Source organism: Desulfovibrio sp., from assembly GCF_019422935.1.
In the GTDB taxonomy this organism is placed as follows: domain Bacteria; phylum Desulfobacterota; class Desulfovibrionia; order Desulfovibrionales; family Desulfovibrionaceae; genus Desulfovibrio.
In genome coordinates this window covers 1-57671 of record NZ_JAHZCJ010000005.1, presented here as the reverse complement: position 1 = coordinate 57671, position 57671 = coordinate 1, and the positions used below count along the sequence as shown (strand labels likewise).

Annotated in this window: 50 protein-coding genes and 2 tRNA genes (1 of these 52 running past the window's edge); 32 read left to right on the top strand and 20 right to left on the bottom strand. The window is 57.0% G+C overall.

Going from position 1 to position 57671, the window contains the following annotated elements; translation table 11 throughout:
• From QZ383_RS07995 to QZ383_RS07985, 3 genes are all read right to left on the bottom strand, one after another.
• A protein-coding gene (locus tag QZ383_RS07995) for an inositol monophosphatase family protein (protein WP_291444499.1) crosses the window boundary here: on the bottom strand, positions 1 to 137 show its 5' end (the start). The gene continues 652 nt to the left of window position 1, outside the view; only the first 137 of its 789 coding nucleotides appear in the window; the start codon lies at positions 135 to 137; its stop codon lies off the left edge, out of view.
• A gap of 119 nt (positions 138 to 256) precedes the next feature.
• Positions 257 to 1282 (bottom strand): rod shape-determining protein, encoded by a 1026-nt coding sequence (locus tag QZ383_RS07990; RefSeq protein WP_022659408.1) that lies wholly within the window; start codon positions 1280 to 1282, stop codon positions 257 to 259.
• A gap of 2 nt (positions 1283 to 1284) precedes the next feature.
• Positions 1285 to 2532: a GAF domain-containing protein gene (locus QZ383_RS07985; protein ID WP_291444497.1), complete on the bottom strand. Its 1248-nt coding sequence runs from the start codon at positions 2530 to 2532 to the stop codon at positions 1285 to 1287.
• Between the two features lie 63 nt (positions 2533 to 2595).
• Here QZ383_RS07985 and QZ383_RS07980 point away from each other — a divergent pair, with 63 nt between their 5' ends.
• The 4 genes from QZ383_RS07980 to QZ383_RS07965 are packed head-to-tail and all read left to right on the top strand — an operon-like array spanning position 2596 to position 7116.
• The gene (locus tag QZ383_RS07980; protein WP_233482958.1) at positions 2596 to 4314 is read left to right on the top strand and encodes a hypothetical protein; all 1719 of its coding nucleotides are present in this window, start codon (positions 2596 to 2598) and stop codon (positions 4312 to 4314) included.
• Complete coding sequence (locus QZ383_RS07975) at positions 4311 to 5069, top strand: 16S rRNA (uracil(1498)-N(3))-methyltransferase (RefSeq protein WP_291444493.1); 759 nt, start codon at positions 4311 to 4313, stop codon at positions 5067 to 5069. The genes QZ383_RS07980 and QZ383_RS07975 overlap by 4 nt, the downstream gene beginning before the upstream one ends.
• Positions 5066 to 6289, top strand: coding sequence for a replication-associated recombination protein A (locus QZ383_RS07970; RefSeq protein ID WP_291444491.1), 1224 nt, complete (start codon positions 5066 to 5068; stop codon positions 6287 to 6289). The genes QZ383_RS07975 and QZ383_RS07970 overlap by 4 nt, the downstream gene beginning before the upstream one ends.
• Before the next feature lie 2 nt (positions 6290 to 6291).
• The gene (locus tag QZ383_RS07965) at positions 6292 to 7116 is read left to right on the top strand and encodes a lysophospholipid acyltransferase family protein (protein WP_291444489.1); all 825 of its coding nucleotides are present in this window, start codon (positions 6292 to 6294) and stop codon (positions 7114 to 7116) included.
• A gap of 146 nt (positions 7117 to 7262) precedes the next feature.
• Here QZ383_RS07965 and QZ383_RS07960 read toward each other — a convergent pair whose 3' ends face one another.
• Entirely contained in the window at positions 7263 to 10598 is a 3336-nt protein-coding gene (locus tag QZ383_RS07960) for an EAL domain-containing protein (RefSeq protein WP_291444487.1), read from the bottom strand.
• Here QZ383_RS07960 and QZ383_RS07955 point away from each other — a divergent pair, their 5' ends adjacent.
• Positions 10599 to 10796 (top strand): hypothetical protein, encoded by a 198-nt coding sequence (locus QZ383_RS07955; protein WP_291444486.1) that lies wholly within the window; start codon positions 10599 to 10601, stop codon positions 10794 to 10796.
• A gap of 48 nt (positions 10797 to 10844) precedes the next feature.
• Here QZ383_RS07955 and QZ383_RS07950 read toward each other — a convergent pair whose 3' ends face one another.
• Both QZ383_RS07950 and QZ383_RS07945 read right to left on the bottom strand, forming a co-directional pair.
• On the bottom strand, positions 10845 to 12287 hold the full coding sequence (locus QZ383_RS07950) for a diguanylate cyclase (protein WP_291444484.1): 1443 nt from the start codon (positions 12285 to 12287) through the stop codon (positions 10845 to 10847).
• A gap of 331 nt (positions 12288 to 12618) precedes the next feature.
• Positions 12619 to 14310, bottom strand: a complete 1692-nt coding sequence (locus QZ383_RS07945) for a bacteriohemerythrin (protein WP_291444482.1) — start codon at positions 14308 to 14310, stop codon at positions 12619 to 12621.
• An 863-nt stretch (positions 14311 to 15173) separates the two neighbouring features.
• On the opposite strand from QZ383_RS07945, the gene QZ383_RS07940 reads away from it, so the two are divergent.
• The 5 genes from QZ383_RS07940 to QZ383_RS07920 all read left to right on the top strand — a co-directional run bounded on the left by QZ383_RS07940 (position 15174) and on the right by QZ383_RS07920 (position 19679).
• Positions 15174 to 16085, top strand: coding sequence for a glutamate/aspartate ABC transporter substrate-binding protein (locus QZ383_RS07940; RefSeq protein ID WP_291444480.1), 912 nt, complete (start codon positions 15174 to 15176; stop codon positions 16083 to 16085).
• A gap of 105 nt (positions 16086 to 16190) precedes the next feature.
• Positions 16191 to 16940, top strand: coding sequence for an amino acid ABC transporter permease (locus QZ383_RS07935; protein ID WP_291444478.1), 750 nt, complete (start codon positions 16191 to 16193; stop codon positions 16938 to 16940).
• A complete protein-coding gene (locus QZ383_RS07930) occupies positions 16933 to 17610 on the top strand; it encodes an ABC transporter permease subunit (RefSeq protein WP_291444476.1) in 678 nt (225 codons plus the stop codon). Before QZ383_RS07935 ends, QZ383_RS07930 begins: the two co-directional genes overlap by 8 nt.
• Positions 17611 to 17630: 20 nt before the next feature.
• Positions 17631 to 18359 (top strand): amino acid ABC transporter ATP-binding protein, encoded by a 729-nt coding sequence (locus QZ383_RS07925; RefSeq protein ID WP_365861531.1) that lies wholly within the window; start codon positions 17631 to 17633, stop codon positions 18357 to 18359.
• Positions 18360 to 18770: 411 nt separating this feature from the next.
• Positions 18771 to 19679: a flagellin gene (locus QZ383_RS07920; protein ID WP_291444472.1), complete on the top strand. Its 909-nt coding sequence runs from the start codon at positions 18771 to 18773 to the stop codon at positions 19677 to 19679.
• 116 nt (positions 19680 to 19795) lie between these two features.
• Here the strand turns inward: QZ383_RS07920 and rnc are convergent, their stop codons facing one another.
• Positions 19796 to 20539, bottom strand: coding sequence for a ribonuclease III (gene rnc / locus QZ383_RS07915; protein WP_291444471.1), 744 nt, complete (start codon positions 20537 to 20539; stop codon positions 19796 to 19798).
• A 101-nt stretch (positions 20540 to 20640) separates the two neighbouring features.
• Between rnc and QZ383_RS07910 the strand changes: the two genes are divergently transcribed.
• The 4 genes from QZ383_RS07910 to QZ383_RS07895 all read left to right on the top strand — a co-directional run bounded on the left by QZ383_RS07910 (position 20641) and on the right by QZ383_RS07895 (position 24686).
• A complete protein-coding gene (locus QZ383_RS07910; RefSeq protein ID WP_192111886.1) occupies positions 20641 to 20982 on the top strand; it encodes a hypothetical protein in 342 nt (113 codons plus the stop codon).
• Positions 20983 to 21145: 163 nt separating this feature from the next.
• Positions 21146 to 23821, top strand: a complete 2676-nt coding sequence (locus tag QZ383_RS07905) for a TIGR03960 family B12-binding radical SAM protein (protein ID WP_291444468.1) — start codon at positions 21146 to 21148, stop codon at positions 23819 to 23821.
• 4 nt (positions 23822 to 23825) lie between these two features.
• Complete coding sequence (locus QZ383_RS07900; RefSeq protein WP_291444467.1) at positions 23826 to 24446, top strand: GDSL-type esterase/lipase family protein; 621 nt, start codon at positions 23826 to 23828, stop codon at positions 24444 to 24446.
• Between the two features lie 9 nt (positions 24447 to 24455).
• Positions 24456 to 24686 carry a hypothetical protein gene (locus QZ383_RS07895; RefSeq protein ID WP_291444466.1) on the top strand — a complete coding sequence of 77 codons (231 nt, stop codon included), beginning with the start codon at positions 24456 to 24458 and terminating at the stop codon, positions 24684 to 24686.
• A 452-nt stretch (positions 24687 to 25138) separates the two neighbouring features.
• Here QZ383_RS07895 and QZ383_RS07890 read toward each other — a convergent pair whose 3' ends face one another.
• Together QZ383_RS07890 and QZ383_RS07885 are read right to left on the bottom strand one after the other, a co-directional pair.
• Positions 25139 to 25615, bottom strand: a complete 477-nt coding sequence (locus QZ383_RS07890; RefSeq protein ID WP_192111892.1) for a chemotaxis protein CheW — start codon at positions 25613 to 25615, stop codon at positions 25139 to 25141.
• 169 nt (positions 25616 to 25784) lie between these two features.
• Entirely contained in the window at positions 25785 to 27707 is a 1923-nt protein-coding gene (locus QZ383_RS07885) for a cytochrome c biogenesis protein CcdA (protein ID WP_291444464.1), read from the bottom strand.
• Between the two features lie 83 nt (positions 27708 to 27790).
• Between QZ383_RS07885 and QZ383_RS07880 the strand changes: the two genes are divergently transcribed.
• Positions 27791 to 27866 (top strand) — tRNA-Lys (locus QZ383_RS07880).
• Positions 27867 to 28422: 556 nt separating this feature from the next.
• Here QZ383_RS07880 and QZ383_RS07875 read toward each other — a convergent pair.
• The 6 genes from QZ383_RS07875 to QZ383_RS07850 all read right to left on the bottom strand — a co-directional run bounded on the left by QZ383_RS07875 (position 28423) and on the right by QZ383_RS07850 (position 34851).
• Positions 28423 to 29790 (bottom strand): amino acid permease, encoded by a 1368-nt coding sequence (locus tag QZ383_RS07875; protein WP_291444463.1) that lies wholly within the window; start codon positions 29788 to 29790, stop codon positions 28423 to 28425.
• Positions 29791 to 30127: 337 nt separating this feature from the next.
• Positions 30128 to 30850 (bottom strand): zinc-ribbon and DUF3426 domain-containing protein, encoded by a 723-nt coding sequence (locus tag QZ383_RS07870; protein WP_291444462.1) that lies wholly within the window; start codon positions 30848 to 30850, stop codon positions 30128 to 30130.
• A gap of 43 nt (positions 30851 to 30893) precedes the next feature.
• Positions 30894 to 31442: a hypoxanthine phosphoribosyltransferase gene (gene hpt / locus QZ383_RS07865; RefSeq protein ID WP_192111895.1), complete on the bottom strand. Its 549-nt coding sequence runs from the start codon at positions 31440 to 31442 to the stop codon at positions 30894 to 30896.
• Positions 31429 to 31938, bottom strand: a complete 510-nt coding sequence (locus QZ383_RS07860) for an N-acetyltransferase (protein ID WP_291444460.1) — start codon at positions 31936 to 31938, stop codon at positions 31429 to 31431. The genes hpt and QZ383_RS07860 overlap by 14 nt, the downstream gene beginning before the upstream one ends.
• On the bottom strand, positions 31938 to 32405 hold the full coding sequence (locus QZ383_RS07855; RefSeq protein WP_022659376.1) for a TlpA disulfide reductase family protein: 468 nt from the start codon (positions 32403 to 32405) through the stop codon (positions 31938 to 31940). The genes QZ383_RS07860 and QZ383_RS07855 overlap by 1 nt, the downstream gene beginning before the upstream one ends.
• Positions 32406 to 32454: 49 nt before the next feature.
• Positions 32455 to 34851, bottom strand: coding sequence for a homocysteine S-methyltransferase family protein (locus QZ383_RS07850; RefSeq protein WP_291444457.1), 2397 nt, complete (start codon positions 34849 to 34851; stop codon positions 32455 to 32457).
• A gap of 297 nt (positions 34852 to 35148) precedes the next feature.
• On the opposite strand from QZ383_RS07850, the gene QZ383_RS07845 reads away from it, so the two are divergent.
• The 17 genes from QZ383_RS07845 to QZ383_RS07765 all read left to right on the top strand — a co-directional run bounded on the left by QZ383_RS07845 (position 35149) and on the right by QZ383_RS07765 (position 50530).
• Positions 35149 to 36411 carry an RNA polymerase factor sigma-32 gene (locus QZ383_RS07845; RefSeq protein WP_291444455.1) on the top strand — a complete coding sequence of 421 codons (1263 nt, stop codon included), beginning with the start codon at positions 35149 to 35151 and terminating at the stop codon, positions 36409 to 36411.
• Between the two features lies 1 nt (position 36412).
• Positions 36413 to 38197 (top strand): tetratricopeptide repeat protein, encoded by a 1785-nt coding sequence (locus QZ383_RS07840; protein ID WP_291444453.1) that lies wholly within the window; start codon positions 36413 to 36415, stop codon positions 38195 to 38197.
• Positions 38194 to 38979 carry a lipoprotein insertase outer membrane protein LolB gene (locus QZ383_RS07835; protein WP_192111900.1) on the top strand — a complete coding sequence of 262 codons (786 nt, stop codon included), beginning with the start codon at positions 38194 to 38196 and terminating at the stop codon, positions 38977 to 38979. The genes QZ383_RS07840 and QZ383_RS07835 overlap by 4 nt, the downstream gene beginning before the upstream one ends.
• A gap of 142 nt (positions 38980 to 39121) precedes the next feature.
• Positions 39122 to 39565 carry a ribose 5-phosphate isomerase B gene (gene rpiB / locus QZ383_RS07830; protein ID WP_291444451.1) on the top strand — a complete coding sequence of 148 codons (444 nt, stop codon included), beginning with the start codon at positions 39122 to 39124 and terminating at the stop codon, positions 39563 to 39565.
• A 9-nt stretch (positions 39566 to 39574) separates the two neighbouring features.
• Complete coding sequence (gene cysS / locus QZ383_RS07825) at positions 39575 to 41026, top strand: cysteine--tRNA ligase (RefSeq protein ID WP_291444449.1); 1452 nt, start codon at positions 39575 to 39577, stop codon at positions 41024 to 41026.
• Between the two features lie 59 nt (positions 41027 to 41085).
• Positions 41086 to 42495: a M48 family metallopeptidase gene (locus QZ383_RS07820; protein WP_291444447.1), complete on the top strand. Its 1410-nt coding sequence runs from the start codon at positions 41086 to 41088 to the stop codon at positions 42493 to 42495.
• A gap of 2 nt (positions 42496 to 42497) precedes the next feature.
• On the top strand, positions 42498 to 43031 hold the full coding sequence (gene hslV, locus QZ383_RS07815; protein ID WP_291444743.1) for an ATP-dependent protease subunit HslV: 534 nt from the start codon (positions 42498 to 42500) through the stop codon (positions 43029 to 43031).
• Positions 43032 to 43061: 30 nt separating this feature from the next.
• On the top strand, positions 43062 to 43940 hold the full coding sequence (gene ispE, locus QZ383_RS07810) for a 4-(cytidine 5'-diphospho)-2-C-methyl-D-erythritol kinase (RefSeq protein ID WP_291444445.1): 879 nt from the start codon (positions 43062 to 43064) through the stop codon (positions 43938 to 43940).
• A 5-nt stretch (positions 43941 to 43945) separates the two neighbouring features.
• Positions 43946 to 44020: transfer RNA gene (locus tag QZ383_RS07805), tRNA-Gln, on the top strand.
• A gap of 147 nt (positions 44021 to 44167) precedes the next feature.
• Entirely contained in the window at positions 44168 to 45115 is a 948-nt protein-coding gene (locus QZ383_RS07800; protein WP_240824451.1) for a ribose-phosphate pyrophosphokinase, read from the top strand.
• Positions 45116 to 45224: 109 nt separating this feature from the next.
• Positions 45225 to 45815, top strand: coding sequence for a 50S ribosomal protein L25/general stress protein Ctc (locus QZ383_RS07795; protein ID WP_291444442.1), 591 nt, complete (start codon positions 45225 to 45227; stop codon positions 45813 to 45815).
• Positions 45816 to 45910: 95 nt separating this feature from the next.
• A complete protein-coding gene (locus QZ383_RS07790; protein WP_291444441.1) occupies positions 45911 to 46801 on the top strand; it encodes an alpha/beta fold hydrolase in 891 nt (296 codons plus the stop codon).
• Positions 46801 to 47397, top strand: coding sequence for an aminoacyl-tRNA hydrolase (gene pth, locus QZ383_RS07785; protein WP_291444440.1), 597 nt, complete (start codon positions 46801 to 46803; stop codon positions 47395 to 47397). Before QZ383_RS07790 ends, pth begins: the two co-directional genes overlap by 1 nt.
• 307 nt (positions 47398 to 47704) lie before the next feature.
• On the top strand, positions 47705 to 48220 hold the full coding sequence (locus QZ383_RS07780; protein ID WP_291444439.1) for a CarD family transcriptional regulator: 516 nt from the start codon (positions 47705 to 47707) through the stop codon (positions 48218 to 48220).
• A gap of 183 nt (positions 48221 to 48403) precedes the next feature.
• Complete coding sequence (gene rho / locus QZ383_RS07775; protein ID WP_240824456.1) at positions 48404 to 49699, top strand: transcription termination factor Rho; 1296 nt, start codon at positions 48404 to 48406, stop codon at positions 49697 to 49699.
• Positions 49700 to 49859: 160 nt separating this feature from the next.
• Entirely contained in the window at positions 49860 to 50069 is a 210-nt protein-coding gene (locus QZ383_RS07770; protein WP_022659359.1) for a twin-arginine translocase TatA/TatE family subunit, read from the top strand.
• Between the two features lie 29 nt (positions 50070 to 50098).
• On the top strand, positions 50099 to 50530 hold the full coding sequence (locus tag QZ383_RS07765; protein WP_192111910.1) for an ACT domain-containing protein: 432 nt from the start codon (positions 50099 to 50101) through the stop codon (positions 50528 to 50530).
• 197 nt (positions 50531 to 50727) lie between these two features.
• Here QZ383_RS07765 and QZ383_RS07760 read toward each other — a convergent pair whose 3' ends face one another.
• From QZ383_RS07760 to QZ383_RS07740, 5 genes are all read right to left on the bottom strand, one after another.
• Positions 50728 to 52101, bottom strand: a complete 1374-nt coding sequence (locus tag QZ383_RS07760; RefSeq protein ID WP_291444436.1) for a tetratricopeptide repeat protein — start codon at positions 52099 to 52101, stop codon at positions 50728 to 50730.
• A 12-nt stretch (positions 52102 to 52113) separates the two neighbouring features.
• On the bottom strand, positions 52114 to 53166 hold the full coding sequence (locus tag QZ383_RS07755) for a FecR family protein (protein WP_291444434.1): 1053 nt from the start codon (positions 53164 to 53166) through the stop codon (positions 52114 to 52116).
• Positions 53167 to 53193: 27 nt separating this feature from the next.
• On the bottom strand, positions 53194 to 55392 hold the full coding sequence (locus QZ383_RS07750) for an adenylate/guanylate cyclase domain-containing protein (RefSeq protein WP_291444432.1): 2199 nt from the start codon (positions 55390 to 55392) through the stop codon (positions 53194 to 53196).
• A complete protein-coding gene (locus QZ383_RS07745; protein WP_291444431.1) occupies positions 55389 to 57443 on the bottom strand; it encodes an HD domain-containing phosphohydrolase in 2055 nt (684 codons plus the stop codon). Before QZ383_RS07745 ends, QZ383_RS07750 begins: the two co-directional genes overlap by 4 nt.
• Positions 57444 to 57460: 17 nt before the next feature.
• A partial coding sequence (locus QZ383_RS07740; RefSeq protein WP_291444430.1) for a hypothetical protein occupies positions 57461 to 57671 on the bottom strand: 211 nt, incomplete at its 5' end.

Below are 57671 nucleotides of genomic sequence, written 5' to 3'. Positions count from 1 at the left end.
AGGTCGGTCTGCGTAACCAGATCAATACGGCCCTTATGCCGCACGTTGCTGGGCTTTGCCCAGTGCTCGCGCACAATATCGCTACTCTGGCGTACAATTTCCAGACATCCCTGCAAAATATCCTGTGATGCAAACATGGGGCTTCCTTTACGCGTGCGGGTTCTGCAACGCAAAATGCCGCAGGGTGGTCACCCCGCAGCAGACAGTTTTCAGAAAATGGATTGTCGCGCCCTCTCGGCAAACGGCGCGGACGCAGCTAGTTAATAAAGACCGAATGGTACAACTGGCGGTCAAGCATGGCACGGGCGGTGCCGCGCAGCACCGTGGTCAGGGGGTCTTTGTCCACAAAAACCTTGAGGCGCGTTTCTCTGGCGATAAACTGATCCAGCCCCTTGAGCAGAGAACCGCCGCCCGCCATGAGCATGCCGTTGCGGTAAATATCCGCAGCCAGTTCAGGCGGCGTTTTTTCCAGCGCGCGCATCACTGCGCCAAGTATCGCGAGCACAGGCTCGCGCAGGGCCTCGCGCACATGGCCTTCCGTAACCTTGACCACGCGGGGCGCGCCGCGCACCAGATCCTTGCCCGAAACTTCGAGCACCGGCGCATTGGGCATGGGCATGGCGGAGCCAAGAATTTTTTTCACGTTTTCCGCTGTATTGTCGCCCACTTCCATGCGGAAAACATCGCGCATGTAGCGTTGCACGGCCATATTCATGGCATCGCCTGCCACACGCACAGACTGCGCATTGGCAATGCCCGCCATGGTGATAACAGCTACCTCGCTTGTGCCGCCGCCAATGTCGAGCACCAGATTGCCCAGAGGTTCGTGAATGGGCAGATCAGCGCCGATAGCAGCCGCCATTGGTTCCTCGACCATGGCCACATCGGCAGCGCCCGCCAGAATGGCCGAGTCGATGACCGCGCGTTTTTCCACCTGGGTGATGCCCGTTGGAATGCAGATGACCATGGAAGGCTTGACCAGCCGCAACCCGGTAATGGCCTTGCGCACAAAGTAGGAGATCATTTCACGGGTGATGTCGAAGTCGGCGATGACGCCGTCTTTCATGGGGCGCACGGCCTTGATGCGCTGGGGCGTGCGCCCCAGATATTCCTTGGCTGAAGCGCCCACGGCGAGAACAGAATTCTTGTGTGTGTCTATGGCCACCACCGATGGTTCATTGATCACAATGCCATCCGCCCTGGTGTAGAGCAGGGTGTTGGCAGTGCCAAGATCCATGGCAATGTCTTTGGACAAGAATCTGAAGAAACGCCGTAGAATCATGTTTAGTATTCTTTTGTTGGCGGAATGGGCGCGGTGTCGGGATCATAGGCCTGGGGGCCGTCGTTGTGCACCCGCGCCCGGGGCAACATGGTTCTGAGCCGCATTTTGAGATACAGATTTTCCAGGAACAGGGCCAGGTGATCCACAGACTGACGCACAAAACTGCGCAGGGATTCGTCTATCTGGCGAGGAGTGGTATGCGCAAGGCAAAGCACGCCGCGTGTGCTCTTGTTGACCATAACCGGCATGCATATGGCAGCCTGAAAATCGGGCATATCCGGCAGCTTGCCAAACAGCACAGTGGCGGGCGCGCCCTCGATGCCTTCGGCTATCACCGGCTGATCGTTGCGGAAAACCCAGCCGGTTATGCCGCTGCCCATGGGCAGGATAAGCGGTTCCTCGCCGGTCAGCAGCAGACGGGCCGATTCGCTCTCAACACAATATGTTTCGCCCGGTTCGTCCACCGAGGCAAAGGCGCAGTAGTCAAAGCCCGTGGCTTCAACCATGATGCGCAGATAATTTTGTAAAAACTGAGGCCAGCGCTTGTAGCGAAAGCGTAGATCCTGAATAACGGACAATTCCGCAAAATAACGCGGAATGTCCCCGGCAAGCTCCTGCCGCCCGGTGGAACCCTGCTGGCGCGAGATAAGCTCTGCGAACATTTGCAGGATCTTGTGGTCTTTGTCTGAAAAGGAGTACTGTCGCTTGCTGTCAACGCAGAGCGCGCCGCCGGTGGGCACGGGGCACCCCATAAAGGCCTTGATGTTGGCCTCTTCGCCGCCGGTGTAGTAGCCAAGGTTGCTCTGGCGCTGGTCAAAATTCGGCACAAGCAGAGGTTGCCGGTTACGAACAATCCAGCCTACAAGGCCCTTGCCGGGCAGCACCGATGCGTTGGACGCAATCCTTTCACCCAGGCTGAAGGCAGCCGCGAGGTGATGCGCTTCGCCTTCTTCGTCAGGCAGAAAAAGGACTACGGAATAAGCGTCAAAAACGCTGCAAACGATGCTCAGAATATGCTTTTCAACAGAGTTGGCGGTCATGGGCACATGGGGTTGAGGTGATGCCGCCCACAGGCGTGACGGCTCTCGGGTAACGCATTTCTTGTAGCAAAGGGCCTGCGCCGCCGCAACTTCTTTTGCGTTGTTCCTGCCCCTTGTTCCGCTGCCGGGGCCTTGGCTGGCAGCGTCAACGCCCTTTACATCAGGCTTGGCAGGCCCGGTTGATGCCGTTTTTCGGGGAACCTGCATCATTCCCACTGGAAAATATTCTGAAAAGCAGGTAGTAAATAACAAATTTCTATAAGGGATGTGCGGATGATTAAATGGCAAGAGGTATTCAGCAAGGACGGTCTGCCCTGGCAGGACGCTACCCAGTTGTCCTCTTCGATTGCCGTAAGCGATTTGCCGCAGCTCAAGAAAATGCTTGATGCCGTGCATATCCGCCTGTGTCTTGTCAAACCCTATCAGGAAAACAAGAACTACCCCCTTGTGGAAGCGCGCGAGCTTTTGCCCTCCTTTGACAACGACATGTTTGAATACAAAGAGCTGCCCGGCTTTGCCATGGTGGCTTTTGCCCGCCAGCTCGACTATTTTTCAGAAATTTTTCAGTTCGACCGCCTGCACCCCGTGATTACCGAAGGTGACGGCGCCTGCTGCCCGCTGGAAAATCAGGTCATGGTGCAGAACCTGCAAACCCTGGCCTCGCGGCTGCCGCGCGTGCACCAGGATATTTTTCGCCAGCAGTTCCGCTCGTCAGATACGGTTGTGCTTGAAACATACCCAGCCCTCATGCCCTATCTGCTCAGCATGGACAGGGCGCACGTGCTGGCCTGGGGCGCGGACAAGCAGTTTCATCTGGCCGGGATATTCGCCTCCTTTCCGTCAGATATCGACAGCGAACTGAAGCGTTTTGGCATCCGCATCGGCAAGTTCGTATACGGCGACAGCGATATTTACGAACGCAACCGTATGTTTGTGTACCAGTACCTCATGGAGCTTTACGGCTTCCCCATTGTTTCAGAGCGCCGCACCTCGAGCGCGCTTTTTGCCCGCAAACTGCACAAGATGGGCGAGCGCTTTTTGCTGCGCGTGCTTGGGCAGACGGACAGAACCATTACCACGTACATGGCCAATGGCGAAAACACGCGCTACCCCCTGCTGGAAAAAGTGGCCCTTGTGGCTGTGGACGCCGATCAGGACGAAGCGCTGAGCGCCATTGACCGCGATGGATTTTTTCTGGACAAGCCGCGCCGGGTGGTCATTTTGCGCATCAAGTACCGTCAGCACACCTTTGACGCCAGCAACGTGCGGCAGGACCGCGCGCTCTCCGTGGTGGCGCAGGAGGTGCTGCACCCCATCACGGGCGAAGCGCTCACCGGGCTTAATATCATCAAGGACACCTCCAACATGTTCCTGCGCCTTAACGACATTGTGCGCGGCGAATATACGGGGCGCATCATCTACAAGCGCACCGAGGTGGTGGAAAACACGGGCACGCACGAAAAGCGGCTCAAATTCCTCTATAGCTGGCTGACCAAGCATCAGCGCCGCATGATCAGCTATAGTGACGAGTTTTTCTCCAATGTAAGCAAGGTGTTGACCAACTATCTCTTTTCGCCGGACAATGACGAGGCCTTTGAAAACCTGCGCGAACTGTATCAGGAGGTCTGCACCCGGTTCAGCTACATTCAGCAGGCCCGGCGTGTGCGCATACTGGAAGACCTGTGCCAGCGCACCTTCAAGGGCGCGCGCATCACCTACCAACAGATGTTCCGCGAGGCCCTGAACCTGCTCAACGAGCTGAAGTTTGAAATCGTCAGTTTCTTCCCCGGTCTGGTTGACGCCGTCATCGACTGTGTGGAAAGAATCCTGCGCGACAGTTATCTGCAACGCAAATACGTTGAACCGCCGGAAGACACCCTCACCCCGGCTGGTCAGGAAATTCGTAAAAATTACAGACGTCTTGTTTCATTGCAGGACGGGTTCAAGGCTGTGCGCAAGGCGCGCAGCGGCAAGGAAAACGTGGTGGCATGAGCGTATCGTTTTTTTATCTGGCCCCTGAACACTGGGGCGACACACCTCTTCTTGAAGGGCAGGAAGCCCGGCATCTGGGGCAGGTTCTGCGCGCAGAACCCGGCACCGAAGTGGGGCTTCTGGATGGCCGGGGCCGTTCGGGCATATTTGTGGTCTGCAAGGTGGGCAAAAAGAACGTGCAGCTCCAGCGCGTTTCTGAAACTGTCACCCCGGCTCCTCATTCGCGGGCCATTGTGGCGCTGGCCTACAGCAAGGCCGTGCGGCGCGGATTTTTTATGGAAAAGGCCGTGGAGCTTGGCGCGCATGGCGTGTGGCTGTGGCAGGGCGATCACAGCCAGGGCAAACTTTCTGCCGCCGCAGAAGAAGCTTGCCTTGGGCAGATGATCGCCGGGGCAAAGCAGAGCGGCAACCCCTGGCTGCCTGAAGTACGCGCCCTCTCTGGCGGCGTGGATCAGCTCATCCATCTTTCGCACACAGCTGACCACCGCATTCTGCCCTGGGAACTCCAGGACGGCGTGCATATGCTCACCCCGGAAATGGCGGGCCAGCCCGGCCTTACCGTCTATGTGATCGGCCCCGAAGGCGGCTTTTCGCAAAGGGAGCTGGCAGCCCTGAAAACCGCCCACTTTACCGCCGTGAGCCTTGGCGCGCGCGTATTGCGCTGTGAAACAGCTGCAACACTCTGCCTTGGCCTGCACTGGTGGGGTTCACAGCTTGGCGGCAAGCCCGATGCCACCCAAGGGAGCGGAAAGTGACCGTAAGCAAGCCGCTGCCGGAGCGCATGCGGCCCGATGATCTGGCGCTTTTTCTGGGTCAGACCCATCTTGGCGACCGCCTGCGCTCACTTATGAAGTCCGGGCGTTTGCCCAGTCTGCTGTTTTTCGGCCCGCCCGGCTGCGGCAAATCAACCCTCGCCCTGCTGCTGGCCAAATCATCCGGCAAGCCCTATCTGCGTTTGAGCGCGCCCGAGGCCGGATTGCAGCATCTGAGGCGCTCGCTGACAGGCGTGGAAATTCTCGTGCTGGACGAACTGCACCGGTTTTCCAAGGCGCAGCAGGACTTTTTTTTGCCGCTGGTGGAATCTGGCGAACTGACCCTGCTTGCCACAACCACGGAAAATCCCTCGTTCAGCGTCACTCGTCAGTTGCTTTCGCGCCTGCATGTGCTGCGGCTGCGCCCCCTGGGCCGCCCGGAGCTTATGGAACTTGCCCGGCGCGGCGCAAAAGACCTGCAACTTGAAATGACCGATGATGTGGCCGACCTGCTGGCCGGGGTTTCGCACGGCGATGCCCGCACCCTGCTGAACCTTGTGGAATATGTGGGCGCCCTGCCGGAAGATAGGCGCGATCTGGAGCATATAAAGGCGGCGCTGCCCGAGGTGCTCATCCGGCACGACAAGGACGGCGATAACCACTATGAACTGGCCTCGGCGCTCATCAAGTCCATTCGCGGCAGTGATGTGGATGCGGCCCTGTACTATCTGGCCTGCCTGCTTGAAGGCGGCGAAGACCCGCGCTTTGTCTGCCGCCGCCTGATACTCTCCGCATCGGAAGATGTGGGGCTGGCCGACCCGGACGCTCTGGGGCTGGCTGTGGCCTGTCAGCAGGCCGTGGAATTTGTGGGCATGCCGGAAGGGTTCATTCCGCTGGCGGAAACTGTCACCTATCTGGCCCTTGCCAAAAAGAGCAATACTTCCTACGCGGCCTATCTCAACGCCGCCCGCGAGGTCAAGCTCAACGGAACGCGCCCGGTGCCGCTGCATCTGCGCAATCCTTCAACGCAGTTGCACAAGGAATGGGGCTACGGCAAGGAATACAAGTACCCCCACAACTACCCGGAATCGTGGATCGAGCAGTCATACCTGCCCACAGAACTGGAAGGCCGCAGGTTCTACCAGCCGCGCGACAATGGGGAAGAACCCCGCCTCAGCCAGTGGTGGCGCAAACTGCATAAAATCAAAAAAACGGATGAATAGGCATGAACCCCTTTGTTGACGGCGCATTTGAAGCCAAGTTTCTCACGGGCGACACATACAGCAGTCAGCCTGCCAGTGCGGGCTTTTTCAGCCGTATGATGCCTTCGCTCAGCTTTTACAGCCGCCTGTTTCTCGGCCCGGTGCGCTGGCTGTGCTCCAGAGCTTCCAAGGGGCAGTGCGACGATGCTGCATGGGTATATGCCAGCGCGTGGGTGGCAGACCTTGTGGAGCGCATGGGCTGCCCCATCCAGATTGAGGGCATGGACGCCATTGAAGCTGTGGACGGCCCCTGCCTGTTTGTGGCCAACCATATGAGCACGCTGGAAACATTCATGCTCCCGGCCATGATCCGGCCCCGCCGCCAGGTGACCTTTGTGGTCAAAAAAAGCCTCACCACCATGCCGTTTTTTGGCCCGGTGATGTGCTCGCGCGACCCCATTGTAGTTGGGCGCAGCAACCCGCGCGAAGACCTCACAGCTGTGCTGAACGGCGGGCTGGAGCGTCTGAAAAAGGGCATTTCCATCATTGTGTTTCCGCAGCACACCCGCTCGCGCGAGTTTAATCCGCAGCAGTTCAATTCCATCGGCGTCAAGCTGGCTAAAAAGGCCGGAGTGCCCATTGTGCCGCTGGCGCTCAAGACCGATGCCTGGGGACAGGGCAAAAAAATCAAGGAACTTGGCCCGGTCAAACCCGGCCTGACCATACGCTACAACTTTGCAAGCCCCCTCACCATTGCCGGGCAAGGCAAGGAAGAACAGGCGGCAATATGCCAGCATATTGAAAGCCACCTTGGCAAATGGCAGCAACTGGATGGCATCAACGAGTAGCCGAATTCTTGTGGATATTTTGCGGATATGACGTTCAAGGGCGGGGTTTACCCCGCCCTTGTTATTGAACCACAAAGTTCTTTTCAGGCATGGCGCAGCACGCAACAGGCCTGAATTTTGCCCTGTCCAAAGCCTCCACACCCTGCTCAGGCCGCTCCCCTGCCCTCGTCCGCCGCTCTCTGTTCAGTGTTTTCGGTCTGTTCAGCGCTCTCGGGCTGCTCGGCCTGATTACCATGCCCCTCTGCGGCTGCCGCTGCATTTCTGCGCGCAAGATACCGCTCAAAGTCCTTTACTGCCAGCGGCACGCTGAACAGATACCCCTGAAACAACGTGCACCCCATGTTCAGCAGGGCCCTTTTCTGCTCGCGTGTTTCCACGCCCTCTGCCACGGTGGTTAAACCAAGGCTTTGCGAAAGCGCGATAATGATGCTGGCGATGGCGGCATCGTTGGGGTCAGTGAGGAGGTCGCGGATGAACGAACGGTCAATCTTGAGCTGATCCAGCGGGAGCAGCTTTAGATACGTCATGGATGAATAGCCGGTGCCAAAGTCATCTAGCGAAAACCGGATACCCAGATTGCTCAATTTGACCATGGACGCTATGATTTCCTGCATGTTCACAGCCAGCTGACTTTCGGTCAGTTCCAGCTTCAGCAGGCCTGGGTCAATGCCCGCTTGCCGCACAGATGCCGTAACATCCCGTACAAAATCACTTTCACGGAACTGACGGGCGCTTACGTTGATGGCTATTGTCAGATTTGAAAACTCGGGTATCTCGGCCCAGCGCCCAAGCTGGCTGCACGCCTCCCGCACCACCCATGCCCCTATGCGGGCAATCATGCCGTTTTCTTCTGCAAGGGGAATAAACTCGACAGGCGGCACAATACCACGTTTGGGGTGTTGCCAGCGAATCAGCGCTTCTGCGCCAAACACAGTGTCATCCACGCTGATCAACGGCTGATAATACAGCACAAACTGCTCAAGGCGTATGGCTTCCTCAAGATCCCGCTCAAGCTCTATGCGCTCCATGACGGTTTGCTGCATGGCCGGATCAAAAAACCGCACGGTATTTCTTCCGGCATCTTTAGCCTGATACATGGCAAGGTCCGCCTGCTTGAGCAGTTCATCTGGAGTGATACTCTGCTTGCCGAACAGGGCAACGCCGATACTTGCTGTGCAGTTGCAGGTAATGCCCTCCACAATAATTGGCTCGCGTATGGCTGTGAGAATCTTGCGGCAGATGAGCGCCACGGCCTCCGCAGCTTCCTCGCTATTGCCCGACAGCCCGTGCAATAGCAAAACAAATTCGTCGCCGCCAAAGCGCGCCACCGTGTCATCTGCCGGAACAATGGCAAGCAGTCGCTGCCCAACCTGCTTGAGCAGGTTGTCGCCGTGCGCGTGACCGAGCGTGTCGTTGATCGTCTTGAACCGGTCAAGGTCAATAAACAGCAACGCGCTGAACTTGTCCGTGCGCATGCCCACCGCAACCGCCTGCCGGATGCGGTCCGTAAGCAGGGGACGGTTGGCAAGGCCAGTCAGCTGATCGTAGTAGGCCAGCTCATTGATGCGGGCTTCGTTGCGGCGGCGCTCTTCTTCCCATGTAAAATTATCCAGCGCAAAGCTGACGTTCAGGGCCATTTCCCCCAAGAGCTCGCGCACCTCTGCATCAAAGGCTCCGGCATCGTCGGCGTAGAGTGTCAAATTTCCAACAACTTCTCCCCGTTGGCGCAAGGGGAGCGCCCCAACAGAAAGAAAACCCGTTTTGCGCACAAGCTGCCACCAGGGTGCAAGCCTGGGGTCAGTTGTGGTGTCGTCTGACCAGACAGATTCGTTGTTTCGGATTGCACAGCCAGTTGGGCCGGACCCTTTGGGGTCAGACGCCCAAACAGATATGTCGAGCTTTTGCAGATCGGTATTGCTCAGGCCAAATGATGCAACGGGCTGCACGTTGCCTGTCTGCTTTTCAACAAGGCCGATCCAGGCTCCCTTCATGCCGCCAGCTTCAACAGCAGCCCGACAAACCTCAGCAAAAAGATCGTTTCTGCCAGAACAGCGCACAATGGCCTGATTGCATCTGCTGAGCGCCGCGTACATTTGTGAAATACGGTTTGCCCGCCCCTGCGCAAATTTTCTTTCACTTATGTCTGTGCACAGAAAAGCAATAATTCCAACTTCTGAGCGATAAGCAACGATATCCGCCCACAGGTTGTTGCCAGCAAGGTAAAATTCAAAATGAGACGGCTCGCCGGTCTCCGCAGTGACTATGAGCGGATTCACCCAGTGGGCTGTTTCGCTGGTTTTGGGGCTGATCCTTTCCAGCAGTGTCTTGCCGATAACGTCTGCCCGCTCGGCCTTGAATACATCGCAGTAGGCCTGGTTGATCTCAACCAGCCTGAAATCACAAATTTTCCCATCTGGCGCAAAGACCGGTTCGCACAGGGCCATGCCTGCCTGCATATTGTCAAAAAGGCCTTTGTAGCGCTTTTCGCCCAATTCAAGAGCCCTGAGCTGTCGGGTGTAGTTGATGCCGCTCCAAAATGAAATAAACACGCAGACTATCCACAATAAACCCAGTGAAATAATGTCCTGTCGCCATTTGGCGAGTACGGCCTGCTCATACAGGCCAATAGAAAGATACAGGGGCCATTGGCGAAGCTTGCGATAAAACGCGATCCTTTTTTTATCGCCAAAATCCGTACGCCTATGTTGATAGATACTAGCGGCGGCATCGTGCTCAATGAGCTTTCGCAACGGGGGCGACGGTTTGGCGTCAAGCCAGAAACGCCCGCGTGGATACTGCGTGACAAGGCCCAGCTTTTTGTCCCACAGGGTGGCCACGGCGCTTGGGCCCACAATGACGGCTGAAGCCATGATGTCCGAAAACATATCTATGGAAACGGCGCAGGCCACAACGCCGCCAAACGAACCATCGGGCAACAAATAGCGCATGGAAAGCACAATGATGGGGCGCGTCCACAACTGGCTGTAAAAAGGATGGGAAATAACAAGCCCAGGGGAGGGGTTATTGCGTAGCTGAACAAAGTGGTCGGCGTTGGTGATGGACATCTCGCCAGAAAGCGCGCGGGGAGAAGCGTACACTACCCGCCCCTGCGTATTTGTCAGCAAAAATCCAAGGGTGTCCGGCAGGCGTTCATCAAGGTTTTTGCCATAGGCTTCAAAACGTTCCCATGAAACATCGCCGCGCAGTGCCTGCTGTTGCGCTTCATCAACCGCGCCCAGCAGGGCAAGATTGATTTTCTCAACACGCCAGAAAAGCACATCATCAATGGATCGGGAAACACTTTCAAGAGTGTTGGCGGCTGTGGCGAGTTCCTGCTGCCTGATACCTACCAGAGCAAAAATAATAATGCCCAGAACAAGCAGGTTGATTATGGCAATGACCCATAGCTGCTTGTGGGAATGCAGCCGGGATGATTTGCTTTTTCCAGATTCTGAACGAAAATTAGGCTGGGAATCAGTCATATGAACCCCACAACAACAGAATGCGTCAACTCCCAAAAAACAGAACAGCTGGCAGCAGGTGGAGGCAAAGGAGGCCATGCGATGTTCAAAAAAAGTGAAATACTAAGGCCTGTTACGGATAAAAGAAAATCAAAAAACTATAGCAACATACCTACTCCAAATCTTAGTTCCAAGCAAGTTCATGACCCGATATTATAAACTGATATGGCATAATTACGCAGTTTAACACGTTATATGCACAAGAATTCAGCCCACTGAAACTCTGTTTTTTCCCATTCTTTTTGCATGGTAAAGTGCCGTATCCGCCCTGTGAATCAGGCTATCCTGAGTATCATGAGGGCGCATTTCTGCAAGGCCGATGCTCACAGTGCAGCGCAGCCCGTCTGCAAAACTGAACTCTTCAATCCGACGGCGGAGCTTCTCTGCAATTTCCCCGGCTTTACCGGCATCGGTTTCAGGCAAGAGCATAAGAAACTCCTCCCCACCCCAACGCCCGGCAATATCCTGCGGGCGCAGCACATCGACAGCCAGGGCGCTCAAGGCCTGCAACACGCCGTCACCCGCAAGATGCCCAAAGGTATCGTTGACATTTTTAAAGTTGTCCACATCCAGCAACAGCACGGAAAGAGGAAGTTCCCTCTGATGCGAGCGCAGCATGGCCTCAGCCATATCGCCAGAAAGTTTTTGCCGGTTTGCAAGGCCTGTGAGCTTGTCGGTATTTGAAATATGCAGCAGCACGGCATTCAGCCGCCGCAGCCGGTACGTCCAGTAGCCCCAGAGCAAAGCAATGACAGCGCCAATCCCGCCGCCAAAAAGAAACCACATGGGGTTGATGGCTGACTGCACATTGATGGAAATGTGCTGGTTGACCACCCTTCCCCGCTCCTGCGGAGTTATGGACATCACGCCCTTGTCCAGAATATTGCGCAGGGTGACGTCATTTTTGCTCACGCCAATGCGCAGGTGATTCATGTACATGGGCAATTGCCCGGCAATTTTCAGATTGAACAGGCCGTTTTTGCGTATGATATAGGCAGCCACCATCAGGGAACGCATGGTCATGGAGCTGCGGCGGTTTGAGACCATCTTCATGGCCTCATCCTCTGACCGCACAATCTTGATCTCAAGGTTGGGATACCGCTCCCTGATCAAACCTTCCATTGCCGTGCCTTCAGGAAAGACGATGGATTCGTGTTCAAGTGCTGCCGGGTCAGAAATATAATGATGTTCTTCGCGGGTTATGAACACGTTGGGATCACTGAACAGGGGCGAGGTGAAGATAAGCCATTCACTGCGCTCAGTGGTCTGGTTGAGAAAACTCAACATCTTGCATTGCCCGCTTTTAGAAAAAGCTAGGCTTTCATTCCAGTCGGCGGTGCGCACCAGTTCAAACTCAAGGCCTGTCCTCTCCGCGACCAGCGCCAGAAGATCAGCTGCAATGCCCACGTGTTTGCCCGATGCGTCTATCTGCTCATAAGGAACCCAATCAGGGTCAACGCACAGGGTGACTTTTTTATGCTCACGCAGGTAGGCTATCTCTGTGGGGGTGAGGGCCACATCACCAAGATGCGACACCGCGGTATCAAAAGCGCAGGCCATGCCGGACAAGGCCTGCAAAAAAAGCCAGGCAAGCCCACTGCACAATAGTTTGATGACGCGGTTGGGTGCGGCAGCGCGTTGGATGGGCATCCATTCCCCCAGACTTGACTATTGTCGCTTTGTGCAAGGGCAAGGCCGCTTGCATACACAGCCATAAAAACGTGAGAATCAAAGCAGTACTTGCGGCCAGTCCGCCCATGGCAAAACGATCATTCCACCATCTGCATATGAATGATTTTTGTCAGTCCTGCAATGGTGGAAGAAGGATCCACGCCATTCTCCAATATCCGAACGTCACAGGCATGAGCGGAGAGAGCCTGCGCCTGCCGCATAATAAAAGCCCGTTCCGGTTCAGGAAGCTGCAGGTAGTGCACTTTCCTGAACCGGAACGGGCCGTTAACAAACTGCCGAAACAGTGGAATCAGGCAACCCGCCCCTTGCGGGTCGTGCCAAGCTTGGCAGCCTTTTTGACATAGGGCGCGTACTGCGCATCCATACCCATAATGTGCTCCACAAGCCAGTCTTTAAGGAACGAAAGCAGATCCATGCTCAGGGTTATTGTTCCCTGCTTGATGCCCTGCTCCACTTCATTGACCTTGGCCTCAAAATCGCGGTGGATCTGAAGATGTTCTTTGATGGAGGGGTAATCGGAGTGGACAAAGTGTTTTTCTTCATCCCTGAAGTGCGTACTGGTGTAGTCGCGAAGCTTGCGCAAAATGCCAAGCATCTCTTGCGCGCTACTGTTATTGGTCATGGCGCTGTGCAGATCGTTAATATAGTCAACAAGCAGGCGATGCTGGCTGTCTATATCATTTATGCCAAGATCCATATTGCGCGTCCACTGCACAAACTTACTTGAAGATGCGCGATCATAGTCGCCGCTTGCAAGGGCGCTTACAATCATGTCCAGTTCTTCCATGCCGCCCTGAAATGTCAGAAGCGCGGCAGTAAACACCTTCATGTTGCCAGAGGTCTGCTCCGCCACTACGCGGATTTCGTCCAGGGCTTTATTGGCGTCTTCAATATTTTCCGACTGCACTCCGGCAGTGGCGGCCACAGCCTGCAAATGCTGGGCTGTGCCGGACATGGTCTCCAGAATTTCGCGCATGCGCTCGCCAGCCACAGAGGCGGAACTGGCTCCCTCAAGGCTGAGGCGCGCGGCGGCATCCACCGTTTCGGCATTGCGCTGGGCCTCATGCTGAATGGCCTTTACGGCGTCCTCAACTTCCCGCGTGGCGCCCATGGTTTTTTCTGCCAGTTTGCGCACTTCGTCAGCCACAACGGCAAAACCGCGCCCGGCTTCACCAGCGCGGGCCGCCTCAATGGCTGCGTTGAGGGCCAGCAGGTTGGTCTGGTCGGCAACTTCATTGATGACAGCCATCACCTTGCCGATATTGCTGGCTTTTTCTCCAAGCCCCGCCATCGCTTCCTTGAGTTGCACAATGGTATTTTTGAGTTGCTCAATGGAAGTGACAGCGCCGTCAACCTGCTCCTTGCTGGCAGATGCGCTGCCGCTGGCCGTTTGCGCGTTCTCAGAAATCTCGCGCACACGCATGGACGACTCGTGCGCTCCCTGAGATACCGTGTCCATAGCGCCGCCGGTTTCGTTCAGGCGGTCGCGCTGCACGGCAACCCCCTGGTTCACTTCCGTAACCAGGGTTGCAAGGTTCTGGGCCTCGGCAGAGAGTTTGGCGCAAACCGTATGCGCCTTGTGCAACACGGCATCGCCCTTTTCAAATTTTTCACTCAGGGCTGTATTTTCGGTCTGCGCCGCTTGCAGCTTTGCCTGAAGCGCCGCAGTGTTGTCTTCAAGCTCCGCAGAGCGTTGCCGCTCGGCAGCCAGATTATCTTCAGCCGACCGCAGCCGCCCAAGGCAATAGGCAAGGCGTTCCTGATTATTTGCGCCGCCGGCGTCGCCAGCGCGGCTGGCGACTTCATCCATCTGTTCGCGCATTTGCCTGGCCTCGGCCAGAGCGCGCAACCATATAATTGCATCAACCGTCAGGCAGGCAGCCACGCCGCCCAAGGCAAGCCACAACAATCCGTCAATTTTTCCAACAACCGCCAAGACAACCAGCATGGCCAAAGCAAACGCATGGGAAATAAAAACCATAAACCCACCCTTGTCGGAAAACGGATAATGGTGCCCGAAGCTGAAAAACAGCCTCACAGCAAACCAAGCGAAACGATCATATTATCGTTTATCGGACAATACAAGCAGCACCAATAGCGCAAAATTTAAAAAAAACGTTACATTTACGCGTCTGCCCTAAATAGGGACGGCAGCACGGGCAAGGTCAACGCAAGCGGATGTCATATTGACACCAGAGCCAATATTTATAATGATGCCGAGGTATTTTAATGAAAATTTTGATGCAGGTGTTCTGCCGCAAACATAACTGCTTGTGGTTCCTGCACTCTCGGGAGCGATTTCACCTTGTAATCGCTCTTAAGGCTGTGCGAGCAAACGCCCGCTTGTGAGGCGCAAGCGCTTTTTACCCGCAGGGGTAACCGCCTGAACATATGACGTAAAGTTTTGCGAATACATTTTCGCATCATTTGATTGCTCAAGAACGCAGCGACGCCTCCCCCCCAAGGCACCAGTCAGCGATGGATCATGCACCGCGAAACGCCGCATGATTTGATGTATTTTTCTTTGTCGGTTGCCGCGTATCGTTCACAGAAGCGTGAAGCGGCGTGCGCTGACTTGATAGCGCACCCGGCCTTCTTGCCTGCCAGCATCGGCGCGCCCGATGAGCGCAGACACTGCTCTCTGGCAGGAACTCAGGGAAACTGTTTGCCGTGGACGTGCTCTTGCACAACGGCACCCCATCAAAACCAGAGCACCGTGGATACTGAAACGGGGCTTGGCTTTATGGGTCTGGCAAACACCATTTTCCGGGTAGTTTTCTTGGGCGGCGCTACTATTTGGCAACGGGGCGCCGTCTTCCGTAAATGCCATTCCAGGAGGAAACCATGGCGCTGAAGAAATCCATTTTGTCCGCTCTTGCGGCTCTGCTTCTGCTGACCTCTGTCCAGGGCGGTCAGGCGCAGGCAGAGGAACTCACCGGGACCTTGAAAAAAATCAAGGATACCGGCGTGATTGTTGTGGGTCACCGTGAATCTTCCGTGCCTTTTTCCTACTACGATCTTCAGCAGAACGTTATCGGCTATGCACAGGACTATTCCAACAAGGTTGTGGAAGTCGTTAAAAAACAGCTGAACATGCCCAACCTCCAGGTGCGTTTTGTGCCCATCACCTCGCAGAACCGCATTCCCCTGCTGCAGAACGGTACCTTTGATTTCGAGTGTGGCTCGACCACCAACAATCTGGAACGTCAGCAGCAGGTTGACTTCTCCAACACCTTTTTTATCATCGGCACCCGCCTGCTGGTCAACAAAGACTCCGGCATCAAGGACTTTGACGGCCTGAAGGGCAAGAACGTTGCCGTGACCTCCGGCACCACGTCTGAAAAGCTGCTGAACAAGATGAATGACGAGAAGGGCCTCGCCATCAACATCATCAGCGTGAAAGACCACGGCGATGCGTTCCGCACCGTGGAATCCGGCCGCGCTGTGGCCTTCTTTATGGATGACGCCCTGCTTGCCGGCGAACGCGCCAAGGCCAAAAAGCCCGCTGACTGGATCATCGTGGGTACCCCGCAGAGCTTTGAAGCCTATGGCTGCATGGTGCGCAAGGGCGATGCCCAGTTCAAGAAGCTGGTTGACGATGTGATTGCTGCGGAACAGAGCAACGGCAATGCCGAAAAGTCCTTTAACCGCTGGTTCATGCAGCCCATTCCGCCCAAGAACATGAACATGAATTTTGAAATGTCTGATGAAATGAAGGCTCTCTTCAAGGCCCCCAACGACAAGGCCCTGAACTGATTTTTGGCATGCCCGGGAGCTTCAGGCGCAAGCGGGCGCTCCCGGGCGTGCGTTTAAGCCCGCTGCACATGAGATACGTTTTTTACACAGGGATGGAACCAACGAATGCAGGCTAACTGGAACTGGGGCATTTTTTTTGAGCAGGCGCCGTTCGGAAACGTCACCTACTTTAGCTGGCTGGTGGACGGCTTTTTGACGACAGTGGCCCTGTCTGTCTGTGCCTGGATTCTGGCTTTTCTTCTGGGCTCTTTTTTCGGTATTCTCCGCACTCTGCCCAACAAGATTCTGAGCAACATTGGCGCAGCCTATGTGACCATTTTTCGCAACATACCTCTTATCGTTCAGTTTTTCATATGGTACCTCGCAGCACCCGACCTGCTGCCCTACAAAGCAAGCATATGGTTTAAGGCGGAACTGAACCCCAACATCCAATTTTTTATCATTTCCACCTGCGCGCTGGGTTTCTTTACCGGAGCGCGCGTCTGTGAGCAGGTCAGGTCTGGCATTCAGGCCCTCTCGCGCGGGCAACGCTACGCAGCCCTGGCCCTTGGCCTCACGCTGCCGCAAACCTATCGTCACGTTCTGTTGCCCAATGCCTACCGCATTATCATTCCGCCGTTGACCTCCGAAATGCTCAATATGGTCAAAAACTCCGCAGTTGCCTCAACTGTGGGGCTTATCGAACTGACCGCGCAGGCCAACCGCCTTCTGGAATTTTCCGGCTACGCGTACGAATCGTTCATTGCGGTTACGCTTGCCTACGCCTTCCTGAATTTTGTGGTCATGCGTTCCATGAAACTGCTGGAGAACAAAATGCGTTTGCCCTCCATGAGCACAGGAGGCAAAAATGTTTAGCATAGACTGGAGCATCATCCAGCAGAGCCTGCCCCTGCTTGCGCAGGGGGCAACGGTAACGCTCAAGATCACCATTACGGCCATTGCCTTTGGCATGGTCATAGGCACATTGCTGGCAGTGGCGCGCATTTCTGTTTACGCGCCCATGCGCTGGCTCTCTGCCGCCTACGTGAACTGCTTCCGCTCCATCCCCCTTGTGATGGTGCTGCTGTGGTTCTACCTCATTGTGCCGCAGTTTTTGACTTCGTTCTTCAATCTTTCGCCGCAAACAGACATCCGGCTTGTTTCCGCCATAGTGGCCTTTACCGCATTTGAGGCGGCCTACTATGCAGAAATTATCCGCGCGGGCATGCGCAGTGTTTCCAGCGGCCAATATGCGGCATCCCTTGCGCTTGGCATGACCAAGTCGCAAACCATCACCTATGTCATCCTGCCGCAGGCATTCCGCGTTATGACGCCCCTGCTGCTGACCCAGGGCATGATTCTTTTTCAGGATACCGCCCTGGTGTACATTATCGGCCTTGCCGACTTTTTCCGCACCGCTTCCAACATTGGCAAAACAACAGGCTATGAAATTGATATGGTACTGATTGCAGGATCCGGCTACTTTGTGGTCTGCCTCTGTGTTTCAGCCACCGTAACCATGGTAAAAAAGAGACTCAATCAATGATTAATCCCACCGATGAAGCCATGATCATTCTGGAAAACGTATCCAAGTGGTACGGTGACTTCAATGTGCTGAGCCACTGTAGCACGCGCATACACAAGGGCGAGGTTGTTGTGGTATGCGGGCCTTCCGGTTCGGGAAAATCCACGCTGATCAAAACCGTGAACGGCCTTGAACCCGTGCAGTCTGGCAAAATTTTTGTGAACAACACAGAAGTGACCAGCAAAAAGACCAACCTGGCCCAGCTCCGCAGCCACGTTGGCATGGTTTTTCAGCATTTTGAGCTTTTTCCGCACCTGAACATCATCCATAACCTTGTTCTGGCTCAGGAAAAGGTGCTCAAGCGCAACCGCGAAGAATCCATGGAAAAGGCCCACATGCTGCTCAAGCGAGTCGGCCTTGAACAGCAGACGGAAAAGTATCCTTCACAGCTCTCCGGCGGCCAGCAGCAACGCGTTGCCATTGCCCGCGCCCTGTGCATGGACCCTGTGGCCATGCTTTTTGACGAGCCAACCTCCGCACTTGACCCGGAAATGATTAACGAAGTGCTGGATGTCATGGTTGAACTGGCCTACGATGGCATGACCATGATGGTCGTTACCCACGAAATGGGCTTTGCCCGCAAGGTCGCCAACCGGGTTCTCTTTATGGAAAGCGGCCAGATTCTTGAAGACTCCCCCAAGGACAAGTTCTTCGACAATCCGGCAACCCAGCGCGCCAAGGACTTTTTGGCCAACATCATTCCGCACTGATACGCCGCCATAAGGCGCTGATAACAGCATAACCCCGGCCTGCTCCCTGATACATGGGGAACAGGCCGGGGTTTTTCATGCTGTGTAAACCCGCAGGCCCCACAATCATAAATACTGCACAGCGCAATGGCATCTCAGGTCGCCTGCGCGTGACACCCGCTGCGCTGCCAACGCGTGAGGTGCCGGGCCGCAGCAGGGGGCATCAGTCAGTATTCGCGCCAACGACTCCGGAACAGGCAAAGTGATTTGTGCGAATGCCTTGATATACTGTCAAAAATTCCTCATCCGGGAGGGAAAATTTTTCCCTCTAAAATTTTAATCTTATAACCATTTAAATTATATCAATTTTTTTTATTGGCACATGGATTGCATCTTGGCGAGTACAGCTTAGTAACCACCAGGAGGTGTCCCATGTCTTTGGTCATTAACCATAATATGATGGCCGACAATACGGCCAGAAATTTAAATGCGCATTACTCGGCACTGGGAAAATCCATGCAGCGCTTGTCGTCTGGTCTTCGCGTCAACAGCGCCGCTGATGATGCCGCAGGTCTGGCAATTCGAGAACTGCAACGCGCCGACATAACCACCCTGCATCAGGGCGCGCGCAACGCGAACGACGCTATCTCCATGATCCAGACCGCCGACGGCGCGCTTGGCATCATCGATGAAAAGCTCACGCGCATGAAGGAACTGGCGGAACAGGCTGCCACCGGCACCTATGACTCCACGCAGCGCCTGATGATCGAGTCCGAGTACCAGGCAATGGCTTCGGAAATTACCCGTATCGCCAATGCCACCGACTTCAACGGTATCCACCTGTTGAACGGCACACTGTCCTCTGACTCGCACGATGGCAGCGGCATGACGTCTTCCGGCAAGCTCAAGGTTCACTTTGGCACCGGCAACGATTCCGCCGAAGACTATTACTATATCACCATCGGCTGCACCACCGCGTCTGCTCTTGGCGTCGGCAACCAGGCCTACGACACGACCAGCAATACGCTGCGTGCAGGCGGCACGGTCTCCACCCAGGAAGCCGCGCAGAAGTCGCTTGAAGCCATCACCCAGGCCATTGTGTCCAAGGATAAAATCCGTGCACACCTTGGCGCGGTGCAAAACCGCCTGGAAAATACGATTACCAACCTGAATACTCAGGCTGAAAATCTCCAGGCGGCTGAATCCCGAATTTCCGACGTGGACGTTGCGACAGAAATGACGTCCTTTGTCCGCAACCAGATTCTCACCCAGTCTGCGGTGGCCATGTTGTCGCAGGCCAACTCCTTGCCGCAGATGGCCATGAAGCTTATCGGCGGTTAGGCCATCATAAACTAGGCTGTGGTGGACCAAAGATGGGAGGCCCGGGGGCTGTGCCCCCGGGCCGGGACAATCCCAAATATGCACGCATGCTTTGCAGCGGCATATTGGGGGATTTGTCAGTTCTTTTTTGGTATTGCAGTAGATTCAAGAACGGCAAGCGCCTGCTGGGCGGCATTTTGTTCCGCCTTTTTGCAGCTGCTGCCAGTGGCGGCAAATTCGGTTCCATCCGGCAGCCGCAAGGCTATCTCAAAAATTTTGGCATGCTCCGGCCCCTGGCTGCCCATGCGGGTATAGAGCGGCGCTTCGCCAAAGCGCTGTTGCGAAGCTTCCTGAAGCCGGGTCTTATAGTCCTTGGGCATGGTCTTGCTTGCGGCTGTGGGCCAGCGATCAGCAAAAAGCCGCGCTACCACGCCCTGGGCGGCAGCAAAACCGCCGTCCTCATACACGGCGGCAAGCACTGCCTCCAGCGCATCGCTCAACACGCCGTCGCGATTACGGCCCCCCTGGCTCTCTTCTCCCCGTCCCAATTTCAGCAGGGCGACAAGCCCAATCTTCCGCGCCCGCTCCGCAAGGCTTACGGTGCTCACCAGATGCGCCCGCATCTTGGTCAGCTCGCCTTCGCGCGCGTCAGGAAACCGCCTGAACAACTGGGCAGAGACGCACAGTTCAAGCACGGCATCGCCTAAAAATTCAAGGCGTTCGTTATGGTTTTGCCCTGTGCCGCATTCATTGGCCCACGAGCTGTGCGTCAGGGCAAGATCCAGCAACGCGGGCTTTGTAAAGACATACCCGAGCACTGGCTCCAGCACTTTGGCCGCTGCTGCGGGGTCTGTATTGATGGGTGCGTCAAAATTCTGCATGCCCGTACTGTAGTCATTTCAAAACTGTTGGCAACATAAAATACCTTGACATGCGTTGCGCCAATGCCTAGGTAAAACCAACGACTACCGAGGAGTTGAGCATGGCTTATGATATCCGTTTGATGAAGCTGGTGACGGGCGAACTGATCATCGGCAAGTATGACGCCGACAAGGACTGCCTTAACGAGGTGGCCACCCTTCAGACTGTCCCCACCCAGCAGGGTGTGCAGATGATGCTGTTGCCCTACGGCTATCCCTTTGAACCTGATTTTACGGGCAGCATTGAGGGAAAAAATTTCCTCTACCGCTATGCCAACACCCCCAAGGAACTGCAGGACAAGTACATTGAAGCCTGCACCAATCTGACCGTGGCCGGCGGCCTCGGCAAGATGCAGTTCAGCTCCGAACCCTTTGGCGGTTCCGGCAGCGGCCTGATCAAGTAATTACAAGAAAAACTCTTGCAGCAAACCCCTTTGCGCCCGGCGGCTTTGCCGACTTTGAAGGCGCAAAACCCGAGAAACGGGGTTTGCCATCACTCTTGGGGCGGCGCAAAACGCCGCCCTTTTTGCACCCTTCGCCTTTTCCCCAACCCACACAAGGATAGACATGCGCCCATTGCTGCCCCTATTGCCCAAACCCAGCCGCTATGCGGGCATTGAGGACAACGCCTGCCGTAGGAACCCCGAAGACGTACGCCTGCGCGTGGCTCTGGCCTTTCCCGATACCTACGATGTGGGCATGTCCTACCTTGGGCAAAAAATTCTTTACAATATCGTCAACAGCGAACCGCGCTGGTGGGCAGAACGCGTCATGGCTCCTGAAAAGGAAGCCGCAGAAATTCTGCGCGCCCACAACACGCCGCTGGCCACGCTGGAATCAGACACGCCCCTGGGCAGCATGCACTGTCTGAGCTTTTCCATCACGCACGAGCTCTGCTACACCAATGTGCTCTATATGCTTGATCTGGCGGGCATTCCGCTGCGCACGGCAGACAGGCCGCAGAGCCTCACCCAGTGCCCCCTGGTTATTGCTGGCGGCGGCGCGCTGCTGAGTGCGGAACCGCTGACCCCCTTTGTGGACATCATGGTGCTCGGCGATGGCGAAGAAAGCCTGCCGGACGTGCTGCGCATGCTTGAAAAAGCTCTGGATCAGGGCTGGACGCGCGATGAAATGCTGCTGCAATCGCGCACCATTCCCGGCGTATATGTACCGTCCCTTTTCCAGCAGGAATTTGACGCCGCAGGCGCACCCGTATTCCCTCTCAAGCCGCTGCGCGATGACTACCAGCGCCCCACCCGGCGCATTGTGGCCGACCTCAACAATGCGGCCTATCCCACGCGGCAGGTTGTGCCTGTGGGCGCGGTGCACAATCGACTCTCGCTCGAAATTGCGCGCGGCTGCACTCGGGGCTGTCGTTTTTGCCATGCGGGCATGGTTTACCGCCCCGTGCGTGAGCGTTCGCTTGACAATATCAATGAACTCCTGACCAAATGCCTGAACGAAACGGGCTTTGACGAAATTTCCTTCCTTTCTCTGAGCACGGGCGACTTTTCCGCCTTGAAGACCCTGAGCTTTGGTGTGCTTGACCGCTGCGCCCGCGAACAGATCAGCCTTTCCCTGCCCTCGTTGCGCGTTGGCTCCATTGACGACGAGATCATTGAACGCATGGCCGATCTGCGCCGCACTGGCGTGACTCTCGCCCCCGAGGCTGGCAGCCAGCGCCTGCGTGATGTCATCAACAAGGGCGTTACCGAAGAAGACCTGCTGCTGCACGCGCAGAAACTGGTCGAACACGGCTGGAGGCTTGTAAAGCTCTATTTCATGATCGGCCTGCCCACAGAAACGGATGAAGACCTGTCGGCCATTGCGGATATCTGTCGCAAGGTGCGCGATGCCGCTGGCCGCGGCAATCCTCGTTTGCAGGTAACAGCCGCACTTTCACCCTTTGTTCCCAAGCCCTTCACGCCCTTCCAGTGGGTACCGCAGATCGGGCAGGATGAAATCCAGCGCCGCGTCAATCTGGTGCGGACGCAGTTCAAGGGGCAGAAGTTCCTCAAGCTGCGCTGGCATGAACCAGCCATGAGCCACCTTGAAGGGGTCTTGTCGCGCGCAGACCGCCGTATGGCCGACGTGGTGGAAAAAGCCTACCGCAAAGGTGCGGTCTTCACGAGCTGGATGGAACATTTTTCTCTGCCGCCCTGGCTTGAAGCCCTTGAAGAATGCGGCATCAGCGCGCAGGAATGCACCGGCCCGCGCGAACCCGGCGCGGCCCTGCCCTGGAGCCACCTTGAAGCTGGCATCTCCGAGGAATTTCTGCTGCGTGAACGCGAGCGCGCCCTGTCGGAAAAAATTACCGATGATTGCCGTTACGGCGCGTGCCGCCAGTGCGGTGCCTGCGACACCAAGGCTGGCCCTTCGCGCATGCAGCACGCATCCGCCCCGGCGGATTCGGACGCCCCCGGCCAGCCCCTGCACCGCAACAGGCTTATTTTGCCGCAGCGCGACCAGATGGCCCACGCGCCCACCCTGGATGAGGAAGGACGCATTGTATGCCGCCCGCAAACCAGCCGCCCGCCCAAGATCACGGCAGAGCTGACCGTCAAGGCGGGCCAGTACCGCCTGTGGCACAGCAAGGCTGGGGGCAGCGCATATTTGAGCCAGCTTGAATTGCAGGCCGTGCTTGACCGCGCTCTGCGCAGGGCTGCCATGCCCCTGGCATTTTCGCAGGGCTTCCACCCCATGCCGCTGCTCTCCTTTGGCCGCGCGCTGCCTGTAGGCGTGGAAAGCCAGGCGGAATGGTTTGCCCTTACCCTGCACAAAAATTTGCCGCCGGAAGAAGTCGCCGCGCGCCTGGCCCCCCTGCTGCCCCCCGGCATGAACGTACTGCGGGTGGAGCCTGTGGAAAAAAGCCGCCGTACAGAGCAGGCCGTTGCCGAGGCCTTTACCCTGCGCATGCCCACTCTGGAAGAAACCGCAGCGGCAGCCCGCTGCTTTGCAGAATTTGCAAAGCTGCCCGAGTGCATGTTCACGCGGGATACCAAGAAGGGCCCGCGCACAGCAGATATCCGACTGATGTTGCGCGACTGGTCTACAGAGGCCAATGCAGCGGGCCAGGTGGAGGCCGTGACATTTGTGGCAGACTGGAGTAACGGTTATTTGTCTCCTCTGGTTTTCTGCATGGCAGTGCTTGAAACCCTGGGAACAGCCGAAATTCTGCGCCAGCGCATAGGCTTGCTTAAAACAGCGCAGATATTTGCGGACGGTAAATCCTATCCAGAGTAGCCATATGCCGCATACGACACCTGCCTGGTTCTTTTTTGGCGATTCGCTGACGCAAGGCGTTAACGATTGTCTCATGCCGGGCGGGTGGGTAAGCAGGCTGGCAGTACTTGCGCACAAAACAGGCCTTTGCCCCATACCACGCGCCAGCTTTTACAATCTGGGCGCGCGGCGGCACGGCACGGCCGACATTGCCGCCCGCTGGCGGCAGGAGCTGGAAAACAGGCGTATACCCGGCATGAAGCCGCACCTTGTTTTTTGCGTGGGCGTGGTGGATATGGCTGCCCCAGGCGGCGGCCAGCCCGCAAACCCGGCAGAGACGGCAGCGCGGCTGCAGCCCGTGCTGGAAGAAGCGGCAGCAACTGCCCCCACGCTGGTGATCAGCCCGCCGCCCGTTGCGGCAGCAGATGCGAACGCCCGTATCGCGCAACTGTGCAAGCTGCAACAAATGCTCTGCGACCAGCGTGGCATTCCTTTTGCGCAGGTGCATGAGCTTTTGATAACCAATTCCGTCTATATGGACGATCTGAGCGATGGGCTGCACCCAGGATCACAGGGTTGCGCCCAGATGGCGCAAACGCTGCTGGCGCAGCAATGCGTAAGTGAATTCATGCGCGCCGCGCAGTAGGAGAACACAATGGGTTCATGTATTCCCTTTATTGACGAACAGCCTTTTGCAGAACGTGTCAAAACAATGGCGGATGACGAACTGCTCGAAATCTGGGAAGAAACCCAGCAGCTTGAAAGCATGTTGTGCAGCGCCCTGCACGCAGATCTTGCCCTGGCCCCTGACTATGAAAAGGTCATTGTGGAGGAGCTGTTCCTGCGCTCGAGCCGCCGGGTCCGGCAGCAGCCGCTGGGCAAATAATTCTCTTTTTTCTGTTGATACGGCTCCTGCACACTATTGCCGGGGCCGTTTTTTCATTGCGGCGTATGCCTTGTCGCGCAGGTTTTCTGAGCGCGGCAAAATGCGCCAACCTGTCAGTCCCACCACAAGACAAAAGGCCTGCGCACATTCTGCAGCTGGCAGCAGCAGGCGCTGGCTTGCACCCCGTCTCCCCTCTTTTCCCGGCTCACCACGAGATCAAATGCAGTGTTTGACTGCGCCACCAGTTAAAACAGGCCGAACTTGCGCCCGGCCTGTTTTAAATACCCTTTCGGCATGTTGCCATAATCTGCCAACACGGCAACCAAGTAACCAAGGTATACATGGCTACGCTACGGATGCCGGACACTGCGGGCGCAGTCAGAGAAATCGGTGCAGGCACGCCTCCACACGCTACTCTGCGGGCAATGCAGCGCCAGATGCCGGGCTACGGGCTAGACGGACGTCAACATCTCCAGATCGTCGCTAGAAAGCAGCTTATCAAGGTCAAGCATGATAAGCAGGCGATCCTGCAACTTGCCCACGCCGCTGATGTAGTCCGAGTCCACCCCGGCGACAACAGGCGGCGGCGGTTCCACCGTGCTTGCGGGTATGCGCAATACCTCGGAGACGGCATCGACAACAAAGCCCACGATGATGTTGTTGATTTCAATGACGATAATCCGCGTGTTTTTGTCATGCCCCTTGGGTGCAAGACCAAAACGCCGACGCAGGTCAATGATGGGGATCACCTTGCCGCGCAGATTGATGACGCCTTCCACAAATTCCGGAGCACGGGGCACCTTGGTGATTTCCATGGTGCGGATGATCTCCTGAACTTTCAGGATGTTCACCCCGAACTCTTCTTCACCGATGCTGAACGTCACCAGTTGCAGAAGTTCGTCTTCCTGTTTTTTTTGACTCAGATCCATGTCTGCTCCCTTGTCGCAAGTAGGCCGCAGTCGTGTGCAGAAAAATTACATGAGGGACAACCATTGGGCCGTGAACCTCTTTTCCATTTCAAGCACTGCTGTATGGTCACACATTAGACAATATCGGCAGGGCAGTAAAGAACCATAGGGCAATCCACAAAAAAGGCCATTATTTTTCATAAGTTTCGTTCAGGGCCTGCTCAAGTGTCCGGGCGCTGTACACATCGCGCAGCACAAGCGGCTGCCCGGCTTCATCCCCTGCAGGGAAAATAGCTGTAAGCGGAATACTTTTGCTGCCCAGGGCCTCAAGCAGGCGCACCGCATAGGCATTGGCGTTGGTCAAATCCACGCGCACGAGTTCCATGCCGTAGCGGGCCTGAAGCTTGCGCATGCGCTCGTCCGTCAGCACTGTGGCTTCCATAAATTTGCAGTTGGGGCACCAGTTGGCGGTAAATTCGAGCAGCATGGGCTTTTTGCCAAGATTGGCCTCAAAAGCCTCCGGCGTGAATTGTCGCCACTGGGGCAGGGGCGCAACAGGGCGCAACACCCAGAAAACGGACGCCACCAGCAGGCCCACGCCAAGCACGCCCATGATCTTGCGCCTCAGGGGCGGCGCTGTTATGCCGCAATACTGCCCCCACAGCCAGGCGCAGAGCGAAAGTACCAGCAACACGGTGAGCACCTGCATGTGCCGCTCAACAGGCAGCACAGAAAGCAGGTAAAGCGCCGTGCCCATGAGCATAAAGCCCACTATGCGCTCAAATACGTGCATCCATGCGCCGGGTTTTGGCAAAATACGCGCGAGATCGGGCCAGATGCAAAACAGGATATACGGCAGGGCCATGCCCAGACCCACAGCCCAAAAGACCACAACAACTATGATGAGCGGCTGGGTAAAAGCCCAGCCCAGCACACCGCCCAGCAGCGGGCCGCTGCACGGCGTTGCCAGAAAGGTCGAAACAAGACCCGTAAAATATGCCTGCAAGCAGGGATTTTTGCTGTTGGCCCCGGTCTTGAGATCAATAACCGGCAGGCTGAACACGCCGAGGGTGGACAGCCCCATCAAAAAGACCACCAGCAGCATGACCATGAGCACAGCCTGATTTTGGTAAAGCTGGCCCCACATGAGGTCTGCAAGCCCCAGCACAAGGGCCAGCGCGCTGAACAGCGTCATGACCCCTGCAGCAAAGCAGAGGTTGTGCTGACGAAAACGCTTGAGCCCTGCGGCATCACGCCCACCAACCATGAGGAGCCCGCTCACCTTGAAGGTGAGCACTGGCAGCACGCAGGGCATGGCGTTGAGCAGCAGGCCCGCGAGTATGCCAAACAACAGAGCCTTGCCCAGGCCGGAAATTTCCATGGAATCATCAAGAAAGCGCGGCGAAAGGCGCACGTCAAAACCATCCGGCGGCGGCAGCTTTTCCATACCTTCCTCTGCCCATCCACCGGTGGCGGCCTGTGCGGACTCCCTGGCCCACGCATCGCCCGCTGCATCATCGTTGCCGTCCTCCTCCGCCTGGGTTGACGGCGGCGCCGAAGGCGCGCGACGCTGCAATTCCTGCCACTGCATGCGCCAGGGCATGCCGCTGAGGGGCGCTGATTCACGCGCGACCATGCCCGTCACTTGTTCATTGACGGGCATGCACTTACGGCTGGAGCACAAAAGCATGCTTAAATCAGCCACAAAGGGCTTTCCTGCGGCATCGGACGGCAAGGGGATGTAAAAGGTCACGTTGCCTTCGTACACGTTCACAGTGGCCGCTGGATCGTAATAATCGCGTTGCACTGCTCCATCGGGGTAATACACGGGCAAGGCCCGGCCTCCTGCTACAGAAAAAGCCACAGTGGTGGGTCTGCCCGCCTCGCCCGGTTCGTGCCCATAGGCGTGAAATTCCGCAGGGATAACAATATGCAGCGCAGCAATCAGGTTTTGCCCGTCGCGGGCAGTTTCAAGCCTTGGTTGCAGATCCTCGGCCCGCGCCCCAAAACTCATGAAAACAGCGGCGCACAGCACTACGAGGCCTGCGCACAGCGCTCGCCAGACCGAGGCAAGCGGCATGGCGGAAGCTACGGCCAGTTTGTCATATTTCAATGCATTATCTCTTTTTAGCTGATTTTTTTCAAATTGCTTGACAGGCAGGGCCGCATAAGCGTAAACACCTTTTCACGCAATGCGGGTCATTAGCTCAATTGGTAGAGCAGCTGACTCTTAATCAGTTGGTTCGGGGTTCGAGTCCCTGATGGCCCACCAGAAAATTCAGGTTCGCGGTTCAACCGCGAACCTTTTTTTGTTGTTGCTTTATGTTTTTCCATGGCGTTCACCTGTTGCAAGACAATAGCCGCTCCTTGAAGGCAAGTCTAGACAAGCGCTTTCCAGCCACGTCACTTGTGAAAACCGCAGCTTACAGCTTTTCTTGTTCGCATTTGCCTGCTCCAGCCCTTTGCCAGCCCATCACAGGCTGATTCTGCCCATTCTACTATCGAATTTTCATAATAGTCTTGCAGAGATAAATATTCCTGGGCACACACCGGGCCTGAAGCCAGGCAGGCAGTCACAGCCGCAATACCGCGATTACGAACTTTTCCCAGCACGCCACAGACCACGCTTTCATGTTTCTGCTTGTGCCAAAAAAAATTTTCAGCACCCAGCCGTACGCGGCCCTGCGTGCATGGCTGACAACGGCGTGAATCCCTTCCTCCCAACCGAAGTATCACACCACAAAAAACAAGGCCCGCTTGGTCATGCCATCCCCATGGGGACGCGCACGCCAAGCGGGCCTTTACAGCCTGAAAACGCGGCTAGAACGTTATTTGCTCATGCTGGGAGGCAGATGCTTGCTCTGCTTTTTGAGCTTGTAGCCCAGCCACACAAAGGCAATCCATACGGGGGCAAGCATTACCGCAAGGCTTTCGCCAATGATCACCAGCACGACGAGAACCATGGCCATGACCAGCAGGCACAGGTAGTTGGTGAAAGGATGCCAAAGGGACTTGAAATGAATGACTTCGCCAGCCCGGACCATGGCAGCACGGAACTTGAGGTGCGTCAGGCTGATCATGGCCCAGTTGATGACCAGAGCGGCCACAACAAGCGACATGAGCAGACCAAGGGCCTTGCCAGGCATGGCGTAGTTGATGATTACGCAGATCAGCGTGGCAAGGGACGAAATCAGCAGGGCGTACACGGGCACACCGCGAGCGCTGACAGTACCGAAGGCCTTGGGGGCGTTGCCCTGTAGGGCCAGACCAAACAGCATGCGGCTATTGCAGTAAACGCAGCCATTGTAGACGGAAAGGGCCGCTGTGAGTACCACAAAGTTCAGCACATGCGCGGCAAAAGGAATACCGATGAGGTCAAAAATCTGCACAAAGGGGCTGGCCACCATGGCCTGGGCCCAATGGCTCTTGTCCACGGGTGCGCCAAGCTGACTCCAGGGGTGCAGGGTCAGCAGCACAAGCAGCGCGCCGATGTAAAAAATAAGAATGCGGTAGATGATCTGGTTCACAGCCTTGGGGATGGTCACGCGCGGATTGTCGGTTTCCGCAGCGGCAATGCCCACGAGCTCAAGCCCACCGAAGGAAAAGGCCACAACCGCCAGTGCGGTAAACACGCCTTCCCAGCCATGCGGCAAAAAACCGCCGTGCATCCACAGGTTGCTCACCGCCGCGTCAGGGCCAGCGTGGCCGCTGAACAACAAAAAAGACCCCAGCAGAATCATGGACACGATAGCCACAATCTTAATGGAGGCAAACCAGAATTCCATTTCGCCAAAAAGGCTCACATGGCAAAGGTTTACGCCAGTGATCAGCAGGAAGAAAAAGGCCGTGGTCTGCCAGGGCTGGATGTTGGGAAACCAGTATTGCACGTATACGGCAACAGCCGACAGCTCGGACATGCCCACAAGAACGTACAGAATCCAGTAGTTCCAGCCAGAGAGCAAACCGGGAAAATCACCCCAGTACTTGTGGGCAAGGTTGCTGAAAGATCCGGCAACGGGTTCTTGCGCCATCATTTCGCCAAGCTGGCGCATGATCATAAATGCAATGAAGCCGCCAAGCGAGTAGCTGATCAGAACAGCGGGGCCAGCCATCTGGATGGTGCCGGCCGAACCAAGGAACAAGCCGGTGCCAATGGCTCCGCCCATGGCAATGAGCTGTACATGCCTGTTTTTCAAGGCTCTTTTCAATTCTTGTTTTTCGTTTTTCATTTGCAGAAATTTGGCTATGCGGCCACTCCCCGCCAGAGTCGCCCTGTTGCACAAAATCCGGTATGCGGCCGGCCAATCCTCGTGTCGCCAAAAACGAAAGGCGGCTTCCACAACAAAACCGGTCTTTCGCGCATATTCGCCTTTTGTCCGGCCAGCAGCTGACGGCTGACCCAACGTTGCGCAGGACGCAATACAGCCCGCCGCAGCTATTGACACTGCAGTGGGCAAACCGCTTATGCGGCCCTGCGCTTGGCACAATAACAAAACGCCGCTCGAAAACAAGCGGCGTTTTGCGTCAGAACAGTTATTTGGGTTGCTCTGCGGGGGTGCCCGTACCGGAGCCGCCCTGCTCAGACACATCCCTGGCGTCAATGATCCTCACGCCAAACTCTGCCACACCTTCGGGCGGCGCGTAAAACAGCACCATAAACGGCACTTCGCCCCCGCGCGGCACATTGGTGTTATTGGTGAGAATCTCAACCTTGTTGTTGAGAAAGGATTCCATTTCCTTCTCGCTCAGCACCTGGAGCTGAAAAAGTGAAAGCTGCACGCCGCCAAGCTGTTTTTTGACAGCCAGGGCTTTCTTGTCCTTGTCGTAGATGGCGGCTTCAATGGTAATGAGTTCCTTTGGCTGCGGGAACTCGTTAACCACCCTGCCCTCTATCACAAAAACTTTGCCCACCTTTTCATTATCAACATAATACTGCCGCACGTTGCGCATGGTCAGCAGCTCAACCTGCTTGGCAATTTCCTGCTCATTGGGCTGCTTGGCAGCGTTCTTGAGCAAGTAGTAATACCAGCCGCCGCCTGCGCAGGCCAGCACCAGCACAAAAATCAGCGCCAGTTTGACCAGTGGCAGCTTCTTTTTGATGGGCATTTCCGGCAGCGGCCCCTGTTCGGCCAGGGGAACTTCCGGCTCATAGGTGAAAACCGTCTTGCAGACCGAGCAACGCAGCTTGACGCCCGGCTTGGCAAGCTGATCCGGCAAATTGAAGCGGCTACCGCAATTGGGACACTTTATTTCCATGCCATTACTCCAAAACCTACCGGCTGCCGGAGCCGGGAAAAGCCTATTCGGGAATCACTTCAAACACGCCGGGCAACATACGGTAATGCTCGGCGTAATCCAGGCCATAGCCCACAATGAACCCCTGGTTCAGCTTGAAGCCCGCAAAATCGACCTTGACGTCAACTTCCCGGCGTTCATCCTTGTCCACCAGTGCAGCCAGGCGCAGACTGCGCGCCTTGCGCGCCGCAAACTGCCCGAGCAGAAAACGCATGCTGTGCCCGCTGTCCACGATATCTTCAACAATCAGCACATGCTTGCCGCAAATGTCAATCTCAACATCCTTGCTGAAGATCACATGTTTGGAGCTGGAAGACCCTTTGCCATAACTGGACAAACGGACAAAATCCAGTTCCAGATTTTTGTTGTGCAAAAAGCGAACCAAATCGCTGAAAAACATGAAGCCACCCTTGAGCACACACACTGCCACCATAGGCTCATCACCGTACTCGGCGTTGATCTCTGCGGCCAGTTCCTGGATCCGGGCTGCAATCTGTTCCGGCGTGAATACCGGTTTCAGTTCTTTTACCTTGATGTCGTTAGCCTTGGACATGCACCTCTCCTACGTCCTTTGCAGCGGAATCCAGTTCAAAATAGACGGCTGTTTCATCGCAGTTAGGGTACTTGGCACAGTGCACGCAGTCGGCCCAGATTTTTTGCGGCAAAACATCCTTGTCCACAACCCTGAAACCCAGGCGGGCGAAAAACGCCTCCTGGTATGTAAGCGCAAACACTTTCTGAATATGCAAGTCGCGGCATTCACTGAGGCAGGCGTTGACAAGCTCCCTGCCTGTTCCCAGGCGGCGAACGTCTTCACGCACCACAAGCGAGCATATTTCGGCCAGATCTTCCCACACCGGGGCAAGGGCGCAGCAGCCCACTATCTCGCCAGCTGTATTCTCCGCAACCATGAAGTTGCGCACATGCCCATAAAGATGGATCAGCGCGCGGGGCAGCAAAAGCCCTTTCTGGGCGCATTGCAGCAAAAGCCCATGCATGGACTTTACATCGTCCATGTGGGCTTTGCGCACCACAAGGGAATTTTCCATTATTTCTGTTCCAGCAACTTTTTAAAGACCATCTCTACCATTTCGGCGTCCGCCATGCCGGGTTCAGACAGAATGAGCTGGCCATCCTTGCTGTAGAAGGCATTGTGAGGAATCTGCGAAATCTTGAATGCCCGCGCCACTTCGCGGTCGGCGACAAAGACGGGGTATGTCATCTTCATCTTTTCCACAAAGGGGGGCACAACCTTGGAGTCTTCATCAAGGGAGATGCTCACGATAAGCACGTCTTTTTCCGCGTACTTTTTGCGAACGTTCACAAGCTCGGGGATTTCAACGCGGCACGGAGGGCACCATGTGGCGAAGAAATTGAGCATGATGACCTTGCCCTTGTTTTTGGCAAGCATATCCGTCAGCCCGGCCAAATTCAGGGTAGGAACCGATGACGAGGCCGCCAGCGCCGAGCACGGCAAAGCCAGACACAGCAATAAGGCCAGGATGAGTTTCTTCATAGTTTACCCGAAGTTTTGAATGAGGAGCAAAGGCCGCGCCGGGGCGCGGCTAAACAAACTGCTTGGCGGCCTTTACCGCACCTACGGCGTCAGCGCAATACGCATCTGCCCCGATGGCATCGGCAAAAGCCTGCGTAACGGCAGCCCCGCCCACCAGAACCTTGATGGGCAAAGCGCGCTCCCTGACGATTTTGATGGTGTCTTCCATGCGAACCATGGTGGTGGTCATCAATGCCGACAAGCCGATGATACGCGCGTTGTGCTTGAGTGCGCAAGCAACAATGGCCTCTGCCGGAACGTCCTTGCCCGCGTCCACCACGTCAAAACCGTGGTTGCCGAGCAGCAGCGAAACAATGTTTTTGCCAATATCGTGAATATCGCCTTCTACCGTGGCCATCACCACAACTGGGCGCGTTTCCGGGCCTCGCCCGGCCTCCAGCAAAGGCTTGAGATGCGCAAAGGCGGTCTGCATGGTTTCTGCCGCGCGGATGAGCTGGGGCAAAAAGTATTCCCGCCGTTCATAGCGCGCGCCCACTTCCGTAATAGCCGGAATGAGCGTTTCCTGCACAAGGGTAAAGGGATCCGCCCCCGCGTCAAGCTCTGCCGTAAGCAGAGTCAGCACATTTTCCTTGTCGCCGTTGAGCACGGCTTCGGCAAGGGTTTTGGCCGCAGCCCCGCCGCCCTGACGCACCTGTATGGTGCCTTCGCCGGGCTTCCAGCCGGAATAGGAGGCTATAAACGAGGATGCGTGGGCATCGTGGTTGCACAGCACCTTGAGCGCGTCTGCCGCCTCGCGCAGGCGCTGGGCAGAGGGGTTGGCGATGCACGAGGTAAGCCCCGCGCCCGCCGCCAAGGAGAGAAAAGTGGAATTGAGCAGTTCGCGCGCTGGCAGACCAAAAGAAAGATTTGAAAGGCCAAGCGTTGTGGGCAGGCCGTTGGCAGCGCACCAGCGCGTCATTTCCAGGCACTGGAGGGCGCTGTCCGCGCTGGAGGATACAGCCAGCGCCAGGATGTCCACCATCATCAGCCGCCGCGAAATACCCATGCCCTCGGCCCTTTCAATCAGGTTCTCCACCGTGCTGATGCGCTCTGCGGCTTTTTCCGGCAGATGCGCCCCCTGTAAGGGCAGCAGAATAAAGGGCGCGCCAAAGTCGCGGCACAAGGGGCCGAGCGCTTCCATGCGCCCAGCCTCGCCGCTGATGGAATTCACCAGAAACGAACCGGGGCAGTATGGCAAGGCGTTGGCAATGGCATCCGCATTGGAAGAATCTATGGAGAGCGGCAGGGGTAGCCGTCCCACAAGGCGCTGCACCAGTTCGGGCAAAAGCTGGGTTTCGTCCACCAGGGGCGCGCCCACGTTCACATCAAGTACGGTGGCTCCGGCATCTATCTGAGCGTCGGCCAGTTGCATGGCGACGTCAAAGGCTCCGGCCTGAAGCTCCTGCGTAAGAGCCTTTTTGCCCGTGGGGTTGATGCGTTCGCCAATGATGGTCAAGGGCTGGCCCACAGCGATGCGCACCATCTGGGAGCGGTTGGTCAGGCAGATGCCTTTGCGTGATACGGGGGGCGGCGTGACGCTGTCCATACCGCGCAAGGCCTGCGCAAGCGCCGCCAGATGCGCGGGCGTGGTGCCGCAGCAGCCGCCAAGTATACGCGCGCCAAGGTGGGCGAAGGGGGCGGTTTTCTGCGCAAAATCTTCCGGCCCCAGAGGGAACACGGTTTCATTGCCGCGCAGTTCGGGCAAACCGGCATTGGGTTCGGCCATGACCGGGCATTCGCATACGCCAAGCAGTTCCTGCACCACTGGCAGCATCTGGTCCGGCCCGAGGCTACAGTTGGTGCCGACCACATCCACGCCCATATTCTGCATGGTTTCGGCAAAAATCGCGGGGGTGGATCCGGTAAGGCTCACACCCTGTTCAAAAGTCATGGAAACCATGACTGGCAGGTCGCATTCCTGCCGGGCAGCCGCCACGGCGGCTCTGGCTTCGGCAAGGTCGAACTGCGTTTCAATAAATATGAGGTCGGCCCCGCCCTCCACAAGCCCGCGAATCTGATTGGCAAAGGCCGCGATAAGGTCACGCGGTTCAACCGGGCCGAGGGGCTTGGCAAAATGCCCCGTAGGGCCCACATTGCCCGCCACAAAGACAGGGCGGCCAGCCTGTGCGGCGGCTTCTTTGGCTATTTCGACCATACGCCGGTTGAACGAAAAAACATCCAGACTTTTTGGCAGCTTGTAAATATTGCCGCCAAAGGTGCACGACGTCAGCAGATCAACGCCCGCGTCCAGATAGGCCTTGTGAATGCCGCGCAGGGTGTCGGAGTTTGCCATGCAAAATTCTTCGGGAGTCGCGCCAGCGGGCATGCCCGAGGCCTGAAGCATGGTACCCATGGCACCGTCGAGCAAAAGAGGCCTGCCAAGGCCGAGGGCTTGTCGAAATGTCATCGTCGTCTCGCTCTGTTCCCAGCACAGTCGCCGCAAGCCAAAGTGCACCTTTGCCTTCCGCCTGCAATACCTGTATGCTGGGGCTTCCGTTGTTTGAGGCCGCTGATTCCGTAAGGATTTTGCGAACCGGAACATGCGGGCCGAACCGGGGCGGAACGCCGCCGGGGCCGCAAAACCGCGCCGCGCATTAAACCCGGCAGGCCTTTTACTACTGAAAAACACTGAAAAGAACAAACCAAAACTATAGCATTAAACATTGCGGCCCGTTACAGGCAGCGATGCTCAGACATAAATATCATGAAAAAAGATAGTCCGATAGCTCCCAAAAACCCGCGCAGCTCGCGAAAAGCGGAAGAAACCGAAATTTCCTCGCCCGAGGTGGAAATTCTGGATGCTCCCCCTTCGCGCAAACGGGCAGCCCCTGCCGAGGACGGCACACGTGGCGCTGCCGCAAAGGCGCGCACCCGCTCGGCAGAAGGCAAGGCCGCCAAGCAGAGCATTCTTGATGTGGACGGCTCCGCCGTGCGCGAGGTTCCGGCAGATTCAGTGTCTGACGATCAGGACGATGACGACGCGCTTGCTGATTCCCCAGAAGATGTGGACGTTGAGCTGGATGCCGCCGATCACGACCTCGACCCCATAGCTCTTGATGACGACCATGAAGGTCTGCCTGCGCCGTCCACAACGCGCCTGCCCGCAGTTGGCCCGCGCGACAGCCTGCACCTTTACCTGCGCGAAGTAAGCCGCTTCCCCCTGCTCAAGCCGGATGAAGAACACGAGCTTGCCCTGCGTGTGCGCGACCACAACGATGCGGATGCGGCTTTTCGGCTTGTTTCATCGCATCTGCGGCTTGTGGTGCGCATTGCCATGGACTTTCAGCGCAGATGGATGCAGAACGTGCTCGACCTTGTGCAGGAGGGCAACGTGGGCCTCATGCGCGCCGTCAACAAATTTGACCCCGACAAAGGCATCAAGTTTTCGTACTATGCTTCGTTCTGGATCAAGGCCTACATACTCAAGTTCATCATGGACAACTGGCGCATGGTCAAGATCGGCACCACCCAGGTGCAACGCAAGCTGTTCTACAATCTGAACCGCGAGCGGCAAAAGCTGATCATGCAGGGCTTTGACCCGGATGCGGCCATGCTTTCCGAGCGCCTTGGCGTTACGGAAGACCAGATTAACGAGATGGATCAGCGTCTTGCGTCCACCGATATGTCGCTGAACGTGCCCGTGGGCGAGGATGCTGGCGGCGCAACGCGCATGGACTTTTTGCCCGCGCTCGGCCCCGGCATTGAAGACAGCCTCGCTCGCGACGAAATCGCCGGCTTGGTGCGCAGCAAGCTCAAAACCATACTGCCCAAACTGAACGAAAAAGAGCTGTATATTCTGCAAAACCGCCTGCTCACGGATGAACCTGTAACCTTGCGCGAGATAGGCGAACGGTATAACGTCACACGGGAACGAGTCCGCCAGCTTGAAGCACGGTTGCTGGAAAAGATCCGGCAGCATCTGGCTGTGGATATCAAAGACTTTTCAGACACATGGATACAATCCTGATATGAAACGTAACCACGTTGCGCTGCTATGCGCCCTGGCCCTGACTGCCGCCACTTCCTTTTCCTTGCTGGGATGCGGCGGCTGTTCCGGCGCCAAGCACCAGACTGCTGAAAAATCGGACACGTCCGCAGCGCAATCTGCCGCGCCTTCTGCCACAGCAAAGGCCCAGCAGCACGACGTCAAGGGCGTATCGTTGCGCCCGGTTGAGACAGAGCTTTCGCCCAATGCCCTCAACACATACGCCTTTCTTGTTTTTGCGCAGGCCATGAACAATGAGGACGACAACGCCCTTGCCGCCGCTTCGCCTCTACTGGCCAAGGCGCACATGCCCGTCAACATCTGGCTTGAAGGCGGCGTGTGGCTGCTCAGCCGCAAATCTCCCCATACCGCTATGGTCATGGAGCAGGCCCTGAGCGTCTGGCCCGATGATATTTCGCTCAATCTGCTCTATGCCGAAGCCCTTATGGAAAAAGGTTCGCCCGAGCTTGGCGTCAAGCTCATGCGCGAATACCTTAAAAAGCATCCCGATTCCGTAGATGCCCGCATGGAGCTGGCCCTGCTGCTGGTCAAAACCAAGCAGTATCCCGAAGCCGAAAAGCTGCTTAACAGCGTTACGGGCAAGCAGCGCACCCCGCTGGTGGATTATTACCACGCCCGGGCGCTTATTGGCATGGACAGGCCCAACGAGGCCGTGGCCTACCTGCAGCGCGCCATCAAGGATACGCCCGATTTTGTGGAGGCTCTGGCGGAACTGGCATTCATCTATGAGCAGAAGCCCGACCTCAAGGCCGCGCGCGGCGTTTATGAAAAGCTGCTCAAACTTAATTTTTCGTCACAGGACGTCCTGCTGCGCCTTATCAACATTTCGTTGCGCATGGGTCAGCCCGAACGGGCGCTCAAGTACATGCAGCAGGGGCCGGACAGTACACCTTTCAAGCTGACAGTCGCCAGCATGTTTATGGATTCGCGCCACTTTTTGCAGGCGGAAAGCCTGCTCAAGCAGATAGTGGCCCAGGGCGATGCGCCCCACGATGTGTATCTGCTGCTGGCCGAGCTGGCATACGACCAGCGCCGCGACCTGGACATGGCCTTCTCATGGCTGGATAAAATCCCGGTTTCCAGCAAGGCTGCCGTGCGTGGCGTGCTGCTGCGCATCCAGTTGCTGGCAGAGGCTGGCCGTGATGCCGAGGCCCTTGACGCCGTGCGCAAGGCCACAAGCGCCAATCCCGACTCCTCCGAGCTTGTGGAGGTCGAGGTGCGCCTGCTGGCGCGGCAAAAGCAGATGAAGCAGGCCCTGGACGTTGCCCAGAATGCCATAAAGCGCTGGCCCAACAATGCGGAAATGTTCTTTCTGCTCGGCTCTCTTCAGGATGAAACCGGCGACAAAAAAGCGGCTTTCAAAACCATGGAGAAGCTCTTGGCCCTGCATCCGGACAATTATCAGGCCCTCAACTACGTGGGCTACACCCTGGCCGAGGAAGACCGCGACCTCGACCGCGCCCTGACGCTTCTTATGCGGGCCAACGATCTGGCCCCCAATCAGTCTTATATTGTAGATTCTCTGGCCTGGGCCTATTTCAAGGCTGGAAAACTCGATGACGCCCTGAAGGAAATCCGCCGCGCCGTTACGCTGGACGAGCATACGGATGCCTCCATATGGGAGCACTACGGCGATATCGCCGCGCGGGCTGGCCTTAAGGACGAAGCCCGCACCGCCTATCAAAAAGCCATGGAACTCAAACCCGACAATGCGGAAGCATTGCGGCAGCGGCTTTCACATCTATGAAAAAATTAGTTATTTTTTGTTGTCTGGCGCTGCTGTGCGCCTGCGCCCGTCAGCCCGTACTGGAAACCTCGCCCGAAAACCGCGCAGTGCTTGAACAGCGCTGGCAAAAATTTGCTGCTGTCAGCTCTGCCGACAAGTCTGAACCCTATCGCCTGCAACTGAGCCTGCGCTTTGGCACAGAGGGCGATACACGGCGCGTCACGGCCCTGTTCTGGGGCAACAGCCAGCGCCAGTTGCGACTGGACGTCATGGCAGGCGTGGGCACCACTGTTGCCAAGATACTTGAAGACGGTCAGCATTTTCTTGTGTACAGCCCCAGCGAAAACAAGGCCTACTTCTATCAGGGCGCTACCAAGCCCCTGCTTCAGGTGGGCGTGCCGGTTCCCTTCAACCTTGTGCATCTGGCCGACCTTCTCAATGGCCGATACACGGCGGTATTTGGCAACCAGTTTGACAAAACCGCCTTTTCCGCTGACGGCAAAGCCCTGTACGACCTTCAGGGCCAACCTGGAGGCCGCCTGATCATCAACGAGCAGGGGCTGCCCGTGGAATGGCAGGAACAGGCCAACGGCAAGGGCTGGAGCATGGAAATCCTGTATTCGGATGATCCCAAGCCGCTGCCCCGCCGTCTGAACCTTGCCCACAGCAACGGCAAACGCGCCATTGTGCTTATCAAGGAAAGAGAAAAGGTTTCCCAGCCCTTTACAAAAGAGCAGATGGCCTTACCCCTTCCTGATGACGCACCGCTACTGCCGCTCGCCAAGTTCAAGCAGCAGCAATAGTTTTGGCCTGACGGGCCGCGCCTGACGGCTGAGGCCCGGTATCGGGGCAACCCGCCTTAAACGACATTGCAGAAGTGTTAAATGCTCTAGCGGTGCGTCCGGCCAGTCCGGGCGCACCGTGCGTACCTTTGCAGGAGTATACATGCAGACCATTCACATTGCCTCAGACCACGCTGGCTATGCGCTGAAAGAACACCTTGTTCAATTTCTTGCCCAGAAGGGCATCAACGTGGTGGACGACGGCACCCACTCCACCGAAAGCTGCGACTACCCCGTGCTGGCGCACAAGCTTTGCGCCGCTGTGGAAAAAGAGCAGGGAACAGGCATTCTCATTTGCGGTACAGGCATAGGCATTTCCATTGCCGCCAACCGCCACTCCGGCATCCGCGCGGCCCTGTGCGCCACAGAGCTTCAGGCGCGCCTGTCGCGCCAGCACAACAACGCCAATGTGCTTTGCCTCGGCGCGCGCATCATCGGCGTGGAGCTGGCTCAGGCCATTGTGGAGGCATTTCTGGGCGCTACCTTTGAAGGCGGCAGGCACCAGCGCCGCATCGACATGATCAATCTTCCCGGTCTGGCCGGGTAAGGGATATACATGCTGCTCTACAATACCCTGGGCCGTAAGAAGGAAGAGTTTGTTCCCGTTCATCCGGGCAAGGCAAACATGTATGTTTGCGGCATAACGGCCTATGATCTTTGCCATATCGGACATGCGCGTTCCGCTCTTGTTTTTGACGTGCTCGTGCGGCAGTTGCGCCATACAGGGCTTGAAGTCCGCTTTGTGCGCAATTTTACGGACGTGGACGACAAGATCATCAACCGCGCCAACAAGGAAGGCCGGGACTGGCGCGAGGTTGCCCAGACCTACATAACTGCCTTCCATGAAGATATGGATCGGCTGGGCGTGCTGCGGGCTGATGAAGAACCCCGCGCCACCGACTTTATCCCGCAGATTCAGGCCATCTGCTCCACGCTTATTGATTCGGGCAAGGCCTACTCCACTCCCTCCGGGGACGTGTATTTTCGTGTGCGCGCTTACGAGCCCTACGGCAAGCTCTCTGGCCGCAGCCTGGACGATCTGCTCTCCGGCGCGCGCGTGGCACCCGGCGAAGAAAAGGAAGACCCCCTGGATTTCGCCTTGTGGAAGGCCGCCAAGCCCGGCGAACCTTTCTGGGAAAGCCCCTGGGGCAAGGGCCGCCCCGGCTGGCATATTGAGTGCTCTGCCATGAGCCAGCCCTACCTGCCGCTGGACATTCACGGCGGCGGACAGGATCTTATTTTCCCGCACCACGAGAACGAGATCGCCCAGTCCGAAGCCGCCTGCGCCTGCTCGCTGGCCCGCTACTGGGTGCATAACGGCTTTGTGCAGGTAAATGCGGAAAAGATGTCCAAATCCCTGGGCAACTTCAAGACCATCCGCGATATTCTTGAAAACTACCTGCCTGAAACCCTACGGTTTTTCCTGCTGGGCAAGCACTACCGCAGCCCCATCGACTTTACAGCCGACAGCATGGACGAAGCGGAAAAGGCCCAGCACCGCGTGTACACAGCCCTGCACGAAGCAGGCAAGGCCCTTGCCCGCGACAAGTGGAAAAAGACGCCCCTGCCGCAGGAAATGGCCGAGGAATGGGGCACGCTGCCCAAGGCTTTTGACGCCGCGCTTGAGGATGACATCAATACGGCGCAGGCCCTTGGGCAGGTTTTTGCCCAGGTGCGCCTTGTGAACCGCCTGCTGGAAGACAAGGCCCTGCGTGCAGCCGAAGCCGGACGCGACCTCCTGCAGGAATTTCTTGCCCGCGCGCAGGAATGGGACAAGCGCCTTGGTCTCTTTGGGCAGGCTCCGCAGGCTTTTCTGGCTGATTTGCGCGGTCAGCGCGCCACACGCGGCAAGATTGACGTGGCCCGAGTGGAAGAGCTGATGCTCGCCCGGCAGGAAGCCCGCGCCAGCAAGGATTTTGCCCGCTCGGATTCGCTACGGCAGGAAATTCTTGATCTGGGCGTCAGCGTACGCGACACCCCCGAAGGTCAGGTTTGGGATCTGGAATAAGCCGCTGCCCGCGTCGGTCTCCGGCGCGGGCGCTTTTACTGCGGCATCATGAGGACGCCATGTTACATCGTGTTGCCCTGCGCCGTGTTATGGCGCTCTTTGTTCTGCTGGCATTTCTGTCAGCCCAGCTTGTGGCCGTACCGGCCCAGGCCTTCTTTTTCGGCGGCGTCACCATCAAGGACGAAAAGGAGATGGGCCACAAGTTTGACGTGATGATCCGCGCAAACATGCCCATTGTGGAAGACCCTGAGGTAAGCCAGTACGTCAACCAGATAGTGGATCGTCTGGTCAAAAAGATTCCGCCGCAGCCCTTCAGCTTCAACGCCGCCGTTATCCTGCACAATTCGCTCAACGCCTTTGCCATTCCCGGCGGCTACGTCTACGTGTTCACCGGCCTCATCATGAACATGGACAAGGAAGAAGAGCTCGCGGGCGTTCTTGCCCACGAACTGGCGCACGTAACCCAGCACCATGTGGCCTCGCGCCTTGAACGCGCGCAGTTTGTGACCCTTGGCTCCCTGCTGCTGGCCATTGCGGGCGTGGCGGTGGGCGGCTCCAGCGGCGGCGCGCTGGCCGTGGGCGCGCTGGGGGCCGGGCAGTCGGCCATGCTCAACTACAGCCGCATGGACGAAACCGAAGCCGACCAGATTGGCCTGCAATACCTTGTGGCTGCGGGCTATCCTCCGCAGGGCATGGTGGGCGGCTTCAAGGTGCTGCGCCAGAAAAGCTGGATGAGCGGCACCAGCGTGCCAACCTACCTTTCTACCCACCCTGCCATCGGCGACCGCATCAACGGGCTTCAGGCCCGCATTGAGGGCATGGGTAAGTCTGTGCAGGGCCGCACGCAGGACAATACCAAATTTATCCGCGTCAAAACGCTCCTCTGGGCGCGCTATGGCGACGCGCAGGCTGCACAGCAGCGTTTTTCGGGCAAGGACGGTCTTTCATGCATGGGGCGTGGCATTGTGCTGGCCCGCACAAACCGGGTTGCCGAGGCCAGCAAGGCCTTTGACGAAGCCCTCGCCGCTTCGCCCAACGACCCTCTGGTGCTGCGCGAGGCTGGCGCATTCCACTACCGCAAGGGTGACATGAGCCGTGCGGATGGCTTGCTGCGTCAGGCCATGCGCCTTGACCCGCGAGACTACATGGCCTCTTTTTTCTATGCCCGCATGCTTGACGAAACGGGCAGGCAGGCGCAGGCCGCGCAGTATTATAAAGATGTGCTGCGCTACGTGCCGGAAGACGCCGAAGTTCACGAGGCCTATGCCCGCTCGCTCGGTAAAACGGGCGACACTGCCGGGGCCTATATCCACATGGCATACAGCGCCCTGTATTCCAACAACAAAAAACAGGCCGAGCGCTACTTTAACCAGGCCAAGGCCTTGTCGGGCAAATCTGCAAATCCGCGTGATTTTCAGAAGCTTGAGGCCGCCTACAAAGAGCGCAAGGAAATATGGGAAAAGAACTGATGATGGATACGCATGCCACAACCATACTGGCAGTAAGAAAGAATGGCCGCGTGGCCATAGCTGGCGATGGTCAGGTGACCCTGGGCCAGAATATGATCATGAAGCACGGCGCGCAGAAGGTGCGGCGTCTGTATGACGGCAAGGTTCTGGCGGGTTTTGCCGGGGCCACAGCCGATGCCTTTACCCTGTTTGAGCTCTTTGAAGCCAAGCTCAAGGAATTGCGCGGCAACATGGTTCGCGCCGCCGTTGAAATGACCAAGGAGTGGCGCAAGGACAAATACCTGCGCAAGCTTGAGGCCATGCTCCTGCTGGCGGACAGCGAACACATTCTCGTTCTGTCGGGCACGGGCGACGTCATTGAACCGGACGACGAAGTTGCAGCCATTGGCAGCGGCGGCCCCTATGCCCTTGCGGCAGCGCGGGCGCTTGCCCGGCACAGCGACATGGATGCGGAGGCCATTGCCCGCGAGGCCATGCGCATTGCCTCGGAAATCTGCGTGTACACCAACGGCAACCTTACGGTTGAAACGCTGTAGCCATCAATCGCCACAGGAGCGGAGAAATCCATGAGCGTAGTTGTTGCCGGGTGCAAGGTTAATCTTGGTTTGCGCATCACGGGAGTGCGGGAAAACGGGTATCATGAGCTGGATTCTCTTTTCTGGCCCCTGCCCCGCCCCTGCGATCGCCTGCACATTCGTGAAACCGGCGCAACCGGTCTGGTTGTGCAGTGTGACACGCCCGGCATCGACCTTGAGAACAACACCCTCACCAAGGCCTACGCCGCCCTCGCCAAGCGTGTACCCGACCTGCCTGGGATTGAAGTGCGCCTGAACAAGGGCATCCCGGCTGGCGCAGGTCTTGGCGGCGGCAGCAGCGATGCGGCGGCCCTGCTGCGCTGGCTCAACAGCAGGATACCCGGCCCGCTTGACGATCAGGCGCTGGCTGAGGTTGCCCTCACGGTTGGCGCGGACACGCCGTTTTTTCTCATCAACAAACCCTGCCGGGTGCGGGGCATTGGCGAGATCATCGAGCCTTGCAGGGATGATGCGCTTGCAGGCATACACCTTGTTCTGGTATGCTCTCAAATTCATGCATCCACCCCCCAGGCATACGCCGATTATGACGCCGCGCTCAAGGCCTCAGACACGGTTTCTGGGCAAAATTGCTTGACAAAGACAGAAAGCAAGGCTAATGGAACTTTTCTCTCCGGGGTGCGGACAGAGTTGAGCATTCACAACGACCTTGAGGACGTTGTATTTTCTCGCCATCCACAGCTTGCAGAAATCAAGGCGAACTTGCTGCGCCTTGGGGCTGGAGCCGTAGCCATGAGTGGCAGCGGCTCAAGCATTGTGGCGCTTTTCGCACACGAATCCCATGTGGAATCGCAGGCGGCTGCCGCCATGCTGCAAGGAGAGAACAGGCGCGTATACGCGCACGTGCTGTGAAATACTGGGATGTAGCCAAGTGGTAAGGCAACGGGTTTTGGCTCCGTCATTCGAAGGTTCGAACCCTTCCATCCCAGCCACACACTGCTGTACCGCGCCTGGGGCGTCTGACCGCGCCTTCCGTCGATTTGTCGGCGGCCTGGCAATAAAGCGCCGCCTTTCTTCCGGCGACGGCAGCAAGGATGTATAACCGTAAGTGCTCTTTGGCGCGCAAGGCAGGGCGGTTCATGTACAGCGATCTTAAGATCGTCACCGGGTCTTCCAATCCGGATTTGGCCAAGGCCATCTGCAACCATCTGGGGTGTCAACTCACGCCCACGCTGGCTACCACGTTCAGCGACGGCGAGTTGCGGATCGAAATAGGCGACAATGTTCGCGGTGATGACGTTTTTGTGGTGCAGCCCACCTGCCCCCCGACCATCAACCGTAATCTGGTGCAGCTCTGCCTTATGCTTGATGCCCTCAAGAGGGCCAGCGCAGGCAGGATTACCGCCGTTATTCCTTACTACGGCTATGCGCGCCAGGATCGCAAGGTCAGCCCCCGTGCGCCCATCAGCGCCAAAATGGTGGCCGATTTTATCAGCGTTGCCGGTGCGGAACGCGTGGTCACCATTGACCTGCACGCGGGACAGATTCAAGGTTACTTTGACTGCCCTGTGGACAACCTGTTTGCCGTACCTGTCATGCTTGAATCGCTGCGGCGGCTGCACGACGACAACATCGTGATCGTGTCGCCCGATGCCGGCGGCGTTGAACGCGCCCGCGCCTATGCCAAAAGGCTCAACGCGCCGCTGGCCATTGTGGACAAGCGCCGCGACAAGCCCAATCAGGCTCAGGCCATGCATGTTATCGGCGATGTGAAAGGCCGTCTTGCCATTGTGGTGGACGACATGATCGACACCGCTGGCACATTGTGCGCCGGTGCGGAAGTGCTGCTCAAAAACGGCGCTACCAAGATTGTGGCCTGCGCCACCCACGCTGTTTTGTCTGGCCCCGCCATTGACCGCATCAACAGCACCGAGGCGCTTTCGCAGGTATTTGTCACAGACACCATCCCCATGGGCGACAAACTTGAACGTTGCCCCAAGCTGGAAGTTGTTTCTGTAGCTGCCCTTCTGGGCAAGACTATCCACAACATCCATACCGGTTCATCGGTGAGCGTGTTGTTTGTGTAACCCGCTTTATGCGGATTGCGTATAGACCCAAGCCTGCCCGCAAGGGCCGGTTCCATAATAACAGAACTTTTTCCGCACGTTTCGGCTGCGGTAAGCCAAGGAGCAGGACATGAATATTGAAAAGACTTTGAGCGTGCAGAAGCGCGAAGGTAGCGGCAAAGGCGCCAGTGGCCGTCTGCGTACCCAGGATCTGATCCCCGGCGTGTTCTACACCGCCAAGGGTGACAACATCTCTGTGCAGGCTCCTGCCCTGCCGCTGGAAAAGATTTTTGCCGAAGCCGGTCGCACCTCGGTGTTCAACCTCGAGATTGACGACAACGGTCAGAAGTCCGTGCATCCTGTGATCATCTGGGACGTGCAGTACCATCCCTACAAGAAAGAATTCAGCCACATCGACTACTACGGCGTGGATCTGGATAAGCCCGTCACCGTTGACGTGCCCGTGGAATTCGTGGGCGTGTCGCGCGGCGTGAAGCTCGGCGGCCAGCTTGAAACCTACCGCGAAATCGTGCGTCTGTGCAGCAAGCCCCTGGACATGCCCAAAAAGATCGTTGTTGATGTGACCCCCATGGACATCAACACCACCATCTGCGTGGGCGACCTGCAGCTGCCCGAAAACGTCAAGGCCGTTTACGACCAGAACTTCGCCATCGTCAGCGTACTTTCCAAGGCCAAGGAAGCCGCTGAAGCCGCCGAATAAGACTGTTTGACGCAAAGCCCGGTCATCGGGCCTTTGTGCGACTGTATTGGCCGGTTCCTTGCGGGACCGGCCTCATTTTATGTACGCATGGCGCCATGAACAAACCAGCCTTTGTCACGCACAAGCTGTCTGCCCATAACCGGGAACTGCGGCTCGAACTCTGGCCCAATCATGGGGCCGGGGTCATGCTGTTTTATCCCGGCACCATGCTGTCGCCCATCCAGTACCGGCCCATGATCGCCGCCTTGCAGCAAGCGGGCTTTGCCGTTGCCGCAGTGCATTTTACCGGGCACGGCCTGAACCGCCACCGCGCTGACTTCAGCTTTGACGACCTGCGGCAAAACTGCCTGGACGCCGAGTTATGGCTGCGTGATGCAGGCCATGTCCACATTGCGGTGTGCGGGCACAGCCAGGGCGGCATACTCGCATTGGCGCACGCTGCGGCATCCCCCGGCCTTACGGCGGCATTTCCCATTACCGGTGTGCTGCCCCAGATGCGCGAAGCTATCTATCTGACACGCTTTGCCGGGCTGGCTGACCGCAGAGCGGATATTGAACGTATTTTCTGTAGACTGGCGCGCTGGCTGCCTTGGCTGCCCTTGCCCTTGCAGGCCTATCTGGATTCCTGGCGAATCATTTCCGGCGCGCGGCGAACTGTGAGCAACCGCCGCAAAACACGGCTGACATACCCCCTGAGTTTTCTGGCCAGCCTGTTCAACACGCGTCTGCCCGAGAGCCTACGGTGCCCCCTGTATTTTTTCAGCGCGCAGAACGATGCGCTGTTTACGCCAGCCATCATTCAGGCCACCTTCGACTGCCTCAAGGCACCGTCCAAAAAGCTGATCTGGCTGCCCGGCGGCGGGCATCTGGCTGCCATGAATCCCCCGCTGTGCCGCTTTATGGCCCGCACCGCAGCATCTGTCTGCGCGGGGCTGGGCCTGCCCCTGCACTTGAGCGCATATAAATCGCCTCTGGAGGCGTACTGATGGACTATAAAGGCGTTATCGTAGGTCTGGGCAATCCCGGCGCCAAATACGACCATACACGTCATAACTGCGGCTTTGATTTTGTGAGCTATCTTGTGGACGTTGCCGCCAGAGACGGCGAAGCGAGCCAGCAGAGCGGCGGCAAATTTTCATGCGAATTGTGGCGCTTGCGCCTGCCAAAGCTTGGGGGCTTGTGGCTTGCGGCCAAACCGCAGACATTCATGAACCTGAGCGGTCAGTGCGTGCAGCCGCTGCTCGCCTGGCACAAGCTCAAACCGCATGATCTTGTTGTTGTGCATGACGAGCTGGACATCCCCGCCGGGGAGCTTCGCTTCAAGCTTGGCGGGGGTAATGCCGGGCACAATGGTCTGAAATCCATCACAGAACTTTTGGGAACGCCAGATTTTTACCGCCTGCGCATGGGCATTGGCCGCCCGCCGCACAAGGGTGACGTGACAAACTGGGTGCTGGGGCGACCTGAAGGCGAAGATGCAAAAAACATTGAAAATTCGATGGAACTTGCCGCCGATACATTGTTCGCCTTTGCCGATAAAGGGCTCGACAGCGCTGTTCGTGCTGCGCGAAAGGCCTCCTGAGCAGTTCCGTGCAGTGCTACCTTTTGATAATGGCTTTCTGTAACCGCCGGTTTTGCAATCAATTTGCATCGGGCCAATGCTGTAAACCCGTTGCAACAGTGCCTGCGCACTGCCTTGCTGGCCCGGTCAAATGCCCATTGCCTCAAATATGAGCAAAATACTTTTTCAACTGGACTCCTGCTCATTCTTGGACTAGGATATTTGAAGAGTCGGTTTCCGACCCTTCAATACTTCATTTAATTCGCGACTTCCAGCTCTCGCTCCAGGTCTCGTTTATTTGCGCCTTTTGGGGCGTTTTGGTGGCATCATGTTCACTCCGGACGATCTCGTTGTATATCCTGCCCAAGGTGTGGGCCAAATAGAACGCATAGACAGCAAAACCGTTGGGGGGCTTGTCTGTGAGCTCTATATTGTGCGCATTCGGGCAAACAACGTCACGCTGATGGTTCCGGTGAACAATGCCGCCCATGTGGGTCTGCGCACCCTCACGCCCAAGGATGAAGCCTCCACGATTCTTGAATCGCTCCGCAATGATTCAGGCAAGGTTGTGTACACGGGCCAGAACTGGAACCGCCGCTTCCGCGAATACTCCGAGCGGCTCAAAAGCCCCAGCCTTGCCATTGTAGCCGAAGTGCTGCGCGAGCTGCTGCTTATTGGCCGCAGCAAGGAACTTTCTTTTGGCGAAAGGCGGCTTCAGGAGCAGGCCATGGGCCTTGTGACCGGCGAATTGTCAGAAGTTCTGGAAATCGCAGAAGACAAGGTGCGCGACGAACTGCTTGAAATCTACGCGCCCCCGCCAGCTCCCGAAGAACCCGCCAGCTAGCCCGCTCACCCCCTGACAGAATTTTTTGTGAACAGCGACGTATTTTTTCCTTGCCATTACAGAAAAGATGGGCTAATCGCATTTTCACACATCTTTTTTGTTCCCAATATCATCCGCCTACCACGCTACAATATGCAAATATTGTAAGCGTTACCCTGTGTCTTATCAAAATATCGGACTGTTATGCGCAAAAAGAAAGCTACTTCCACACTGTTGACCGACAGCGCCTTGAGCCTCACGGATCTGAAGACGCGTAGCATGCAGGAACTCATGGAGCTGGCTGAGCAGTATGAAATTGAAAATGCCAGTTCCATGCGTAAGCAGGAACTCATTTTCGCTCTGCTTTCCACCTGTGCTTCACAAAACGGCGCCATTTACGGTGATGGCGTGCTTGAAATTCTGCCCGATGGCTTTGGCTTTTTGCGGTCGCCGCTGTGCAGCTATATGCCCGGCCCGGACGACATCTACGTGTCGCCCTCGCAGATCAGGCGGTTTTCCTTACGCAAGGGCGATATAGTTTCCGGTCAGATCCGCCCCCCCAAGGAGGGCGAACGCTACTTTGCCCTGCTCAAGGTCACCGAGATCGGCTTTGAACCGCCGGAACACGCTAAAAATCTTGTTCTGTTCGACAACCTCACGCCAATCTATCCTGACCGCCAGCTCGTCATGGAAAATGGCGAGAAAAATCTTTCCAACCGCGTAATCGACATCATGGCCCCCATTGGCTGCGGGCAGCGCGGCCTCATCGTGGCCCCTCCGCGCACGGGTAAAACAATCCTGCTCCAGGCGCTGGCCAATGCCATTAATGCCAACAACCCCGATGTGTACCTCATTGTGCTTTTGATTGACGAGCGCCCGGAAGAAGTCACCGACATGGAGCGCACAGTCAAAAAGGCCGAGGTTATCAGCTCCACCTTTGACGAACCGCCGCAGCGCCACGTGCAGGTGTGCGAAATGGTGCTTGAAAAAGCCAAGCGCCTTGTGGAACGCAAGCGCGACGTTGTCATCCTGCTCGACTCCATCACCCGCCTGGGGCGCGCGTATAACGCTGTTACCCCTTCTTCCGGCCGGGTGCTCTCCGGTGGTCTTGACGCCAACGCCCTGCAACGGCCCAAACGCTTTTTTGGCGCGGCCCGCAATATTGAAGAAGGCGGCAGCCTCACCATCATCGCTACGGCGCTTATCGACACGGGTTCCCGCATGGATGAAGTTATCTTTGAAGAGTTCAAAGGTACCGGCAACATGGAAATCTACCTCGACCGCCACCTTTCGGAAAAACGCGTCTTCCCCGCCATCGACATCAACCGCACGGGCACCCGCAAGGAAGACCTGCTGCTGGCCGACGATGTGCTCAACCGCGTGTGGATTCTGCGCAAGATTCTTGCGCCCATGTCTTCCATCGACAGTATGGAATTTTTGCTGGACAAAATGCGCGCGACCAAATCCAACAAGGATTTCATGAACGCCATGGGCAAGTAAGCCCCCGGCAGCCAACCAAGGCAAATTGCCGCTCTGCGACGCGAGGCTGGAGCCGTCAACCTGGTCGGCTCCAGGTTTCACCTTGACCTTGGGTTTAGCAAGGCTTATCTTTTTGGGTGTAATTTGCATTGTTGCCCAACTCTCAACGGAGGCTCCCCGCATGTTCGGCGTAAGCATGCCTGAATTATTGCTCTTACTTGTTGTGGTTCTGCTTGTTTTCGGGTCGAACAAACTGCCGGAAATCGGCGGTGGGCTGGGTCGGGCAATCCGCAACTTTCGCCGCTCCTCGACCGAGCCGGATGAAATTGACATAACCCCCAAGGATAAAAAGCAGCCCACGTCTACTGACGATCCCAATCACAAGGCATAGAACCGCCCGTTGAAACACAAGGATTTGTCATGAAAACGGAACAGCTTTCAGTTTTTCTGGAAAACCGGGCCGGGCGTCTGGCCGAGGTTACGCATACACTGGCAGAGGCTGGCATTAACATTCGCGCGCTCTCGCTGGCCGATACTTCTGATTTCGGCATTCTGCGCATGATTGTATGCGATCATGATAAAGCCAAGGTTGTTTTGAAGGAAAAGGGGTTTACCCTTGGCCGCACCAGCGTTGTGGCCGTGGAAGTTCCCGATGTCCCCGGCGGCCTTGATTCCGTGCTTCAGACGGTTTCCAAGAACGGCATCAACGTGGAATACATGTACGCCTTCGTGCAGCGCGAAGCCGAAAGCGCCGTCATGATCTTCCGCTTTGACAAGGTCGATCAGGCCATTGAAGTGCTCAAGGCCCACAACTTTGTCATTATCCCGGCTGAGCGCCTATGCGCCCGCTAGGGCGTTGCAGCAAGCCTCAGGATTTTAAAACTAAAAGAGCCGCAGTTACTGCGGCTCTTTTTTTGTCCCTGGTGCCCTCGCAGATTTTATGCAAAAGGGCTTGTGATATACCCACAAGCCCTTTTTTGTCGTGCATGAAGCTTACTTGGAACTGACGACACGATGGCTCTTTTGTCTCAACAGCACAATGACGGTTCCTAGAACGACCAGGCAACCCCCAGTGAAACAAGGGACTGGTCGTATCTGTACAGCGGGCTTTCTGAGTTGTTGTGTGTATACTGGTACGAAGTTTCAACAGACCAGGCATCGGTAATATGCCACGTAAGGGCCGCGCCGGTGCGCCATTTCTGGTCAAGCCTGTTGGACGTTTCAAGGGCCGTTGCCGGGCCGTTGTACCAGTCGTTTTCAAAGGAAACAAAGGGGGCGAACTCAAAGCCCTTGGGTAGTTTGAGTGAAAGCCGGGCGCTGGCTTCCCATCCAGTGTAGCAGTAATCGGCCTTCTCCGGCGTATTGCCGCCCACGTAACTCAGACCAACCATAATTTCATGGTTGCTCTCGCCAAAAAAACGCCGAACATACTGGCCCAGTGTCCAGTACGCGCCGTTGCGGTCGCCGTCCCGCGAGTATGCCCGCGAATCCAGGGTACCGCGCGTAATGAGATGCCATGAGGGCGTGACCGCCCAAAGCCAGGTCGCTTCCGGGCCGGATGCCGTGACATTCTGGTACCACTGATAATCAAAAACTTCGCTCTTAAGGCGCAGATCAAACATGGTTGAGGGCGCGAGGTGGCGAAGGCCCACCGCCGCCCTGCCCCATTCAGAAGTGCGGCTGTGTACATCATCAAGCGATGAATCTCCATTACCGCGCGCCATGCCCTGCGCATCACCCACGATCCACCATGGCGTGTCCCGCTCGGACTTCCAGCCCACATCAAGGTTTGCCCCAAGATACGCGCCAAATGTGCTTTTGGCTTCCGCATCCGGCAGGGTTACGCGCCAAACCCCCATGTCCATGGTGGTACTTGAGGGGCCAAATGTAGCGTTGGAGTCGTACAGCAGACCAGTGTGGAGTTTGCCGTGCACCTGCCAGTGATCGTAGCGCTTTTCAAGCGAATCAAGCAGTCGGTCATTATCAGCCTTGTTGATGTTGGGATTCAGCGACCGCATGGTTGCCATGGCTTGCTCCGCGCTTACACGGTCTTCAAGCGCCATGTAGGCCTGTGCCAGCTCGCTGTAGAGCACCGGTTCCGACGGATACTTTTCCGTGAGGCGCTCATAGGCCATTACGGCCTGATTGTACCGCCCGCTGCGCATGGAGCTGCGCGCCAGATTAAGGTTGATTTCATCATCGTCCGGTGCTTCACGCAGCAGGCGCATGTACATGTCGTATGCGGAAGCATATTTGCCCTGTTGCATGAGAGCAGCAGCATCCGCCTTTGCGGATCCCACCGCAGTGCGCAGAGCGGGTGAATCATCTGCGGCGATGGCGGTACTGACCAGCAAAAGCATGCACAGGGGCACCAGCGCGAACCTACAGCAGAGCTGCAACAGGCGGAATGGATTACATATCATTGATTGCTCCACCTATCGTTGCTTGCCGGAAAACGAGCCAGATTCTTGAACACCGTCGGAATTGCGGATAGCGTACCCACCCGAAACAGATAATCCGGATGTATTTCGCGATGCTGACCCACTCATACTTCCCGTAATAGAACCGTCAGCAAACCCCGATACATTAAGGCTTGAACCGCTAATACTGCCGCTTCCTCCTGTGAGAGGGTTAGGAGTAACGTCCGAATTACCAGACCGCATGACCCCGTTGCTCACATTGCCGTTTGTCAGATTAACCAGGAAACTGAACGATCCTGTGTACCCATCACTTGTCAGCGAACCCGACACATTGGCGTTGCCCGTTTGCCGGAATCCCTCGCCCAGCGCCTGCGCAACAATGGGCGTCTGCGCCAGGGTCGTTGGCGTAATTGGGTTCCCCATTACGGGGGAAGGCGGCGCCAGCTGCGCGGTTCCGCCAGAGGCGGGTCTGTTGGCTGCCACGCTTTCAGATATCAGGTTGTGGTCTGCTGGCGTCATGGGGGTAACCGTACCCTGCGGCAAGGTGATCTTGAAACCGGACGGCACCCGCACACCGTTAACAAAAACCTCTTTGGAGGTATTGGCTACACACACGGTTGTGCCGGCGATATCCACTTTAACGGAAAGCATGGTGCCGCGAATGCCAACGGTAGCATCCGGCGTGACCACAGAAAACCCGTCAGGATTTTTTTCCACAATCTTGCCCGTGATAAACCGGGCTATGCCCTGCCCCATTCTGGCCTTGAAGGCAGGATTCGCGCCTTCAGCGACCACAGTTTCAAGGCTCATGGACGTGTTGGAACCAAGCGACACTGTAGTGTCGTCGTCAAAAAGAATCTGCGCCCGACCCGTGGCGTCTGTCGTCAGCGTATCCCGATCCCCAACCGGGCTTTTCATGTCCAGCGGCACGGCCTGTCCATCCCTTTGGGCAGTAACGCCAGCCTTGAAGGAAATAACCTGTCCCACATCCTTGGCCGTGCATACACCCCCAGCCAGCAACGTCAGGCACAGGGCCAAAGCCCCGCGCCCCAGCAATGAACGAATCATGGTTCCCCCCACAGCAACAGGATGTTTCTACTTGCCTTCCATTGTCCAGATGCCGTCCCACTGGGCAGGTGGATTCTGCGCAAGCATGAGCGAGCGCTCATGATACAGACCAAACAGGCGCACGGCTGGATACCTTTTTGCCAGCGCGGCAAAACCAGCCGCTGCCTTGGCAAAATCCCCCTTTCCATACAGCGCGCGCGCCGCGCTCCATTGCGGCATAGCCGCCTGAAAAATTGCATCCGTACCCGGCCTCATGGGCCAGTAGATGCTGACGGGCTTCGTCTTGCCCTTCACGCGCAGCACGTCAAGATGAACAAAGGCAAAGGCATCCCCGCAGCCTTCCCTGGTATCTCCGCTCACCACCACGGGCGCGCCATAACGTTTGCACAGCCCCTCAAGGCGCGAGGCCAGATTTACGTTGTCGCCTATGAGGGTGTAGTTGATGAGGTCGTCTGACCCCATGTTGCCCACGTAGGCCTGCCCGGTGTGAATGCCCGCGCCCATCGCAAGCCGTATGCCAAAGCTCGCCTCAATTTCGCCGTTCAGCGCCTCAAGCTGCTCTTGCATGCTCAGTGCGGCGTCCACCGCCAGCGTGGGATGGCCCGGCACATCAAGGGGCGCGTTCCAGAAGGCCATGAGCGCATCACCGATGAACTTGTCCAGCGTTCCCTGCCGACTACGCACAATGGCCGTCATGGGCGTAAAATAGCGATTCAGCAGCTGCACCACATCCTGAGGCGAAAGCGATTCAGAAAGGCTCGTAAAACCCCGAATATCCGTGAACAGGATAGAAAGCTCGCGGTTTTCGCCAGCCAGCAGATCGCCCTGCCGCTTGCTGATCCGCTTGACCACCTCCGGCGACACATAGCGCGAAAACGCCCGGCGCAGAACGATTTTCTGCTTTTCCTCCTGCCAGAAGCGCACACTCAGCAGCAAACCGCCGCACAGCAGGGTGGTGAGCAGACCATAGAGGGGCGAGAGAAAGAGGCCCCCCATAAACAGCTGGCGTGAAGCCACGACCGTAGCGCCCATCAGCGCCAAGGAGGACGGCACATATACGCGCGGCCCGGCAAAGCCAAAGGCAAGCGTTGCCGCGCAGGTCACAAAGGCGATTATCAAGGCCTGCGCCCCCGGCCCCCAGGATGGCAACTGCACAAAATTGCCGCTGATCATGGCGTCTATGGCCGCCGCATGCACCTCCACCCCCGGCATCACCCTGTCAAAGGGCGTTGCGCGGATGTCGGCCAGACCGGGTGCGGAAGTGCCCACAAAGGCGATACAACCGTCAATATCATCCCGCTTTGCACTGCCATCCAGCACCTTGGCCGCGCTGATATACCGATAGGTATGCCGCCCCCCCTGAAAGGGAACCAGCATATAGCCCTCGCGCGAAACCGGAATCTTGAACTCCCCCGCCGCCACGCTGAAAAGCCCGTCCGGCCCGGTATACAGCCGCAGGGCATCTGTCCCCAGCGCGCGCATGAGGGCCTGCAAAGCCAGCGAGGGGTAAACGGCATCGCCAAGCCTGAGGAGCAGCGGAACCTGCCGCACGAGACCATCCGCATCGGGCGATACATTCACAAAACCCACGGGGGCCTCTGCAAACAGCTGCGGCAAGGGCAAAACAGCGCCTGCCGCTGAAGGCAAATAGGCATCGAATGGGGGGGCATCCTTGCCGCCGCGCGCTATCATGGCCGGAGGCTGGGGCATGGGGCCGGAATACGCCTCGCCCGCATAGCGGGCAAACGCGCCCAACACCACGGGCGCAGCGCGCACGGAGGCAGCAAGCAAGGTATCAAAATCCGCCAAAAACGAGGGCAGGCCCACAATTTCCAGCGTCACGCCCCTGTCTCGATAAAGCCCCGCGCGCATGCGCGTTGGCGAGGTTCTGTCCGGCTCTGCAAACATGATGTCCAGCCCGATGGAGGCAACGCCGTTTCGCGCCAGTCTGTCCACAAGGTCTGCCACCAGATACCGGGGCCAAGGCCACTGCCCGTACCGGGCCAGAGCTTCCTCGTCTATATCGACAACAAGAGGTACAGGAGAAGGCTCGCTTTGCCGCCGCAGGGGCAGCAGCGCATCGTAAATTCTCAGATCAAGGCGTTGCAGCGCCGCAGGCTGCACCACATACAGCGCCAGCATGGCAAGGCCGCCGCACAGCCCCACAAGGGCGGTGAAAAGCCACGGCTGCCGCAGCAGCCGTTTCAAGGCAACGGCAATGTTCATGAAGCAGTATCGCGGTTTGTCTGTTCCGGCTCCGCATCAGGAAAGCGCTCATAAATTTTGGCGACAACGTCCATGATTTCTTCAAGGCATTCCACAAGCTGGGGGTCAAAATGGCTGCCAGCCTCCTCACGCAGGAGGGCAAGAGCCTTTTCATGCGGCCATGCGGCCTTGTACGAACGGGGAGAAACCAGCGCGTCAAACACATCGGCAATGGCGGTTATACGTGCCGCAAGGGGGATATCCTCCCCTTCCAGCCTGCCTGCGTCGCTCGGGCCTGCATAGCCCTTGCCGTTCCATTTCTGGTGGTGATGGTGGGCTATCTCGCGGGCAAAGGTCATGAATCCGCCACTCTGGGCCTCTGCCTCCAGAATGCCCGCGCCGATAACCGTATGCGACCGCATGACGGCCATTTCTTCATCAGAGAGCTTGCCCGGCTTTTTCAGCAGCAGATCGCTCACGCCCACCTTGCCTATGTCGTGCAGCATGGCGGCAAGGCGTATCTGGCTTTTGACGTGCAGGGTCACGTCCGGGTCAAGGCACAGGCGGTTGGCCCGTACCTGATACATTTCTGCGGCAATGGCGCCCACGCGCTCGGCATGGGGGCCAGTTTCAAGCGGGTCATGCACGGATGCCAGCCGCACAAGCCGGTTAATGCTTGCCCGCACCTGATGGCTGCGTTCAAGGATATTGGCAATTTCGCGGGCCAGCACCCGTATATGCCGCTCCATATCGTGAGTGAACTTGCGGGGCTTGCCCGTGCGCGGATCAAGGCTGTTGATGAGCTGCATCACGCCCGAGATGCGCCCCGCGTGGTCGTGAAAAGGCACAACAAGCATGGATTCCGTGTGGTATCCCGTTGCCTTGTCAAAATCCTCGCGGAACGAAAACGGCAAATCCTTCGGTAAGGCGCGCACATCCACAATATTGAGCATTTCGCCCGTGCAGGCAGCATAGCCCGCAATTGAATGAGGATTGATGGGCAGGCGCGCCGAGGAATAGGCGAACTTTGAGGCTGTGTTTACAGAAAATAGACTGTCATTGTGCGTGTAGGCAAAGAGCAGGTCTTCCCCATCAACAAGAAAAATGGTTCCGGCATCTGCCCGCGTGATCTCTCGGGATTTGGCAAGTATGCGGTCGAGCAGCGTGTTTTCGTCCTGATACTTCGAAAGGTCATCCAGAAACCTGTCGAGCCAGTCGCTGAACTGAACCAGACCACATTCTCCGCAGGCCTGCTGCCTGGGCATGGGCAGGCTGAACCGCATGCCCTCACGCGCAAAGCACAGACGTTGCCCGCTTGCATGGCAACTTTGCAGAGCCTCACGCTGTAGCGCGTCTATCTGCGCGTCTGTCATGTCCGGCGCATGATGTGAAAGCACTATGCAGCCCGTTCCGGCGGCATGGCCCAGATCACGCCAGTCTTCCCAACGGGAATGCCCCCAGCCTTCAATATAGCTGGCCTGGCTGTACATGCTGTCCACAACGGCCAGATCCGCGCCCTCAAGCAATTCGCGCGCGGCCTGCTGCACCTCTGGGGCGTGGGTGATTTCATAATCGCCGGAGTACACAAAAACGGCATTGTCGGCGCAAACCCTGTAGGCAAGCGCGCCGCCGGGATGATTGGCCGCTATGGCCGCAACCGCGACCCCATCGGCGGGATGCACCTCGTCACCGGGTTCAAGGCTGTGCCGCACAACGTTTCCGGCAAAGTCGCTGAACGGTATGGGGAACATGCCGTGGGCAAAGTGATTGTCCAGCACGTCCTCAAGCCAGGCGGGAATATAGATGTGGGTTGTCCAGCGGGGGGAATGCAGGGGCGGAAAGAACCCCAGCCCCTGGATGTGGTCTGTGTGCCCGTGCGAAATAAAAAGATGGCAGGTGCCGCTTTCAGGCAGGCTTTCGCCAGCTTGCCGCAAACCGGTGCCAGCATCAAAAAAGACAAGCGCCCCGTTGTCGGAGCGCAGTTCAACGCATGAGGTGTTGCCACCGTAAAATGACATGGCCGGAGCTGGCACGGCAATGCTGCCGCGCACGCCTCTGAGCACTACTTCCATGCGATCCTCCTAGTGGATCAATACGGTGTTTTTATAGCGCTAACCCTATGTCTTTTGTGATTTTTTTCAAGCGGCAAAAACTGGCATATCTGATATTCGGTAATACTATCAACTATAAATAGAGCAGGTTGGAAAAATGTTTCTGAAAAAAACTTTTTTTGCTTATGAAAGACAATAAATATCCCCCGGCTTAGCCGGGGGTTTTTCATATGCGCCTGTAAGGCTCTC

Excerpts from the sequence above, each read along its gene's own strand:
- QZ383_RS07925 (WP_365861531.1), top strand. The coding sequence starts at position 17,631 with ATGATCATTCTGGAAAACGTATCCAAGTGGTACGGTGACTTCAATGTG.
- QZ383_RS07800 (WP_240824451.1), top strand. The coding sequence starts at position 44,168 with ATGTACAGCGATCTTAAGATCGTCACCGGGTCTTCCAATCCGGATTTG.
- QZ383_RS07770 (WP_022659359.1), top strand. The coding sequence starts at position 49,860 with ATGTTCGGCGTAAGCATGCCTGAATTATTGCTCTTACTTGTTGTGGTT.
- QZ383_RS07755 (WP_291444434.1), bottom strand. The coding sequence starts at position 53,166 with ATGATTCGTTCATTGCTGGGGCGCGGGGCTTTGGCCCTGTGCCTGACG.
- QZ383_RS07845 (WP_291444455.1), top strand. The coding sequence starts at position 35,149 with ATGAAAAAAGATAGTCCGATAGCTCCCAAAAACCCGCGCAGCTCGCGA.
- QZ383_RS07840 (WP_291444453.1), top strand. The coding sequence starts at position 36,413 with ATGAAACGTAACCACGTTGCGCTGCTATGCGCCCTGGCCCTGACTGCC.
- pth (WP_291444440.1), top strand. The coding sequence starts at position 46,801 with ATGGACTATAAAGGCGTTATCGTAGGTCTGGGCAATCCCGGCGCCAAA.
- QZ383_RS07920 (WP_291444472.1), top strand. The coding sequence starts at position 18,771 with ATGTCTTTGGTCATTAACCATAATATGATGGCCGACAATACGGCCAGA.
- QZ383_RS07985 (WP_291444497.1), bottom strand. The coding sequence starts at position 2,532 with ATGATGCAGGTTCCCCGAAAAACGGCATCAACCGGGCCTGCCAAGCCT.
- QZ383_RS07975 (WP_291444493.1), top strand. The coding sequence starts at position 4,311 with ATGAGCGTATCGTTTTTTTATCTGGCCCCTGAACACTGGGGCGACACA.
- QZ383_RS07795 (WP_291444442.1), top strand. The coding sequence starts at position 45,225 with ATGAATATTGAAAAGACTTTGAGCGTGCAGAAGCGCGAAGGTAGCGGC.
- QZ383_RS07765 (WP_192111910.1), top strand. The coding sequence starts at position 50,099 with ATGAAAACGGAACAGCTTTCAGTTTTTCTGGAAAACCGGGCCGGGCGT.
- QZ383_RS07955 (WP_291444486.1), top strand. The coding sequence starts at position 10,599 with ATGAACCCCACAACAACAGAATGCGTCAACTCCCAAAAAACAGAACAG.
- QZ383_RS07935 (WP_291444478.1), top strand. The coding sequence starts at position 16,191 with ATGCAGGCTAACTGGAACTGGGGCATTTTTTTTGAGCAGGCGCCGTTC.
- QZ383_RS07965 (WP_291444489.1), top strand. The coding sequence starts at position 6,292 with ATGAACCCCTTTGTTGACGGCGCATTTGAAGCCAAGTTTCTCACGGGC.
- QZ383_RS07835 (WP_192111900.1), top strand. The coding sequence starts at position 38,194 with ATGAAAAAATTAGTTATTTTTTGTTGTCTGGCGCTGCTGTGCGCCTGC.
- ispE (WP_291444445.1), top strand. The coding sequence starts at position 43,062 with ATGAGCGTAGTTGTTGCCGGGTGCAAGGTTAATCTTGGTTTGCGCATC.
- rho (WP_240824456.1), top strand. The coding sequence starts at position 48,404 with ATGCGCAAAAAGAAAGCTACTTCCACACTGTTGACCGACAGCGCCTTG.
- QZ383_RS07870 (WP_291444462.1), bottom strand. The coding sequence starts at position 30,850 with ATGGAAATAAAGTGTCCCAATTGCGGTAGCCGCTTCAATTTGCCGGAT.
- rnc (WP_291444471.1), bottom strand. The coding sequence starts at position 20,539 with ATGCAGAATTTTGACGCACCCATCAATACAGACCCCGCAGCAGCGGCC.
- QZ383_RS07900 (WP_291444467.1), top strand. The coding sequence starts at position 23,826 with ATGCCGCATACGACACCTGCCTGGTTCTTTTTTGGCGATTCGCTGACG.
- QZ383_RS07760 (WP_291444436.1), bottom strand. The coding sequence starts at position 52,101 with ATGATATGTAATCCATTCCGCCTGTTGCAGCTCTGCTGTAGGTTCGCG.
- QZ383_RS07910 (WP_192111886.1), top strand. The coding sequence starts at position 20,641 with ATGGCTTATGATATCCGTTTGATGAAGCTGGTGACGGGCGAACTGATC.
- QZ383_RS07905 (WP_291444468.1), top strand. The coding sequence starts at position 21,146 with ATGCGCCCATTGCTGCCCCTATTGCCCAAACCCAGCCGCTATGCGGGC.
- QZ383_RS07745 (WP_291444431.1), bottom strand. The coding sequence starts at position 57,443 with ATGGAAGTAGTGCTCAGAGGCGTGCGCGGCAGCATTGCCGTGCCAGCT.
- QZ383_RS07790 (WP_291444441.1), top strand. The coding sequence starts at position 45,911 with ATGAACAAACCAGCCTTTGTCACGCACAAGCTGTCTGCCCATAACCGG.
- QZ383_RS07860 (WP_291444460.1), bottom strand. The coding sequence starts at position 31,938 with ATGGAAAATTCCCTTGTGGTGCGCAAAGCCCACATGGACGATGTAAAG.
- QZ383_RS07960 (WP_291444487.1), bottom strand. The coding sequence starts at position 10,598 with ATGACTGATTCCCAGCCTAATTTTCGTTCAGAATCTGGAAAAAGCAAA.
- QZ383_RS07750 (WP_291444432.1), bottom strand. The coding sequence starts at position 55,392 with ATGAACATTGCCGTTGCCTTGAAACGGCTGCTGCGGCAGCCGTGGCTT.
- QZ383_RS07950 (WP_291444484.1), bottom strand. The coding sequence starts at position 12,287 with ATGCCCATCCAACGCGCTGCCGCACCCAACCGCGTCATCAAACTATTG.
- QZ383_RS07890 (WP_192111892.1), bottom strand. The coding sequence starts at position 25,615 with ATGGATCTGAGTCAAAAAAAACAGGAAGACGAACTTCTGCAACTGGTG.
- rpiB (WP_291444451.1), top strand. The coding sequence starts at position 39,122 with ATGCAGACCATTCACATTGCCTCAGACCACGCTGGCTATGCGCTGAAA.
- QZ383_RS07895 (WP_291444466.1), top strand. The coding sequence starts at position 24,456 with ATGGGTTCATGTATTCCCTTTATTGACGAACAGCCTTTTGCAGAACGT.
- QZ383_RS07855 (WP_022659376.1), bottom strand. The coding sequence starts at position 32,405 with ATGAAGAAACTCATCCTGGCCTTATTGCTGTGTCTGGCTTTGCCGTGC.
- QZ383_RS07945 (WP_291444482.1), bottom strand. The coding sequence starts at position 14,310 with ATGGTTTTTATTTCCCATGCGTTTGCTTTGGCCATGCTGGTTGTCTTG.
- cysS (WP_291444449.1), top strand. The coding sequence starts at position 39,575 with ATGCTGCTCTACAATACCCTGGGCCGTAAGAAGGAAGAGTTTGTTCCC.
- hslV (WP_291444743.1), top strand. The coding sequence starts at position 42,498 with ATGGATACGCATGCCACAACCATACTGGCAGTAAGAAAGAATGGCCGC.
- hpt (WP_192111895.1), bottom strand. The coding sequence starts at position 31,442 with ATGTCCAAGGCTAACGACATCAAGGTAAAAGAACTGAAACCGGTATTC.
- QZ383_RS07820 (WP_291444447.1), top strand. The coding sequence starts at position 41,086 with ATGTTACATCGTGTTGCCCTGCGCCGTGTTATGGCGCTCTTTGTTCTG.
- QZ383_RS07850 (WP_291444457.1), bottom strand. The coding sequence starts at position 34,851 with ATGACATTTCGACAAGCCCTCGGCCTTGGCAGGCCTCTTTTGCTCGAC.
- QZ383_RS07980 (WP_233482958.1), top strand. The coding sequence starts at position 2,596 with ATGATTAAATGGCAAGAGGTATTCAGCAAGGACGGTCTGCCCTGGCAG.
- QZ383_RS07940 (WP_291444480.1), top strand. The coding sequence starts at position 15,174 with ATGGCGCTGAAGAAATCCATTTTGTCCGCTCTTGCGGCTCTGCTTCTG.
- QZ383_RS07780 (WP_291444439.1), top strand. The coding sequence starts at position 47,705 with ATGTTCACTCCGGACGATCTCGTTGTATATCCTGCCCAAGGTGTGGGC.
- QZ383_RS07930 (WP_291444476.1), top strand. The coding sequence starts at position 16,933 with ATGTTTAGCATAGACTGGAGCATCATCCAGCAGAGCCTGCCCCTGCTT.
- QZ383_RS07990 (WP_022659408.1), bottom strand. The coding sequence starts at position 1,282 with ATGATTCTACGGCGTTTCTTCAGATTCTTGTCCAAAGACATTGCCATG.